The organism is Capnocytophaga sp. CM59 (assembly GCF_000293175.1).
Classification (GTDB): domain Bacteria; phylum Bacteroidota; class Bacteroidia; order Flavobacteriales; family Flavobacteriaceae; genus Capnocytophaga; species Capnocytophaga granulosa.
In genome coordinates, this window is record NZ_ALNN01000015.1 from 1 (window position 1) to 57,671 (window position 57,671).

At 39.5% G+C, this 57,671-nt stretch carries 56 protein-coding genes, 1 tRNA gene and 2 pseudogenes (1 of these 59 running past the window's edge); 25 read left to right on the plus strand and 34 right to left on the minus strand.

Annotated features, from left to right (window positions below; translation table 11 throughout):
- Nucleotides 1–523: 523 nt before the first annotated feature.
- A complete protein-coding gene (locus HMPREF1154_RS04310) occupies nt 524–1,174 on the plus strand; it encodes an outer membrane beta-barrel protein (protein WP_009641384.1) in 651 nt (216 codons plus the stop codon).
- Nucleotides 1,175–1,310: 136 nt separating this feature from the next.
- Nucleotides 1,311–2,885 carry a phosphoenolpyruvate carboxykinase (ATP) gene (gene pckA, locus HMPREF1154_RS04315; protein ID WP_009641401.1) on the plus strand — a complete coding sequence of 525 codons (1,575 nt, stop codon included), beginning with the start codon at nt 1,311–1,313 and terminating at the stop codon, nt 2,883–2,885.
- Between the two features lie 71 nt (nt 2,886–2,956).
- Here pckA and HMPREF1154_RS04320 read toward each other — a convergent pair whose 3' ends face one another.
- Nucleotides 2,957–3,316, minus strand: coding sequence for a DUF488 domain-containing protein (locus tag HMPREF1154_RS04320; protein WP_009641534.1), 360 nt, complete (start codon nt 3,314–3,316; stop codon nt 2,957–2,959).
- 105 nt (nt 3,317–3,421) lie between these two features.
- Here HMPREF1154_RS04320 and HMPREF1154_RS04325 point away from each other — a divergent pair, with 105 nt between their 5' ends.
- The 13 genes and pseudogenes from HMPREF1154_RS04325 to HMPREF1154_RS04380 all read left to right on the plus strand — a co-directional run bounded on the left by HMPREF1154_RS04325 (nt 3,422) and on the right by HMPREF1154_RS04380 (nt 14,653).
- Complete coding sequence (locus HMPREF1154_RS04325; protein ID WP_034566926.1) at nt 3,422–3,871, plus strand: hypothetical protein; 450 nt, start codon at nt 3,422–3,424, stop codon at nt 3,869–3,871.
- Between the two features lie 82 nt (nt 3,872–3,953).
- The gene (locus tag HMPREF1154_RS04330; protein WP_009641502.1) at nt 3,954–5,735 is read left to right on the plus strand and encodes a MutS-related protein; all 1,782 of its coding nucleotides are present in this window, start codon (nt 3,954–3,956) and stop codon (nt 5,733–5,735) included.
- A gap of 137 nt (nt 5,736–5,872) precedes the next feature.
- On the plus strand, nt 5,873–7,669 hold the full coding sequence (gene lepA, locus HMPREF1154_RS04335; RefSeq protein WP_009641367.1) for a translation elongation factor 4: 1,797 nt from the start codon (nt 5,873–5,875) through the stop codon (nt 7,667–7,669).
- 23 nt (nt 7,670–7,692) lie between these two features.
- On the plus strand, nt 7,693–8,511 hold the full coding sequence (locus HMPREF1154_RS04340; RefSeq protein WP_009641483.1) for a ParA family protein: 819 nt from the start codon (nt 7,693–7,695) through the stop codon (nt 8,509–8,511).
- Between the two features lies 1 nt (nt 8,512).
- Nucleotides 8,513–9,007, plus strand: a complete 495-nt coding sequence (locus HMPREF1154_RS04345) for a hypothetical protein (protein WP_009641386.1) — start codon at nt 8,513–8,515, stop codon at nt 9,005–9,007.
- Entirely contained in the window at nt 8,994–9,731 is a 738-nt protein-coding gene (locus tag HMPREF1154_RS04350; RefSeq protein WP_009641345.1) for a hypothetical protein, read from the plus strand. Before HMPREF1154_RS04345 ends, HMPREF1154_RS04350 begins: the two co-directional genes overlap by 14 nt.
- Before the next feature lie 102 nt (nt 9,732–9,833).
- Nucleotides 9,834–10,088: pseudogene (locus HMPREF1154_RS13675) on the plus strand (HU family DNA-binding protein); the annotation flags it as partial.
- A gap of 215 nt (nt 10,089–10,303) precedes the next feature.
- The gene (locus HMPREF1154_RS04360) at nt 10,304–10,687 is read left to right on the plus strand and encodes a hypothetical protein (protein WP_034566927.1); all 384 of its coding nucleotides are present in this window, start codon (nt 10,304–10,306) and stop codon (nt 10,685–10,687) included.
- Between the two features lie 2 nt (nt 10,688–10,689).
- Nucleotides 10,690–11,214 (plus strand): hypothetical protein, encoded by a 525-nt coding sequence (locus HMPREF1154_RS04365; RefSeq protein ID WP_009641520.1) that lies wholly within the window; start codon nt 10,690–10,692, stop codon nt 11,212–11,214.
- 196 nt (nt 11,215–11,410) lie between these two features.
- Nucleotides 11,411–11,815 (plus strand): hypothetical protein, encoded by a 405-nt coding sequence (locus HMPREF1154_RS13680; protein WP_009641393.1) that lies wholly within the window; start codon nt 11,411–11,413, stop codon nt 11,813–11,815.
- A gap of 195 nt (nt 11,816–12,010) precedes the next feature.
- Nucleotides 12,011–12,529 carry a hypothetical protein gene (locus HMPREF1154_RS13685; protein ID WP_232211969.1) on the plus strand — a complete coding sequence of 173 codons (519 nt, stop codon included), beginning with the start codon at nt 12,011–12,013 and terminating at the stop codon, nt 12,527–12,529.
- 71 nt (nt 12,530–12,600) lie between these two features.
- Nucleotides 12,601–13,974 carry a dGTP triphosphohydrolase gene (gene dgt, locus HMPREF1154_RS04375; protein ID WP_009641507.1) on the plus strand — a complete coding sequence of 458 codons (1,374 nt, stop codon included), beginning with the start codon at nt 12,601–12,603 and terminating at the stop codon, nt 13,972–13,974.
- A complete protein-coding gene (locus HMPREF1154_RS04380) occupies nt 13,955–14,653 on the plus strand; it encodes a hypothetical protein (RefSeq protein WP_009641468.1) in 699 nt (232 codons plus the stop codon). Before dgt ends, HMPREF1154_RS04380 begins: the two co-directional genes overlap by 20 nt.
- A gap of 12 nt (nt 14,654–14,665) precedes the next feature.
- On the opposite strand, the gene HMPREF1154_RS04385 is transcribed toward HMPREF1154_RS04380, so the two are convergent.
- From HMPREF1154_RS04385 to HMPREF1154_RS04395, 3 genes are all read right to left on the minus strand, one after another.
- Nucleotides 14,666–16,345 carry a DUF6909 family protein gene (locus tag HMPREF1154_RS04385; RefSeq protein ID WP_009641422.1) on the minus strand — a complete coding sequence of 560 codons (1,680 nt, stop codon included), beginning with the start codon at nt 16,343–16,345 and terminating at the stop codon, nt 14,666–14,668.
- Between the two features lie 17 nt (nt 16,346–16,362).
- Entirely contained in the window at nt 16,363–17,718 is a 1,356-nt protein-coding gene (mgtE, locus tag HMPREF1154_RS04390) for a magnesium transporter (protein WP_016419552.1), read from the minus strand.
- Nucleotides 17,719–17,905: 187 nt separating this feature from the next.
- Entirely contained in the window at nt 17,906–18,316 is a 411-nt protein-coding gene (locus HMPREF1154_RS04395; protein ID WP_009641416.1) for a hypothetical protein, read from the minus strand.
- 189 nt (nt 18,317–18,505) lie between these two features.
- On the opposite strand from HMPREF1154_RS04395, the gene HMPREF1154_RS04400 reads away from it, so the two are divergent.
- Nucleotides 18,506–18,865: a copper resistance protein NlpE gene (locus HMPREF1154_RS04400; RefSeq protein ID WP_009641487.1), complete on the plus strand. Its 360-nt coding sequence runs from the start codon at nt 18,506–18,508 to the stop codon at nt 18,863–18,865.
- A gap of 82 nt (nt 18,866–18,947) precedes the next feature.
- On the opposite strand, the gene odhB is transcribed toward HMPREF1154_RS04400, so the two are convergent.
- The 7 genes from odhB to HMPREF1154_RS04435 form a co-directional block, all read right to left on the minus strand.
- Nucleotides 18,948–20,192: a 2-oxoglutarate dehydrogenase complex dihydrolipoyllysine-residue succinyltransferase gene (gene odhB, locus HMPREF1154_RS04405; RefSeq protein ID WP_009641506.1), complete on the minus strand. Its 1,245-nt coding sequence runs from the start codon at nt 20,190–20,192 to the stop codon at nt 18,948–18,950.
- A gap of 130 nt (nt 20,193–20,322) precedes the next feature.
- Nucleotides 20,323–21,030: an RluA family pseudouridine synthase gene (locus HMPREF1154_RS04410; protein WP_009641447.1), complete on the minus strand. Its 708-nt coding sequence runs from the start codon at nt 21,028–21,030 to the stop codon at nt 20,323–20,325.
- Nucleotides 21,031–21,034: 4 nt separating this feature from the next.
- A complete protein-coding gene (gene panB, locus HMPREF1154_RS04415) occupies nt 21,035–21,853 on the minus strand; it encodes a 3-methyl-2-oxobutanoate hydroxymethyltransferase (RefSeq protein WP_009641337.1) in 819 nt (272 codons plus the stop codon).
- Between the two features lie 137 nt (nt 21,854–21,990).
- A tRNA-Thr gene (locus tag HMPREF1154_RS04420) sits at nt 21,991–22,064 on the minus strand.
- A gap of 58 nt (nt 22,065–22,122) precedes the next feature.
- A complete protein-coding gene (locus tag HMPREF1154_RS04425; RefSeq protein ID WP_009641365.1) occupies nt 22,123–23,085 on the minus strand; it encodes a homoserine kinase in 963 nt (320 codons plus the stop codon).
- Between the two features lie 11 nt (nt 23,086–23,096).
- A complete protein-coding gene (gene thrA, locus HMPREF1154_RS04430; protein ID WP_009641394.1) occupies nt 23,097–25,532 on the minus strand; it encodes a bifunctional aspartate kinase/homoserine dehydrogenase I in 2,436 nt (811 codons plus the stop codon).
- Between the two features lie 196 nt (nt 25,533–25,728).
- Entirely contained in the window at nt 25,729–25,932 is a 204-nt protein-coding gene (locus HMPREF1154_RS04435; RefSeq protein ID WP_009641456.1) for a hypothetical protein, read from the minus strand.
- 360 nt (nt 25,933–26,292) lie between these two features.
- Here HMPREF1154_RS04435 and HMPREF1154_RS04440 point away from each other — a divergent pair, with 360 nt between their 5' ends.
- Nucleotides 26,293–27,054, plus strand: a complete 762-nt coding sequence (locus HMPREF1154_RS04440; protein ID WP_009641434.1) for an endonuclease/exonuclease/phosphatase family protein — start codon at nt 26,293–26,295, stop codon at nt 27,052–27,054.
- A 322-nt stretch (nt 27,055–27,376) separates the two neighbouring features.
- Here HMPREF1154_RS04440 and HMPREF1154_RS04445 read toward each other — a convergent pair whose 3' ends face one another.
- The 11 genes from HMPREF1154_RS04445 to HMPREF1154_RS04495 form a co-directional block, all read right to left on the minus strand.
- On the minus strand, nt 27,377–27,604 hold the full coding sequence (locus tag HMPREF1154_RS04445; RefSeq protein WP_009641445.1) for a PspC domain-containing protein: 228 nt from the start codon (nt 27,602–27,604) through the stop codon (nt 27,377–27,379).
- Between the two features lie 3 nt (nt 27,605–27,607).
- Nucleotides 27,608–28,885: a DUF2851 family protein gene (locus HMPREF1154_RS04450; RefSeq protein ID WP_009641361.1), complete on the minus strand. Its 1,278-nt coding sequence runs from the start codon at nt 28,883–28,885 to the stop codon at nt 27,608–27,610.
- Nucleotides 28,882–29,667, minus strand: a complete 786-nt coding sequence (locus HMPREF1154_RS04455) for a diadenylate cyclase (RefSeq protein WP_009641368.1) — start codon at nt 29,665–29,667, stop codon at nt 28,882–28,884. The genes HMPREF1154_RS04450 and HMPREF1154_RS04455 overlap by 4 nt, the downstream gene beginning before the upstream one ends.
- Before the next feature lie 60 nt (nt 29,668–29,727).
- Entirely contained in the window at nt 29,728–30,348 is a 621-nt protein-coding gene (locus tag HMPREF1154_RS04460; RefSeq protein ID WP_009641465.1) for a hypothetical protein, read from the minus strand.
- 5 nt (nt 30,349–30,353) lie between these two features.
- Nucleotides 30,354–32,528: an endonuclease MutS2 gene (locus HMPREF1154_RS04465; protein WP_009641347.1), complete on the minus strand. Its 2,175-nt coding sequence runs from the start codon at nt 32,526–32,528 to the stop codon at nt 30,354–30,356.
- Between the two features lie 154 nt (nt 32,529–32,682).
- Nucleotides 32,683–33,375, minus strand: coding sequence for an SH3 domain-containing protein (locus HMPREF1154_RS04470; protein ID WP_009641441.1), 693 nt, complete (start codon nt 33,373–33,375; stop codon nt 32,683–32,685).
- A complete protein-coding gene (locus HMPREF1154_RS04475) occupies nt 33,372–34,007 on the minus strand; it encodes a hypothetical protein (RefSeq protein WP_009641360.1) in 636 nt (211 codons plus the stop codon). The genes HMPREF1154_RS04470 and HMPREF1154_RS04475 overlap by 4 nt, the downstream gene beginning before the upstream one ends.
- 52 nt (nt 34,008–34,059) lie before the next feature.
- Nucleotides 34,060–35,538 (minus strand): cysteine--tRNA ligase, encoded by a 1,479-nt coding sequence (cysS, locus tag HMPREF1154_RS04480; RefSeq protein ID WP_009641463.1) that lies wholly within the window; start codon nt 35,536–35,538, stop codon nt 34,060–34,062.
- 11 nt (nt 35,539–35,549) lie between these two features.
- Nucleotides 35,550–37,178 (minus strand): AMP-binding protein, encoded by a 1,629-nt coding sequence (locus tag HMPREF1154_RS04485; protein ID WP_034566931.1) that lies wholly within the window; start codon nt 37,176–37,178, stop codon nt 35,550–35,552.
- 28 nt (nt 37,179–37,206) lie between these two features.
- The gene (locus tag HMPREF1154_RS04490) at nt 37,207–37,986 is read right to left on the minus strand and encodes a TerC family protein (RefSeq protein ID WP_198004475.1); all 780 of its coding nucleotides are present in this window, start codon (nt 37,984–37,986) and stop codon (nt 37,207–37,209) included.
- Between the two features lie 60 nt (nt 37,987–38,046).
- Entirely contained in the window at nt 38,047–38,460 is a 414-nt protein-coding gene (locus tag HMPREF1154_RS04495; RefSeq protein WP_009641530.1) for a helix-turn-helix domain-containing protein, read from the minus strand.
- A 131-nt stretch (nt 38,461–38,591) separates the two neighbouring features.
- Between HMPREF1154_RS04495 and HMPREF1154_RS04500 the strand changes: the two genes are divergently transcribed.
- The 3 genes from HMPREF1154_RS04500 to HMPREF1154_RS13490 all read left to right on the plus strand — a co-directional run bounded on the left by HMPREF1154_RS04500 (nt 38,592) and on the right by HMPREF1154_RS13490 (nt 40,373).
- A complete protein-coding gene (locus tag HMPREF1154_RS04500) occupies nt 38,592–39,671 on the plus strand; it encodes a M14 family zinc carboxypeptidase (protein ID WP_009641431.1) in 1,080 nt (359 codons plus the stop codon).
- Nucleotides 39,672–39,736: 65 nt separating this feature from the next.
- Nucleotides 39,737–40,219: an Lrp/AsnC family transcriptional regulator gene (locus HMPREF1154_RS04505; RefSeq protein WP_009641505.1), complete on the plus strand. Its 483-nt coding sequence runs from the start codon at nt 39,737–39,739 to the stop codon at nt 40,217–40,219.
- Nucleotides 40,220–40,232: 13 nt separating this feature from the next.
- Complete coding sequence (locus tag HMPREF1154_RS13490) at nt 40,233–40,373, plus strand: hypothetical protein (protein WP_009641377.1); 141 nt, start codon at nt 40,233–40,235, stop codon at nt 40,371–40,373.
- 52 nt (nt 40,374–40,425) lie between these two features.
- On the opposite strand, the gene hemA is transcribed toward HMPREF1154_RS13490, so the two are convergent.
- Nucleotides 40,426–41,664 carry a glutamyl-tRNA reductase gene (gene hemA, locus HMPREF1154_RS04510; protein ID WP_009641449.1) on the minus strand — a complete coding sequence of 413 codons (1,239 nt, stop codon included), beginning with the start codon at nt 41,662–41,664 and terminating at the stop codon, nt 40,426–40,428.
- Nucleotides 41,665–41,861: 197 nt separating this feature from the next.
- Between hemA and HMPREF1154_RS04515 the strand changes: the two genes are divergently transcribed.
- The 4 genes from HMPREF1154_RS04515 (at nt 41,862) to sucD (ending at nt 45,085) form a co-directional block, all read left to right on the plus strand.
- Nucleotides 41,862–42,752, plus strand: coding sequence for an AraC family transcriptional regulator (locus HMPREF1154_RS04515; protein ID WP_009641359.1), 891 nt, complete (start codon nt 41,862–41,864; stop codon nt 42,750–42,752).
- Nucleotides 42,749–43,591, plus strand: a complete 843-nt coding sequence (locus HMPREF1154_RS04520; protein ID WP_009641491.1) for an NADAR family protein — start codon at nt 42,749–42,751, stop codon at nt 43,589–43,591. The genes HMPREF1154_RS04515 and HMPREF1154_RS04520 overlap by 4 nt, the downstream gene beginning before the upstream one ends.
- Before the next feature lie 39 nt (nt 43,592–43,630).
- Nucleotides 43,631–44,098 carry a DinB family protein gene (locus tag HMPREF1154_RS04525; RefSeq protein WP_009641399.1) on the plus strand — a complete coding sequence of 156 codons (468 nt, stop codon included), beginning with the start codon at nt 43,631–43,633 and terminating at the stop codon, nt 44,096–44,098.
- Between the two features lie 114 nt (nt 44,099–44,212).
- Nucleotides 44,213–45,085, plus strand: a complete 873-nt coding sequence (gene sucD, locus HMPREF1154_RS04530) for a succinate--CoA ligase subunit alpha (RefSeq protein ID WP_009641402.1) — start codon at nt 44,213–44,215, stop codon at nt 45,083–45,085.
- Between the two features lie 222 nt (nt 45,086–45,307).
- Here the strand turns inward: sucD and HMPREF1154_RS04535 are convergent, their stop codons facing one another.
- The 9 genes and pseudogenes from HMPREF1154_RS04535 to HMPREF1154_RS04580 all read right to left on the minus strand — a co-directional run bounded on the left by HMPREF1154_RS04535 (nt 45,308) and on the right by HMPREF1154_RS04580 (nt 55,151).
- Nucleotides 45,308–45,823, minus strand: a complete 516-nt coding sequence (locus tag HMPREF1154_RS04535) for a glutathione peroxidase (RefSeq protein WP_232211975.1) — start codon at nt 45,821–45,823, stop codon at nt 45,308–45,310.
- A gap of 613 nt (nt 45,824–46,436) precedes the next feature.
- A pseudogene (locus tag HMPREF1154_RS04545) lies at nt 46,437–48,074 on the minus strand (DUF6138 family protein).
- Nucleotides 48,075–48,151: 77 nt separating this feature from the next.
- Nucleotides 48,152–48,646, minus strand: a complete 495-nt coding sequence (locus HMPREF1154_RS04550) for a YqiA/YcfP family alpha/beta fold hydrolase (protein WP_009641370.1) — start codon at nt 48,644–48,646, stop codon at nt 48,152–48,154.
- 3 nt (nt 48,647–48,649) lie between these two features.
- Nucleotides 48,650–49,321, minus strand: a complete 672-nt coding sequence (locus HMPREF1154_RS04555) for a response regulator transcription factor (protein WP_009641458.1) — start codon at nt 49,319–49,321, stop codon at nt 48,650–48,652.
- On the minus strand, nt 49,318–50,346 hold the full coding sequence (locus tag HMPREF1154_RS04560) for a hypothetical protein (RefSeq protein ID WP_009641343.1): 1,029 nt from the start codon (nt 50,344–50,346) through the stop codon (nt 49,318–49,320). Before HMPREF1154_RS04560 ends, HMPREF1154_RS04555 begins: the two co-directional genes overlap by 4 nt.
- A 26-nt stretch (nt 50,347–50,372) precedes the next feature.
- The gene (locus HMPREF1154_RS04565) at nt 50,373–51,755 is read right to left on the minus strand and encodes a peptidase M14 (RefSeq protein ID WP_009641420.1); all 1,383 of its coding nucleotides are present in this window, start codon (nt 51,753–51,755) and stop codon (nt 50,373–50,375) included.
- A complete protein-coding gene (locus HMPREF1154_RS04570; protein ID WP_009641379.1) occupies nt 51,752–54,163 on the minus strand; it encodes a membrane protein in 2,412 nt (803 codons plus the stop codon). The genes HMPREF1154_RS04565 and HMPREF1154_RS04570 overlap by 4 nt, the downstream gene beginning before the upstream one ends.
- A 3-nt stretch (nt 54,164–54,166) precedes the next feature.
- The gene (locus HMPREF1154_RS04575) at nt 54,167–54,475 is read right to left on the minus strand and encodes a DUF4834 family protein (protein WP_009641498.1); all 309 of its coding nucleotides are present in this window, start codon (nt 54,473–54,475) and stop codon (nt 54,167–54,169) included.
- A 133-nt stretch (nt 54,476–54,608) separates the two neighbouring features.
- The gene (locus tag HMPREF1154_RS04580) at nt 54,609–55,151 is read right to left on the minus strand and encodes a thioredoxin family protein (protein WP_009641417.1); all 543 of its coding nucleotides are present in this window, start codon (nt 55,149–55,151) and stop codon (nt 54,609–54,611) included.
- A 432-nt stretch (nt 55,152–55,583) separates the two neighbouring features.
- On the opposite strand from HMPREF1154_RS04580, the gene HMPREF1154_RS04585 reads away from it, so the two are divergent.
- Entirely contained in the window at nt 55,584–56,477 is an 894-nt protein-coding gene (locus HMPREF1154_RS04585; protein ID WP_009641484.1) for a cation diffusion facilitator family transporter, read from the plus strand.
- Here HMPREF1154_RS04585 and HMPREF1154_RS04590 read toward each other — a convergent pair.
- Both HMPREF1154_RS04590 and HMPREF1154_RS04595 read right to left on the minus strand, forming a co-directional pair.
- Entirely contained in the window at nt 56,466–57,545 is a 1,080-nt protein-coding gene (locus HMPREF1154_RS04590) for an AMP-binding protein (RefSeq protein ID WP_009641472.1), read from the minus strand. The two genes, HMPREF1154_RS04585 and HMPREF1154_RS04590, sit on opposite strands and share 12 nt — an antisense overlap.
- Nucleotides 57,546–57,552: 7 nt before the next feature.
- Nucleotides 57,553–57,671 carry the 3' portion of a CPBP family intramembrane glutamic endopeptidase gene (locus HMPREF1154_RS04595; protein ID WP_009641421.1) on the minus strand. It continues 748 nt past the right edge of the window, so the window shows 119 of its 867 coding nt (coding positions 749–867); the start codon falls outside the window, past its right edge; the stop codon is at nt 57,553–57,555.

Sequence of the window (57,671 nt, forward strand, 5' to 3'; positions counted from 1 at the left end):
TGCGTCTCTACCCTAACGCTGGCTAAGACAACTCCTGATGAGCGTAGTCATCCGTAGAGACGCAATTTATTGCGTCTTAATGAATTGGACTATACAATCATTTTTTACTATTGATTGGCATCTGTAGTTCTTCATAAAGAGCCAAAGGCTCTAATTGTAGTAGGCACGAGCTGCAAGCTCGCGCCAGCGAAGGGGTAGTGGTCAGAAGTCTGACGTCGGTAATCAGCCATTAGTCGCAATAGACTGAAAATTGACCACTGACCACTGATCTCTGAATAACGCAGCAAAATTACAACATTTAGGACGGGGAAGTCAAGGAAACGGCTGGTGAGAAGTAAGAATTTATACAATAAAAAATAGTGTTAAGTATTTAACAGTAGGCAGAGGTCAGAAGACAGTAGTCAGTCTATGGTAACTCAAGATTAAAAACTCAAAATTTTCCTTGATTTTTTTGTTAGAATATTGTATTTTTGCAGTTCAAATCAGTGGAGAGAACTACTCACTAACAGCTAAAATATAGAAAATGAAAAGACTAACTTTATTATTATTCCTCTTAGTTACAGTGTCTTATGGTCAAGGAGCGAAATTTGGAGTACGTATTGGTTTTACCGTTGCAGACTTATATATAGACGGGCGAGGCTTTGATACGGCCAATGTACTCAATAGCAATCGCAGAATGGAGTACGTAACAGACCTTATCTATACAGGTCATGTGGGAGGCTTTGTGGAGATAAAGCTCCCTAAAAGATTCTATATAGAACCAGGAGTAAACCTAACTGTCTTGGGTGCAGAATATGAAAACGTTAAGGTTTTTAAGGGAAGAGATGACGACTATGAAAGTGATAACTACTACAGAAGAGACAAAGTATATATCACCCAGCTGAACCTACCTGTTTGGATAAAATACAGAGCCGTAGCAGGCTTACACCCTAAAGTGGGCGCTTATGTGGGTTATTTGGCCGCTGTCAAAGAAAAGAGAGACGGAAAAACCACTGAAGTGGATGCCAAGTACCGCAATGGCGAGGTTGATTTTGGCTTGGGAGCAGGCGTAGAGTACCATTTCCCAAGGGGCTTTTTCTTGGATACCAATTTTAATGTAGGCCTATCCAATCTTTCCGCCAGGGGAGAGGTGCGAAACTTTTTCTTACAGACAGGGATAGGGTATAAGTTCTAAAAGAGGTACGTAAAAAGAGAAAAATTTTTAGGAAATTTGTTGGATATTACAAAAGAAAGTTGTACCTTTGTCGGACACAAAATCCTCCAAATGGATTACTTTTTAACTGATTATTTTATAATTAAAAATTTTTTCTATGAGTACAAAAACTCTTTCCATAGACAAATATGGAATTAAAGGCGCTAATGTGCGTTACCAACTCTCCGCAGATGAGTTACATGCAGAAACCCTTGCAAAGGGATTAGGAAAAGAAGCTTCCTCTGGAGCTTTGGCTGTAAATACAGGAAAGTTCACAGGGCGTTCTCCTCAAGACCGTTTCATCGTAGAAGATGCTATTACCAAAGATCGTGTATGGTGGGGAAAAATTAATATTCCATTCGCTCCTGAGAAGTTCGATGCTTTGTATGAAAAAGTAGTAGCTTTCCTCTCCAATAAGGAAGTATATGTACATGATGGTTATGTATGTGCAGACCCTAAATATCGTACCAATGTACGTACTATTACTGAGCTTCCTTGGAGTAACCTCTTTGCCAACAACATGTTTCTTCGTATAGATGACAGCGAATTGGCTGGTTTCAAAGAAGATTGGTTAGTGATTAATGCACCAAGTTTCTTAGCTGACCCTGCTGTAGATGGTACACGCCAAGGAAACTTTGCTATCCTAAACTTCACTCGTAAGATTGCTCTTATTGGAGGAACAGGATACACAGGAGAAATCAAAAAAGGTATCTTCTCTGCTATGAACTTTGAACTACCTGTATTCCGCAACACTATGCCAATGCACTGCTCTGCCAACGTAGGTAAAGATGGTGATACAGCGATCTTCTTCGGTCTTTCTGGTACAGGTAAAACAACCCTTTCAGCTGACCCTAACCGCCATCTTATCGGTGATGACGAACACGGTTGGACTCCAGAGAACACCGTATTTAACTTTGAAGGAGGTTGCTACGCTAAAGTAATTGACCTTACAGCTGAAAAAGAACCTGAAATCTTCGGAGCTATCAAAAAAGGAGCTATCCTCGAAAACGTGATTATGGATGAGAAGGGAGTGGTAGATTTCTCTCGTACCGATATCACTGAAAACACCCGTGTTTCTTACCCTATCTATCACATTGCCAATATCCAACCAGGCTCTATAGGACATAATCCTAAAAACATCTTCTTCCTTACTTTCGACGCCTACGGAGTATTGCCTCCTATCTCCAAACTTACACCGAACCAAGCTGCTTACCAATTCATCTCAGGATATACCTCTAAGGTAGCAGGTACTGAAGTAGGTATCACTACCCCACAAAAGACTTTCTCTGCTTGTTTTGGTGCTGCTTTCATGCCATTGCACCCAGCCGAATACGGAAAAATGTTGGCTGCCAAGATCAAAGAATCAGGTGTAAATGTATGGCTTGTCAATACAGGATACAACGGAAAGATGAAACGTTGCAGCCTTAAAGATACTCGTGCTCTTATCACAGCAGCTCTTACAGGGGCACTTAACAAGGTAGAATTTAAGGAACTTCCTATCTTCGGATTCCAAGTACCTCAGTCTTGCGCTACAGTATCTGACCAAAATATCCTCAACCCTGAAAATACTTGGGATGATAAAGCACAATTCGCTGCTAAATCTAGAGAATTGGCAGAAGCCTTTGTAGAAAACTTCAAGAAGTTTGAAGCAGGTGCTGATGCAGAAGTACTTAAAGGTGCTCCTAAATTATAGAATCAGTCATCATTTCTTATAATTAAAGTAGAAAGAGGCTGCTGGGATTCCAGTAAGCCTCTTTCTTAAAATTAAATGGTTTCCTTCTTAGAATCCTCTATAAACTCCTTAAGAATAGGAAGTTGGCAATGATTAACATCCTTACTTGACGTAAGTAGCGTAACGACCGCTTTCCCTTGAAGGAGTTGCAAGAAGTCTGTCATGTGCGGATTCTCAGCGAGTTCCTTCCTATAGGAAGTCTTAAAGGTCTCAAAGTCATCACTTGTGTGGAAAGCCTTGCGTACAGCATCGGAAGGAGCGATCTCCTTGTCCCATAGATCCACATCTAAGTTCTCTTTTTTAATACCTCTAGGGTAGATTTTATCTACTAAAATACGAAAGCCATCAGCATCCTCTTTAGCCTGATAAATACGTTTTAACTTGATTTCCATAAGATAAGCTATTTTTCAGTAGCAAAAATAGTACAAATTTTCCAAAAAAACACTCTTATATCATTCTTTTTTTATACCTTTGCAGCGAATTTAAAACAACATCCTATGAAACGTTTGTTTATGTTATTCGTAATGGCTATGGCACCACTTGCTATGAGTGCTCAAGATAATAGCCAACAGGTACAACCAGAGAAAGCTACTACTAAGGCTTGCTGCAGCAAAGACAAGAAAGATGGCGCTGCATGCCACAAAGATGGCAAAGACGAGAAAGTAGCTTGTCACAAAGATGAAAAACCATCTTGCGATAAAAACAACAAAAATTGCTGCAAAGACAGTAAAAATTGTTGCAAAGACAGCAAAGACGAAAAATCTTGCTGCAAAGATGGTAAGGCTTGCTGCAAAGATGGCAAAGAAGGAAAATCTTGCTGCAAAGACGGCAAAGGTAAAGATGGTAAGTCTTGTGGAAAAGACCAAAACGGCGTAGCTTCTGACAAAAAAGAAGATTGCAAGAAAGACGGCAAGAAATCTTGCTGTGCTGCAAAAAAAGCCGCTTAAGCGTATTTTTACAAAGAGACAAAGAGCTATCCTATGGGGTAGCTTTTGTCGTATAAATAATATAATAACTCATACAATATAAATGATTTCCACTTATCAGCAGCTCTTAGAAGAAGCTACGCTCTCTTTCAAGCAGCTCTCACAAAAATCCCATGTGATAGGCACCTTGCGCCTTGTAGTAGCATTGGCCATCTTGGTATCTATTTACTTTGCTTTTAGGGAAAAATCATGGTTAGTAGATGCAATAATACTCCTTTTGCTTATACTCTTCTTCTATTTGGTAGTTATTCATAAGAAAACAAATCTTTTTCGCAAGATAGCTCAACAGAAAATAGCTATCAATGAAAAAGAAATAGCCTTTTTGGAGAAAAATCAGTTTTTTTCAGCCAATGGAGAAGAATTTCAAGATGATACACACCCGTATTCTTATGATTTGGATATCTTTGGAGCACATTCTCTGTATCAATATATCAACCGAACCCATACTTTCCTAGGACGTAAGAGTTTGGCAGCTCATTTTTTATCACCTAAAGCAGATGAGATACCTCACTTGCAAGCTGTAACTCAAGAACTCTCAACGGAAGAACATCTTAGGTGGCGCCAGGAGTTTATGGCTACTACTGCCCTAATAGGAGATACCCAAGGGTTCTATGAGCAAATGGAGCAATGGGCAGCAAGAGAAGAAAAAGCCTTTCCTCGTCTGCTAAGATTCTTTCTTTGGGGTGCTTCACTGCTTGTGATCGTTAGCCTGATTGCAGGGTATGGATGGGGATATGAGGGATTTAAGGTGGTATGTAACATATTGATAACCATCAATTTGTTCGTATTTCTAACCTTTATCGGAAAGATCCAAAAGAGCAAACTCGGATTTGAAAACACTTATCACCTGTTATACACCTTCAAGAGAAGTATCACCCTGATAGAGAAAGCCACTCAGTTTAAATCGGCTAGGTTTGAGCTTTTACGAGAAAAACTGCATGAGGGAGATGAGAGTGCCAGCAGAAGTATTTCCCAGCTTTCTCGCCTGTTGGACGACTTGGATAATGTAAGGAATATATTGGTCTCTATCCCTTTGAATATCCTCACTTTCTATCACTTGCACATCTACCGAAAGCTCCTAAAGTGGAAGCAGGCACATGCCAAGCACATTGCCTTGTGGCTCTCTGTTATTGCAGAGGTAGAAGTATTAGACAGTTTTGCCAATTTCAGCTATAACAATCCTAGCTTTGCTTATCCCACACTGAATGACCAACAACTGATTTCCTTTGAATCTCTTGGTCACCCACTTATTCCTGCTAAGGGGCGCGTATGCAATACTATTTCCTTTGCTTCGCATCGCTTTGTCATCTTGACAGGTTCCAATATGTCAGGTAAGAGTACCTTCCTCAGAGCCCTTGGGGTGAATATGCTATTGGCTACAATGGGGCTTCCGGTATGTGCTCAAAAGGCCACAGTACACCCTATGAAACTGTTGGTATCCATGCGCCTATCCGACTCGCTGAGTGATGGAAAATCCTACTTTTACGCAGAGATTAATCGCTTACGCACTATCATGGAACAGCTGGAAAAAGCCCCTTGCTTTGTCCTTCTGGACGAATTGCTCCGAGGTACGAACTCCGAGGACAAACAATCAGGTACTTTCAGAATTATAGAAAAAATGGTAGCTCTTAAGGCTATTGGGGTTATTGCCACTCACGATTTGGAGGTATGTACCCTTAGTGAAAAGTATCCTGATATATTGCAAAATAAGTGTTTTGAGTCCCAGATTATTGCAGGAGAACTCTATTTTGACTATACACTGAAAGAAGGCATTTGCCAAAACAAGAACGCTACCTTCCTTATGGAAAAAATGGGCGTTATCTGATAGGAAAGTCCAAAAAAATATGTATCTTTGCCCCTTGAACAGTTATTAGTTGTTAGTGATTAGTGGTTAGTGGTTAGTTATTGAAGACTAAGTACTAATCACTGACCACTAATAACGAACAAACTAAAGAAAACCGAATGAAAAATATCCGTAATTTCTGCATTATTGCACATATTGACCACGGCAAGAGTACTTTAGCCGATCGTCTGCTTGACTTTACCCAAACGGTAACCGAACGCGAAAAGCAAGACCAATTGCTTGACAACATGGACTTGGAGCGTGAGCGTGGGATTACCATCAAGAGCCATGCCATCCAAATGGAATATGTGTACAAAGGCGAGAAATATATCCTCAATCTTATTGATACCCCAGGCCACGTGGATTTCTCCTATGAGGTATCCCGCTCTATTGCTGCCTGTGAGGGCGCACTCCTCATTGTAGATGCTGCCCAAAGTATTCAGGCGCAGACTATTTCCAACCTCTATTTGGCACTGGAAAATGACCTTGAGATCATTCCTATTCTCAACAAAATAGACCTACCGAGTGCCAACCCAGAAGAGGTAAAGGACGACATCGTAGACCTATTGGGTTGCTCCCCCGATGATATTATCCCTGCCAGTGGAAAGACAGGTTTGGGAGTAGAGGCTATTTTGGAAGCCATTATTGAGCGTATTCCAGCTCCGACGGGTAATCCTAAGGCGCCCCTCCAAGCGTTGATTTTTGACTCAGTATACAACTCTTTCCGTGGGGTGGAGACCTACTTCCGTGTGATGAATGGCGAGATACGCAAGGGACAGAAAATCAAGTTCATGTCCAATGGCAAGACCTATGATGCCGACGAAGTGGGTACTCTCAAGCTCAACCAAGTACCTAAGCCCGTGATTTCTACCGGAGATGTGGGGTACCTTATCACAGGTATCAAGGACGCTCGCGAGGTGAAAGTGGGGGATACGATCACCTCCGCTGTAGATGGTTGTTCAGAAGCGATAGACGGCTTTGAGAACGTAAAACCGATGGTCTTTGCTGGTATCTATCCCGTAGATACGGAAGATTACGAAGAGCTACGTGCCTCTATGGAAAAGCTCCAACTCAATGATGCCTCCTTGGTATTCACTCCTGAAAGTTCAGCTGCTTTGGGCTTTGGTTTCCGCTGTGGTTTCTTGGGTATGCTCCACTTGGAGATTGTTCAGGAACGCTTGGAGCGTGAGTTTGGTATGACTGTAATTACCACAGTGCCCAATGTAAGTTACCACGCCTTCACCAAGAAAGAGCCTGAAAAACCTATCATTGTCAATAATCCTTCCGACCTTCCAGAGCCTTCCAAATTAGACCGTGTAGAAGAGCCTTATATCAAGGCGAGTATCATCACCAAGTCAGATTTTATTGGTCAGGTCATGTCCCTTTGTATAGAGAAGCGCGGGATTATCACCCATCAGCACTACCTCACTCCAGAGCGTGTAGAGCTGAACTTTGATATGCCGTTGGCTGAAATTGTGTTTGACTTCTATGACCGCTTAAAGACCGTCAGCAAGGGGTATGCCTCCTTTGACTATTCGCCAATAGGCATGCGTGCTTCTAACCTTGTGAAGGTAGATATTCTTATCAACTCCCAATCGGTAGATGCGCTTTCCGCCCTTATCCATGCCGATAATGCTTATAACATTGGTAAGAAGATGTGCGAGAAGCTCCGCGAGCTAATCCCACGTCAGCAGTTTGACATACCTATCCAAGCCGCGATAGGTGCTAAAATCATCTCCCGTGAGACCATCAAAGCCCTCCGCAAAGACGTAACGGCTAAGTGTTACGGAGGGGATATCTCCCGTAAGCGCAAGCTCTTAGAGAAACAGAAAGCCGGTAAGAAACGTATGCGCCAAGTAGGGAATGTAGAGATCCCACAAAGTGCCTTTATGGCGGTGCTTAAACTTAATGACTAATTTTTTTTAATACTTTTATTGTTATGTCTAATAAGAAAATTATAAGTATCATTAATATGAAAGGAGGAGTTTCTAAAACTACTTTATCAGTAAATATTTCATACACTTTAGCCAAGAAATATGCTAAAAAGGTTTTGTTAGTTGATATGGACCCTCAAATGAACTCAACTCAATATTGTTTAAATGAAGATAAAGTTAATAAGATTTTACAAAATCCTAAAAAATCTGTTTATGGAATTTTTGAACTCTCATTACCTGATCTGTTGTCTACACATCCTCAAGAAAAACAAATTGAAACGGAAAGGTTTAATGTAATAGATAAGTTTGATATAGTCTCATCTCATCTACATCTGATGGCTGCTTCTTCTGTAAATGAAAGTCCTTTAAAACTAAGGAATTTTTTAGATTCTATCAAAAGCAATTATGATATTATAATTATAGATGCTCCACCTACTATTTCAGGGTATACAAAAGCTGCGATATTAGCTTCAACAAACTACATAGTTCCTATGCGTATAGATTATTTATCACTATTTGGGCTTCCTTTACTACAAACATATATCAAAGAACTTTGTAAAGAATACGCTTCTCATATAGATTTCACAGGGATAATACTAACACAAAAACTTAGTACTCATACTAGAATTTATAATGATCTTGTTCTGAAAATTAGAAATAATTCTGAATGGAATGATAAATTATTTGCTAATGAAATGACCTATAAAGCGTCAATTGCACGTGCTTTAGTAGAACCTAATAAATTTCTAATAGATTGGAATGATGAAGTGTCTACTGAGATTGATAATATAACAATTGAATTAATGCAAAAAATTAGACTTTAATATGAAAGAGAGTACAAAAAAATTATTATATACTATTCTTGATATTCTTGAAATATTAAGAAGAGATGAATATTTAAATAATTTAGATGAATATACTATAGTAAAGAAAGAAATTATTCATTTAATTCACCCTATTACTGATGAAAAAGTAAACGAAAAAAACGTAATAGAAAATTTAATAGGAATATTACCATCCACATTAATTGATAAGGATAAATTTCCATCTAATAAAGATTTAGTGAAATTCGCTGAGTTTAGTTTTAATATTAAAGTTCCTAGCTGGGAAAAGAAAAAAAGAGAAGAAATAATAGGTAGAATAGTATATGCTATAGCAGAAACGAATCCAAAAGAATTATTGAAGTTTACAGAAGGTTGGAATGAATTTAACAAAATAGATGAATCTAAAGCTGATACTTCCAATTTGAAAATTAACTATGTAGATATGTGGTTAAGTTTTTTCGAAAAATATAATAACTTAAATTATGCAAAAGAGTAATACAATTATTAGTTCCCAAATAGAATCTATAAGAGAAAGTCTTTCATTATATAATGTGTCTTTAGAAAATGATTCAGATGAAAAATTGACTATTTTAGTGAAAGGTATTATTTCAGTCAAAATATTTTCTAATTGTTCAGAAGAGGATAATTATATTAAAGAAATAATATCTAACTTGAATCAATTTTCTATTTTATCTTTTTTAGGATTTAGAGTTGCTTCAATGGTTTTATTAAGAAGATGTCTTGAGAATGTATTATCATCTATTTATTATAGAGAACATAAAATAGAATATATAAAAAAAGAATTAGATTCTGATAAACGTAATTTTAATAAAATTGACGACTTACTTAATTATTTTATAGAATATCCTTATACACATTTTTATAAAAATATTGAGATTAATCATATTACTTCACTTATAACAAAAGTTAAATCTAAATGGGAAGAATTATATAAGAAACTTTCTAAATATGTTCATAGTAGTAGTACTTCATATCTTGATTTACATAACTTTCTTGATGAAATTAAATATGACAACGATAAAATGCAGGAATGTATTGTTTTATATAAAGAAGTTATTACTATAATAAATACTATTTTTATCATATTTTTCTTCAAAAAATATAATCTTTTGGAAGAAGAAAAAAAGATTATAATACGAGATTCTATTTATAATAATGATATAAAAAGAAAAATAATAGAAGTATTTAAAAATATATGACCTAAAATAACAAACCATTTAAACTTACATTTTATGCCAGTAAAATTTAATGTAGTAGAGTGTAAGAATCTGTTAGATTAAACAACGGCTCACAAGTTTTATGCCAGTACCAAAACTGATGGAGAAATCTCTTTAAAGGCTCTTGCCAAAGGAATTGCTCAAAATAGCACTACTGTATCGGATACCGATGTATTGGCTGTGCTTAACGACCTTACCAAAGTGCTTGTTAGGCACTTATCAGAGGGTGAAACCGTGAAATTAGGCGGCTTTGGTAATTTCGAAATAACCCTTACCAATGAGGGGGCTTCTACCGCTGAAAAGTTTAATGCTTCCTTTATCAAGGGCAATAAAATTTAGTTCCGCCCAAATACCGACCTACATGAAATGCTCAAAACCGTTAAGTACGAAAAATACAAGAAATAACCTCTATCATCACACCTATATATGCGTGAGCTTACAGGTATATACCCGTAGACTTACACATATATACAGATGAAGTATTACATATATACCCGTGAATCGATGGGTATATACTCATAAAGAAAGCTATTTTGTTGGTTGAATTCAAAATTATGAAACAAAAACTTCGAAAGTTAGTTCATAACAATAAAGAATATTTGTATCGGATAAATACGGTTTATAACACTAAAGGAGATAATACTTCACTACTTTCGGTACGTATTTTCTTAAGTGGTGAGAAGAATAAGCCCTTGTGTGTTGATTTTATCACCATTGAAGATGAGTTTATGGGGCAACCCCTTAATGGAAATATCAAATTGCTCAATAAAACTACACAAACCGAGGATATCATCAACCTCAATGAACCTAAATATATTCCTAAACTTATAGATTGGGCAGAAATACAAGGTTGGACAGGTACTCAAAAAATAGCTGCCTTAAATGGCTTACTTTTCTTACAGTCATTAGGATATGATATCACCCCATTGCAAAAATAAGAATGATACAAAGCACCTTCCCCTCTTATCTGCAGAAAGATGCTATTAAAATAGCAGATTTTCTACAGCAAAATGATCTTAAAGACTTTAGGACTGTAGGGAGAGAGGATGTTAGCCTCAATGGGGAAGCTTTGGAGTTGCCTCAGAGAGTCTATTTTGGGGAATACAATACCCAAAGTTTGACTTTAGTTCAAGAGCAAATGCTTAATTGCTTGTATTTGTGTCATTGCAACGGTCACTTAAGAGAACATTATCTAAGGGAATTGTTGATTGTAAAAGAGGATTTTACATTGCCCTTTATCGCCAAACTTTTTGGGGATTATGTTATAGAAATAGTAAAGGTGCTCCATAGTGAACTTCCTGATCTTACTCGTGATAAATTAAGGGATTTCTTTTGTGCAAATCCTCTCTACCAAAAGCGTATAGAGAGCCGTATTGCCAGTTATTGGGATCTTTTCTATAGAAATACATACCCCAATTTTAAGAAATATATAGGCTACCAATTATTTCAAACTATTGTAAAATAATATGAGTTTGATATAACGAAAGCTCCCACTGATTTTCACGGATTTCACAGATTTTCTATGTCTGTGTAATTATGTTGTTGCGATTTACACAGATTTTTATAAGACCAAAGGTCTTATTTATTCGTGGAAATCCGTGGAATCTGTGGGAGAAAAAATATAATTTTGCTTACGTCGAACTCACGTTAAAATAAGAAACATGTCCAAATTCATTACTCAAAAAGACCAAATTATTGCGCAAATGCGTGCGGAACTCTCAACAACTATTGAGGAAGACCGTTATTATACAGAAATAAATATCACCGACTGTAACGCACATTTGGAGGCTTTCTTGGCACAATTGGAAAAAGCAAACCAAGCCCCTGATAAGCAAGCTTATCTCGCAGCAGCTATACAGACCCTCTGTGAGCAACTTTCTACCTTCAACAACCCAGAAGAGGAAGAGATGCCTCAGTTCCTTTGGGGTTTTCTCTACAATGGTTATACAATACAGATTTCTAACTTTATCCGTGAAGCCGCTTTAGCGTATGAGTTTAAGTCTATTCCTACAGTAATAGAGTTGTACTATTGCAGGGTGGAAACAGGCGATTTTGATTGTTTTTAAGTAGTATTAGGAGGTATAGAAGAGGAAAACTTTGTGAGTTTGGAATACGATCCTAAGACACATCAATTCTATTATGACGAAAATCCTTATGGAGACCCTTTCCCTCTACCCCTTTACAATGTATAAGTAAAGCCTGACTATAGTGAATTGTCCTTTGAAGTGCTTTCAAGGGATAAACTTCAACACTTCTGCTTCTTGGCAAAATATCCATCGGATAAGGAGTGGATTAAAGCTATTTATGATTTGCATACTAAGCAAGTACTCTTACATAGACGAGAGAAACATTGGAGTAATATTACATTGGTTACAGAAAATGGCAAAGTGAGTGAACTAAGGGCTACTCAATATAATAATGAGGGGAATATCGTACCTCATGCTGAAGAGGGTGGTGGCTTTAGTGTATTTACTATGGGAATCAATGAAGAGAACAAGTTACAAAGTCGCAATGAAATTACCAATACAAAGATTCTGTTTGAAAAGACATTCTTTACTAATCCCCGTGAAGAAGAATGGCGACTCTATGAACTTCAGCATATTGCTATAAAAAATGGAGTAGTAACTATTACTTCTACGGATGTAGTTAGAACTCATGATCAAAATTGGCAACTGGTAACAGGGACTATTGCTCCTATATTATTAAGTTACCAACTGAAAAACAGTGATTTTGTATTGGATTTTATCCAAGAAGTACTCAAGATAACAAATAATAATTGACAATAAAAATCGTCCTTTATTTGGTAAATTAGTTTTTTTACCATACTTTTGTCCCATAAAATACAACCTTTATGAATTGGGATAACCTATTAAATACCAATAGATTAAGAACATCTGAAAGACAAAAAGACTCAAGAAATGAGTTTGAAAGTGATTTTGGTAGAATTATTTTTAGTCCCGCACTGAGGAGAATGCATGACAAAACACAAGTGTTCCCTTTAACTACCGATGACAACATACATTCCCGACTCACACATTCTATGGAAGTAATGTCTGTTGGCTACTCTTTAGGAGTACGTATTAGCGAAGATGAAAAAATAAAGCAGAAGTTTTCGGGTAAGGAAGACTTATTTAGAGAAATTCCTATTATAATGAAAAATATTTGTCTGATTCATGATATTGGGAATCCTCCTTTTGGTCATTTTGGAGAAACTGTAATACAAAATTACTTTAAGGAACTTTTTGAAGCAGATAAAAATGCTGTAGAACAAAAGAAACAAGATAAACCAAAATTTAACCTTACCCCTGACCAAAAAAGAGATTTTCTAAACTTTGATGGTAATGCACAAGGTTTGCGAGTACTTACAAAGTTACAATCACTTAATGATGACAAAGGGTTAAACCTAACCTATGCTACTCTTGCCGCTTATATCAAATATCCTAATTATGGTGATAAAGATAAAAGTAGAATAGCAACTAAAAAAACTGGCGTTTTTCACTCTGAAAAAGCCTATTTTGAAAAAATAATGGAAGGTTGTGGGTTGAAAAATGGTGTGCAATATATTCGTCACCCTTTTTGCTACCTAATGGAAGCCGCTGATTCTATCTGCTATCTTACAATGGATATTGAAGATGCTTATTCTAAAAAACTCATTACCCTTGATGAGTTTTACAACAAAATAAAGACTAATCCTTTAGTAAGTGATAATATTAAGAAAATATACGAGGACATATCAGGTTATTATAAAAATGATATTACTAAAATAGTAAACTTTAGAATCGCTCTTATACAAGCTCTTACTAATTTAGCTTACGACAATTTCATTAAAAATATTGATAAAATGGAAGCAGGAGATTATAATGAAGAACTTATTTTTGACGATGAAAGTGGTTTGGCTAAAATATTACAGGGCATCTTTATTGAAAGGATAGCTTCTTATAGAGAAATTAACTCATTAGAAGTAACTGGGCATTCAGTTATAAAAGGACTTTTAGATTATTACATCTATTTCCTTTTTCATTCCAACAAAGATTACCAAAAAAGGGCAGAACAACTCATCTCAAATAGTATTTCAAAAGCTATTTTCACAGAAAATCATTGCAATAGTCTTGATGAATTGAACGATTATTACAAATTAAAACTTATTGTTGATTTCATTACTGGAATGACAGACCAATATGCATTAGATCATTATCAAAAAATCAGTGGGCAAAAAATTAGCTGACATAAAAAAAGAGATAGAAAGCAAAACAGAAGTCTTTGATGATTATTTTTATTCAAAAATATCTCCTTCTGTAAGTAGCTTTATCAATCTATTGAAGAGAGATACCCAAGTTTTTCTCTTCAGTGGTATTATTCGTGATTTTTTTGTAAAAAGAACAAATGAATTTAGAGATATTGATTTGGTAATAGAAAATGAATTAACAGAAGAGTTACTTACAGGATTGAATTATCAAAAAAATAGCTTTGGAGGCTATAAAATCAATATTGATGACACAATTATAGACATCTGGGAAGTCAAAAATACTTGGGGGTTTCAAAAAAAGAGTATATTACCACTTTCTCATAGTTTGCCTGAAACTACCTTTTTTAATTTTTCCTCTATATTATATTCTTTGAACAAGAAAGAATTTATCATAGGAAATGATTTTTTAAAATTTATGAAGAATAAAAAGATAGATATTGTTTTTGATATAAATCCCTTACCTGAATTATGTATTGTCAATACTATTTATTATGGTCAGAAACTTAATTATGAAGTAAGTAATAAACTAAAGGAATATATCAAAGCCAATTTGCAACCTATGGAAAAACTATTGGATGTACAAGAAAAGCATTTTAAAAATATCATATACCCAGCTTCTTATATGAGACAAATTTTTCAAATGTGGAAAATACTATAGAATAGCTCTTAGCTATTCTATAGTATTAGTATTTTTGCCTATTTGCTCTAATATTCTATGAGTAATCAAATAAGTAGGCTTGACCCCGATAAGGCCTAAGCCCCCAGAGGCTAAGGTGCTACCTGTCTCCAAAGGATTGTCGGAGGCGTAGTAGGCATAGCGTACTTTGACATCACGGCGGATACTCTTGCGAATCTTGGAGGCTGATTGTATGGCTTTCTGATAGTGAGCGCCCTCCATCTCTAGTCCTATGACATTCCAAGTGGATTTGTGGAAGTAGGTCAGTACGTCCTTATTCTGCAAGGAGGTACCTAAGACCGTTACCATAGTCCCTTCAAAGACTCTGAGACCATTGCCCTCAAAATCAGAAGTAGATAACTCATTCTCAAAAGGATAGTTGTCCGCAGTTCCCTCAAAAATATGGGCATTAGGAATCATAATATCTCCCTTTTCACCTTCTAAAATCCCTGCCTTGCCCATGATAGAAACGGATACCACGTTGAGGAAGGTACTTTTTTCCTCTGTTTTGTAAGGCTTGAGAAGCTCATCTATGGTTTCATAAGCCTGCTCTCCGAAAGCATAGTCCATTACTAAGAGTACAGGAGCCTCCTTGGTTGTGGTTTTTTTGAAAAATTCATTCTCTGGAATGAGTGCCGTATCTACAATTTGCACGTCTATATTGGTGCCTGATTTGTCCTTGATAAAGAGCATACCATGAGCAAGGGCATATTGGGTCACCTGCTCGCGGAGCGCATGGTTTTTCTCCTCACTTAGGGCAATATAAGTATCCCATGGTGTATCTTCCTTTCTTTTGATATTCAAAGCCTTAGAAGCGAACAAAGCATTCATCACACTGTGCATATTGGCACTGATGATATGTAAAGGACGTTGTAGCAGGTTATATTGGCTCAGGGTTTCCTTGAGTGTATTTGCCCAAATCTCCCCGTAGATATGATGTCCCAAGCGTTCCCTTAGGATAGGGGAGAAGGTAATCACCCGCTTGTTGTCGGTGAGGATTTCTTCCAAAGCGATTTTGCCCAACCAGTAAATTACCTGTATAAAGCGCTCAGGATTTTTCTCAGAGGATAATTGGTGGTAGGCAGGGAGAATTTCCTCAAAGGTGCGTCCCAATACCTTACCTATATGAATTAGTGCTAATTCACGTTCGGTTTGAGAGAGTTTTTTCTTTTGGGCGAGGAGTTCTATTTTTTCCCAATCGCGGCTGATCTTGTCGCTTTCCTCATCCAAGACACTATGAGCAATCTTGTGAGACTCTATAAAAAGGAAAGTTAGGTGAGTGAGTATGTCATAGATATCGGAACGGCCACGAGTAATCTCGATATTCATCTGTTCGTCATCAATACGATAGCAGTTTCTACGACGCTTGGGAGGGATAATAGGGTCGAAATGAGACTGACGATACCCCTCATCAGAAATCATATTGATAAATCGGCATTGTTCTATACCGATAGGCAGGCGATCCAAGACGTAAAGCAGGCCATTGAGTTCTGTTTGTCGCTGGGCAATGCTTCCGTATATCTCAGGTCTGAGGAGCAAAAGAGACTCTCGGAGGCTTTCGCCAGAGACCCCCATAGGCTTATAGAATCCTCGGTTGAATAGGTGGCGCATGGTTGTGTAGAGCTTTTCAATGGCATCGGTAGACTCCTGTGCGCGGCTTCGTTGTGTTTGCATGGGTAATATTGTTTAGTTTAGAAACCTAAGATAATTTTAGCAATCATAAAATAGATAAGAATCCCCAAGATGTCGTTGCTCGTGGTAATAAAGGGGCCTGTGGCCACTGCTGGGTCTATTCCACGGCTATGTAGGAAAATGGGGATAAAAGTACCTATAACGGCAGCATTGATAATTACTGTTACTAGGGCGGCACATACGGTAGCCGATTCCAAGTAAGAGCTACCAAAGACAAAATGGCTCATCATAAGTACTAAGGTAGCCAGTGCTAGTCCGTTGATAAGGCCCAAGAGGAACTCCTTGAACAATCGTCCTAAAAGCGCCCCATCGATACTATTATTGGCCAAGCCTTGTACCACGATAGCGGAAGATTGTACCCCTACATTCCCGGCCGTGGATTGTATCAGAGGGATAAAGAGCAAAAGAGTAGGGAAAGACGTTAGTCCATCCTGAAAGCCATTGATAATACTGGCTGCTCCTATCCCGCCAGCCATTCCTATTAGTAGCCAAGGCAGACGCGCACGGGTGAGCTTCCAGATAGTATCGTCGGCTTCCACATCCTCGGTAATCCCCGCCGCCATTTGGTAATCATGTTCGGCTTCTTCCTTGATGACATCTACGATATCGTCAATGGTGATACGTCCCACGAGGCGATGCATTTTATCCACTACAGGAATGGCTTCCAAGTTATATTTTTGCATCACACGGGCAACCTCCTCGGGAGTATCATGTACAAAGACAAAATCTACCTTAGGAATGTAAATATCCCTAATATGAGCCCCTTGGGGCGAGGCAATTAAGTCCTTTAGAGAGAGACGCCCCTTGAGTACCTCGTTATCATCTACCACATAGATAGAGTGTACACGAGTTACATGTTGGCCTTGATTGCGTATTTCTTTCATGCAAGTATCCACATCCCAGTTTTCATTGACTTTGATAAGCTCCTTGGCCATGAGTCCCCCTGCAGTATCATCATCATAGCGGAGTAGGTCTACAATGTCCTGTGCATGTTCCTTGTCCTCTATGTGAGAGAGAATTTGCGTTTGCCGCTCTTCGGGTAGATCAGCGATGAGGTAAGCAGCATCATCGGTGTCCAGCTCCTGCAAGTCTCGGGCAATTTCCTCATTGGAGAGGTTTTCCAAGATGTGTTCCAAGACCTCTTCATCTACCTCAGTGAGGGTTTCAGAGGCTTTTTCACGGTTGAGGATACTCACCAAGTAAGCGGCTTCCTCCAATTCCAGTTCACTGGTAATCTCCGCAATATCGGCAAAGTGGAGCGATTCAAGGTAATCCTTGAGTTGCTGTTTCTGATCGGAGGCTATCAGTTCACGAATATGTTCAATAATCTCTTCGGTGAGTTTGAATACTTGCATCTTTTTTTTAGTGAATAGTGAATAGTACATAGTGAAGAACTTTTCACTCTTCACTTTTCGTTATTCATTTATTAGGGGCGCAAAGATACAACATTTGAAGAGGAAAGTCAAGAAAAATAAGAGGGAGAAGTAATAAAAATACAATAAAAAAACCTACTCCTCAACGAGCAGGTTTTAAAGGATTATTTTATTTCTTAGTATACGTTTCTGTAACTTGACCTTTTAGATCGAATTTTGCAATTTTCTTATCGGAAATTTTTCTCCAAGCATGGCTAATGGAACCTCCACCTATAAGATTTATCTTGACTGTATAATCGTTTCCGCTTATAGTTTGTTCTATGCTTTTTATTATTTGGGGGGTAGATAAATCACATGTGCTAGAACCTAATGCTTGGTGGCAAATATCTGTCTTAGAGAAAGTGTAAGCGAAATCAGCACTTGTATCCCATATCCAAGTACCTATAATCCAAGAGGGAGGATTATATCCAGTAACATTTCCGCCACCTGAGTTTCCTCCACTTTCAGAAGAACCACTATCACCTTTGCTACAAGCCACGATACCCACAAGGGCTACAAGGAATAAAAATATTTTTTTCATATCAGTAATTTTAATTATTGGGGCAAAGGTAGTCTATTTCTGTGAAATGATTGTATTCTTAAAAGGAATTTAACTATAAAAATAAAGTTAAGTAAGAAAAGACCAATTAGGTTTATAAATTTCAAAAGGTTCTGAGAGTTTTGGCATGAAAATTGTTGTGCTTCTTCTCATATAGAAATACATTATACAATGAAAAAAATTTTATTAGCCAGTGTAGCTATAGTGTTGGCTTCATGTGGTGGCAAGACTGCTTATGAGGGTACTTATGAAGGAACATTCCCTTGTGCAGATTGTAGTGGGATCAATGTAAGTCTTTCCATAGGTAAAGATACTTATACTTCTGAGGAAGTTATGGAGGATCGCAAAGAAGAAGATAACGGAAAGGTGAGCTATGATGCTCAAAATAAAGTGCTTACTCTTACCAGTGAGAAAGAAAATGGAAAAATACAGCAGTACCAAGTAAAAGAAGATGGTTCTATTGCTTTTCTAGATGAAGGTAAGGAAATCACAGGAGAACTTGCTTCTTACTATATTCTCAAGAAGAAATAGGATAATAGAGCGTTTTGTCATAAGAAAAGTAAAGAGGCTGTCCCAATAGGACAGCCTCTTGCTATGATGTAGAAAACAATTATTAAAGTTCAAGAGCGTTCTTTAGGTCATTGTTCATTAAGAGTTCTACTGGGTTTTCAAGGGCTTTTTTCACCTCTACAAGGAAGCCTACAGACTCACGTCCGTCAATGAGACGATGGTCGTAAGAGAGGGCAATATACATCACAGGAGCTACCACGATTTGCCCATTGCGAACAATGGCACGATCCACTACATTGTGCATACCCAAGATAGCAGATTGAGGAGGGTTGATGATAGGAGTGGAGAGCATACTTCCGAATACACCTCCGTTGGTAATAGTGAATGTACCGCCAGTCATCTCATCTACAGTGATTTGTCCTTCACGAGCACGGATAGCAAGGCGTTTTACCTCGGCTTCTACACCGCGGAAAGAAAGGTTTTCTGCATTGCGGATCACTGGCACCATAAGTCCCTTAGGTCCTGAAACAGCAATGGAGATATCGCAATAGTCGTAAGTGATTTTTTCCTTATCATCAATCATGGAGTTGACATCGGGGAAGAGCTTAAGGGCACGTACTACAGCTAAGGTGAAGAAAGACATAAATCCTAAACTTACATTGTGACGTTCCTTGAAGGCATCTTTGTATTCGTTACGGATTTCGTAGATAGCCGACATATCCACTTCGTTGAAAGTGGTAAGCATAGCTGTTTCATTCTTAGCCGATACCAAACGTTCGGCTACCTTGCGGCGTAGCATAGAGAGTTTAGTACGTTTTTCACTTCTTCTTCCAGAGGTAGGAGTACCCATGCTATGGCGAGCAGGCTGTGCTTTAAGAGCATCATCCTTAGTGATGCGTCCGCCCTTACCTGTACCACTTACTTGGCTTGCAGGGATTTGTTTTTCCTCTAAAATCTTCTTAGCCGCAGGAGAAGGTGTGCCAGTGGCATAGCTTGTAGGTGCTGGAGCTTCTACTTTAGGAGCAGGTGCAGGTGCTGCTACGGGCGCAGGTGCTGGAGCAGGAGTTTCAGCCTTAGCAGCAGGAGCAGCTGCTGTTTCTGAAGGTGCGGGAGCATCGGTATCGATAAGGCATACTACTTGTCCCACTGCTACAGAGTCACCCTCTTGAGCCTTGAGCGTAATCACCCCACTGACTTCAGCAGGTAGTTCAAGGGTGGCTTTATCAGAATCCACTTCAGCGATGGCTTGGTCTTTTTTTACATAATCGCCATCCTTCACAAGCCAAGTGGCGATTTCTACTTCGGTAATTGATTCCCCTGGAGAAGGGACTTTCATTTCTAAAACCATAAATTTTTTATTTTAATCCAAAATCAATGTTTAAACTAATGATTGATGCTCAATGACTAATGACCACTGAAACACACGCACAAAGATAGGAAAAAAAAATGGAACTGACAATAAAAAACTCCTTTTTTTATTAGGAGCTTGTTAAGGGAATATTTTCTATAAGTTTGGCAAAGGCTTCAGGTAGGGGAGCTGTAAGGCTAAGAGGCTCTTTTTTCACAGGGTGAAGTAGTGTAAGCGCACGTGCATGTAGGCTGATGCTTCCATCAGGATTGCTTCGCTTCGCTCCATACTTGAGATCCCCTTTGAGAGGACAGCCTAAAGCGGCAAACTGTGCGCGTATCTGGTGATGACGACCTGTAAGCAGATTAATTTCCACTAACAGATAATGGGTAAGAGTAGCCAAAACCTTATAAGTAAGCACCGCTTTTTGGGACTGTGGCTTTTCTGTTTGATAGGCATAGGACTTATTCTGAGAGGTATTGCGTACCAAAAAGTGTGTAAGAGTACCCTGGGCAGGGATAGGCTTTTTCTCTATCAAAGCCCAATACTGCTTGTTAACTTCCTCTTTGGTTGCGAAAGCCGCATTGAGACGAGGAAGTGCTTTAGAGGTCTTGGCAAACAGCACTAGGCCAGTGGTAGGTCTGTCCAATCGATGAACAACGCCAAGATAAGCCTCTCCAGCTTTGTGGTATTTCTCCACTAGATAAGCCTTGACAATCTCACTTAAGGGGATATCGCCCGTTTTATCTCCTTGGACGATATCCCCTGCTCTTTTGTTAATGGCTATCAAGTGGTTATCTTCGTAAAGCACTTGTAGGTTCTGGGGGGTTGTCTTCATTCCCTTAGTACTGTTCGCTCTCGTTAGGGAACGTTTGTGCCTTTACATCGGTAATATATTGGCTTACTGCTCCTGTCATTAGCTCATGTAGGTTGAGGTATTGGCGTACAAACTTAGGTTTGTAATCCACAAACATACCGAAAAAGTCTTGAGATACAAGCACTTGTCCATCTACCTCGTGACCTGCTCCAATTCCGATAGTAGGCACTGAAAGGCTTTGGGTAACCTCTTTAGCTAAAGCAGCAGGGATTTTTTCCAAAACAATGGCAGAGCAGCCCAATTCTTGTAGGTAATGGGCATCTTCCTTGAGTTTTTGAGCTTCTGCCTGTTCTTTAGCACGGAGTCCATACCCTCCGAACTTATTGATAGACTGAGGTGTAAGTCCTAAGTGACCTATCACAGGGATACCAGCATCCAAGATACGGCGAATACCCTCACCGATTTCTCGTCCGCCCTCCAATTTCACGGCTTGTGCACCACTTTCTTTCATCATACGGATGGCAGAGTCTAAAGCACGCTGTGGGTCAGACTGGTAGGTACCAAAAGGTAAATCGGCTACTACTAAGGCACGAGCGCAAGCACGTACCACTGCTGAAGTGTGGTAGATCATAGCATCCAGCGTCATAGGAAGGGTAGTCTCGTACCCTGCCATTACATTGGCCGCAGAATCACCTACTAAGATGATATCAATTCCAGCTCCGTCAATAATCTTGGCCATGGTATAATCATAGGCGGTAAGCATGGTGATTTTTTCACCTTTGGCTTTCATAGCATGTAGCGTTTGTACAGTTACACGCTTGGTTTCTTTTTTTGAAACAGACATTATTTTTAATTTTTAATTGTCAATTGTCAATTATTAATTCTTATGCCGCTGCTCATTTTTCATTCTTTAGCGGTGTGCAAAGATACGATATCTTAGCCATAAAAGCAAAAAAAGCTGTCAATAATTGACAGCTTTAGAGCCGGTAGAGGGATTCGAACCCACGACCCCGAGATTACAAATCACGTGCTCTGGCCAACTGAGCTATACCGGCGATTTTGCGGCTGCAAAGTTACAACTTTTTTCTGAACCAACAAAAGGATTTTTTGTTTTTATTCATCAAATTGTGCTATTCTGCATCCTTTGCCATTGGCTAAGTCTTCTATAAAGGAAAGGGTTTCAATGCCTTGTCCTGCATATATCTTATGCAATTCAGCGAGAATACGCTCGGCTACAGTGCGAGACTCAGCAAGCGCAAAGACAGATGGACCAGACCCTGAAATACCAAAAGTAATCCCGCCAGCAGCAAGAGTAGCCTCTTTCATCTCATCAAAATAAGGAATGAGTATTTTGCGGGAAGGTTCTACCAAGAAGTCTTTGGTAGCTTTTCTAAGCAGGTCGTAATTCTCTTGGTATAAACCACTTACAAAAGCACCCATAGCAGATACCTGCTTGGAAACAATATCCAAGGATACATGTCGGGAGACGATACTACGAGCCGAAGCGGTATTGACTTCTATATTAGGAAAGAAGGATACGGCATGCAGCCCCTTAGGTAGCGGCAAGCGTATGGGTTTGTTTTGATACAAAAGCACAATACCTCCAAGAATAGCAGGAGAGACATTGTCATAATGAGCTGACCCACACGCTGCGCGTTCGCCTTCGGCAGCAAAGGGCAAGAGTTCCTCCAAAGAAAAAGGATTGCCCATAAGGGTATTGTAAGCGAAAGCAGCTGCTGCACTGCTGGCACTGCTAGAACCCAAGCCACTACCAGAGGCAAAACCCTTGCGGATACGAACATCTACATACAAAGGGTTTTCCAATTGTGCTTGCATGGCCGCAATGACCACAGTGCAAGAGTTTTTCTCCACAGCATAGGGCAGGGGAGTAGCACTTTCAATAAAGGTGATTTTGTTCTGCTGGGTGCCATTGGGAGTAACCTCGACCCTGTCTCCAACTGTGGAGAGGGAGATACCTAAAACATCAAAGCCTACATTGACATTGGCAATGGTTGCAGGGGCGAAACCACAAACGGTTTCTTGTATAGGGTTTGCTTTTCTAAGCGACTGATTCATAGTAATTTGAATTATTTTTGTTTGTTAGCCACATACATTACATCGGAGAGGACGCCACTGGCCGTTACCTTAGCCCCTGCTCCAGCTCCCTTAATAACAAGGGGCTCTGTTGGGTACATATCGGTATAAAAGGCTACGATATTATCCTTTCCGTCCAATTGGTAGAAAGGAGAAGTAGCGGGGATCTGTTGTAGGGAGACTTTGATATCCCCCTCTAAGAGTTGTGCCACTACATTGAGCTTAGCTCCTTTGCTTTGTGCGCTGTGGTATAGGTTTTGGAAGAAGGCCTCATTCTTTTCCAATACCTCATAGAAAGCCTCTACAGAAGGGGTTTCCAAGGATTTTTCAGGGAGGAAGCTCTCGAAGACCACTTCGCTCATTTCCTTGCGATAACCCGCCTCGCGGGAGAGGATTAGAATCTTTCGGATCACATCCAAACCACTGAGGTCTATACGAGGATCAGGTTCGGTATAACCTTCTCTTTGTGCCTGCTTTACAATCTCTACAAAAGGCGTAGTGGCGTTATAATGGTTGAAGATAAAGTTCAGACTTCCAGAGACTACGGCATCGATACGGCGAACGGTGTCCCCACTAAGCAAGAGATTCTGTAAGGTCTTGATGATAGGCAAGGCTGCCCCAACAGAGGTTTCGTATTGGAAATCACAGTTTTGGTTCTTGACCAATTCCATAAGGGCTGTGTATTGTTCCAAGGGGGCACTTCCTGCAATTTTGTTGCAGGTAACCACTGAGATAGACTTACGAATGAGTTGGGGGTAAAGAGCTGCTACCTCAGCCGAAGCGGTATTATCTACCACAATACTGTTACGCCTATTGGTTGCAATAATCAGTTCGGCCAGAGCGGTAGGCGTGTCATAGGAGATAGCTTTTCCAGCGGAAAGTGCCCCCAATGCTTCTTGGGGTAATCCCTCATCTGAAAATACATATTGGCGGGAGTTGGCGACCATCACCACGCGAAGATCCACTTTTTGGTGCTTGCGGAAATATTCCTGTTGCTTGTAGACAATATCAATAAACTGACCGCCTACATTGCCTGCACCGATAATAAAGAGGTGTACTCGCTTGATCACCTCTTGGAAGAGGCGCTCGTGTACCACATTGACCGCCTTGTGTTCGTCACGGGCATCAATCACTACAGAGATATTGCGTTCGGAAGCCCCCTGAGCAATAGCCTGAATATTAACCCCATTGGCACCCAAGGCACTGAATACCTTACCACTAAGGCCTGTTTGGTGATTCATATTGTCTCCGATAAGGGCTAAGATTACGTGGTTATCGGTACGTTCTATAGGATTGATGAGGGAGCCTATTTCTTGGGCAAATTCATGCTCCAAGGCCTCTTTGGCACTCTTGGCGTCACTGGTTTTGATCCCAAAACAGATACTCTGTTCGGAGCAACTCTGGGTGATGAGAATCACATTCACATCGGCCTGTTCGAGGGCTTGGAAGACACGGCGGGCACTTCCCTTGGTACCTGCCAGCCCGATTCCTGAAATGGTAATCATACTGATGTCACTCAGGGTAGAGACGCCTAACACTTTATCGGTATGTCCTTGGGTAGCCACATGGATACGAGTACCCTTTTCTTCGGGAGCTAAAGTATTGAGCAGAAGCACAGGAATCTTCTTTTCCATAGCAGGACGAATAGCAGGAGGGTAGATCACCTTGGCTCCGAAATAGGCCATCTCAAAAGCCTCTTCGTAGCTCATTTGGGAGATCACTTTGGTATTCTTAACCAACTTAGGGTTAGCATTTTGCATACCATTGACATCGCTCCAGAGTTCCACCTGCTTAGCCCCTAAACAATAGCCATAGATAGAGGCTGTATAGTCCGAACCACCCCGACCGAGTACCACCAATTCCCCCGTAGGGTTAGCGGCGATATAGCCAGGGGCGATATAAGAGGTAGTAGTATCAATCTGCTGCATGCGCTGCTCTGTTTGAGCGAAATCCACTACCGCATTGAGCGGATCACCATCGGCTACAATATATTTTTCTGAAGGTAAGTAGCCAACATGTACGCCCTCTTGGTTGAGGTATTCGCAGATAATAAAAGCAGAGAGTAGTTCGCCCTGAGCCATAATACGCGCCTTGGTACGCTCGGAGAGTTCTGCTAAGGTACAGATGCTATTACACAGATTTTCAAGGGCGAGCACCGTTTTTCCAATATGTACTAATGCGTTGGTTTGTTTGTTGATATGCAAGAGAGATTTAGCCATAGAGATATGCCTTTCCTTAAGTGCTTCAAGGATAGGTTGGTGTGTATTTTTTAAGGCATTTTCCCCTAAGGATTGTAGGGTATTGGTAACTCCAGAAAAGGCAGAGACGACCATGATAAAGGGTTCTGTTTGCTTCTTTACAATCTGCACCACACGTTGCAAATTCTCTACTGAGCCCACTGAGGAGCCTCCAAACTTAATTAGTAACATATTATATTGTGTAATTTTTTTATTGATTTGTTGCTTTTTTTAGAAAAGCGAGTATAGTCAATCATATTTAGAATGCGAATAAAATACGAATAAATAAGGCTAGGGATTCATTCCTAATTCGCTCTCTTTCAAGGGCTAATTGCCATTAGCCCCTACAGCTGCTCATGCTAATTTTTCGCAAACTATTTCTGATGGGCTATAAAATAGGCTTGAAAAATTCTTTTTCTCCAAAGAAAATGCGACCTTGGTTATCTTTGATAGCTATTTCTGTTCCTATAAAGGGATTTTGTCGGATCTTGATAATCTTCCCTTTAATCCATTCTTTGAGTAAAGTTAGATTAGGCGATACTTCCACAATGTCTCCTACCTTAAAAGTTTCTTTGGTATTTTCTTTTTTCATAAGAAACAATAATTGAGGGCAAAGATACAACTTTTTACTGACAAAAGTCAAGTGATTACTGACAAATTTTAAAGAGAAGAATAATAACTTAGTAATGTGAATCAATAGTTAAAATATTATTGCCAACTTTCTAAGACGCAATAAATTGCGTCTCTACACAGACGCTGGCCAAGACAACTACTGATTAGTGTAGTCATCCATAGAAACGCAATAAATTGCATCTTAACGAATTAGATTATACAGATATTTTTTAACTATTGATTTGCATTAGTAATTGAACTTACATTTACTACTAATATCAGTGCGAAAAAATAACGATTAATTTTGTATATTTGTGGCTAATAAGAACAATTTTTTGTTATGTATAAAATAGCTACTTGGAATGTAGAACGCCCTAAAAAAGGAACTGAGAAAACAGCTCTTGTTATGGAGAAAATCGAAGAGATTAATGCAGATATCTTAGTCCTTACTGAAAGTGCTGTTAGTATGTCATTGGCTGAACTATATCCTTTTTCAGTACATTCATTAGCCTATGAAAGGACTCCAGAAGAACACTGGGTTTCTATTTTTTCTAAATGGAAAATTACGAAACAAATAGAAACTTTTGATAATTTTCGTACAGCATGTGCTGTTGTAGAAACTCCTTTTGGAAAAGTAATAGTATTTGGAACTATTATTCCCTATCATCAAGCAGGAGTATCGGGGGTAAGATATGGGTGCTTGGGCTACAAACAATGGGAATATCATGAAAAAGATTTGCATCAACAAGCTAAAGAATGGGGGCGTATTCTTGAGCAAGAGGGCTTGCCTATACTTGTAATGGGAGATTTCAATCAAAGTAGATATAATAATCAAGGATATGGTACTGAAAAAGTAAGACAGATACTTTCTGACTACCTTAGCCAATTGGATTTGACTTGTATAACAGAGTGTGATCTTTCTTCTTTCTTACATATTGACCCTATCAAACATAAGGTAAGAAACAATATTGATCATATTTGCATCTCCAATACTTTTATAAGGAAGGTAAAAGGATATCAGGTAGGTGCTTGGGATCACTTCACTGAACAAGGTAAGTATATGTCCGATCATAATGGAGTATTTGTTAGTTTTGAAATGTGAGATAAAAGTCATAAACATTCTGATAACTAAGTTGTTATAAAATAAAAAAACAGGAGTGATTGCTTCCTGTTTTTTTAGTTAAGAGTATAGCTTATAATGCGAATCAATTGTTAAAAATATCTGTATAATCTAATTCTTTAAGACGCAATAAATTGCGTCTCTACGGATGACTATACTCATCAGGAGTTGTCTTGGCCAGCGCTTGTGTAGAGACGCAATTTATTGCGTCTTAGAAAGTTAGCGAAAATATTTTAACTATATAGGAGGGCATTTTATTAGTGCCTAAAAATAAAGTATCCATTTTTGAATTCTCCCTAAAAAGTTACAAATCAAACACAGAGCTACGCTTTCTTCTGATCAGGTCTTTGATCTTGAGGGCGAAGGCGAAGGCGAAGTAAAGCCCAAAGCCCGCTCCAAATATAAAACTGATATAGATAAAGAACAGGCGCACATACTTCACCCGTAGGCCAAGGCGTTCGGCCAAGCGGGTAGAGACATTGAAACCATTGCGTTCGAAGAAGATGCGTATAGAGGTAAAGGTTGTGTTCATAGGTTACTTTTTTAGGAGGGCTTGACCTACTTGGCAGGCCATACAAGCGTGTTTGTTACAATATTTCTTATATAGCTGGAGAATGGCTTGGCTTTCCAAGGCATTGGTGTTGGGCAAAAGGAGCTTTTCCCAACGCTCCAATATGCTATTGTGTTCAGGGGGCGTGGCGCGCATCTTGGCTTTGCAGTTGGCTAAGGTGTCTTTGCTGTGGGAGCGAGTAAAAGCATATTGCATGGGCACGATGGTGTTGATCCACAAGTTGGCTATCTGTGCGGGGGTGATGCGCTTGCTACTTTCTTTACTCTCTTTGCCAAAAGAAAAATGGTTTTTCCAATAGGAGGATGGGGTAATCTTCGCAAACAGGTCAAGGGCTTGTTCATAGGAATCCAACGACATACATCGGTCAAAGAGAGAAAGTTCTTCGTGATATAGAGCGGCTATCTGAGCTAGGCGAATGGTAGGGAAGTTGGGTGGCCGTAGTTTGGCAAACTGTACCTTGAACAAGGCAGGTGGCAAGGTATACTTATGCACTAAATACTGGTATTCCTGTTGCAAGGAGCGGTAGTAAGGACAATTGATGTCGGTTGCTTCCAAAAGGCGTAACTGCCCCATAAGGAGCGCTTCCAGCTGGGGGAGGTCATGCATCTGCTTGCGGATCACAGAAAAGGGGAGTTGCTTGCCCGCTTCCCAAAAGGCCTCTCCGTTGATATTGCCCCCGAAGCTACTGAGTAGCCGTAGGAAAAAGACCGCTTCCCAATCCTGCTGTGTCTGCTGTAAGAGTTCTAAGATAGGGGAGGCTTTCTCCTTGAGTCGTTCTGTATAGAGGCGATCTAACCAATTGGTAATAAGATGATTAGACAACGTATTTATTTGTTTTTCGCAAGGGATAAAGGAAGCCTGAGACTGTTGTAAGCGTGTATATTTCTCTACCAAATCGGGGGAGATAATCGTTTTGAGTTCTAAAGTGGGAATTATATTTTGCTGAAAATCAAATACTTCTATATCATGCTCCCAGACCACATGGAGAATTACATTGCCATAGGCAGGATCCTGTTCGTGGTGATGGGCGTACCACTGAGAAGAAGCCGTATGTAGTTCCACATTGCCCGCCCACTGGAGCGTACCGATACGCAGGCGTGCATTGAAAAAGTCAGGACCTCCATAGGGGTTGGTCTCTCCATAGGAGAGAATATCCAGCCGTTCCCCATTGGAAAGAGAGAGGGGAGCGGTAGGCAGCAGGTGCTGGCCCCAAAGGTATTGTAGGAAATCCTCACGTATCATTTGGAAAGGGCTTCGGTTAGGATAGCAACCAGCTCACTATCGGAGTTATAGGGAACAAACTCACTATTGTTGATATAAGATATTTTTCCAGTTTCCTCGGAGACTACCAAGGCTAAGGCATCGGTTTTTTCGGTGATAGAGACTGCCGCACGGTGTCTGAGGCCATATTCCTTAGGAATCACACTCTGTCCTACCACAGGTAGAATCACGCGAGTAGCCACGATAAAGCCGTTTTGCACCACAATAGCCCCATCATGCAAGGGACTATTTTTATAGAAAATACTCTCTAAAATAGGTTGGTTTAGCTCAATATTCATCTTGTCGCCCGTGGCACGAACAAACTCTAAAGACTGGTTGCGCTCCAAGATAATGAGTGCTCCTGTACGTTCGTCTCCCATCTTGCGGCAAGCAGAAACAAGCGTCTCGCACATGTGAGCTATGACCGTATCCTCTGAAGTTTTCTTTAGAGAAAGCTTCTTGAGGAGGTTTTTGCTGTTGAGTACATTGGTAGAGCCGAGTACCAAGAGGAACTTGCGAATCTCCTGTTGAAAGACAACAATCAAGGCAAAGAAGCCTACATTGATAAACTGGCCTAAGATACTGCTGACCAGCTCCATCTTGACAATCACGGTGAGTTTCCAAATGACAAAGATGATCACAATACCCAAAAAGATACTAATGGCTACCGTACCCTTGAGCAGGCGATAGATGTAGTACAACATCAAGCCTACTAAGACGATGTCCAAAAAATCTACGAATTTGAAGTTTAGAAAGTCAAACACTTTTATAATTGTTAATTGTTAATTGTCAATTGTAAGGTATTGGTCACCGACCTTTAGTCACTAGTCATTGATCATTATTCTTGTGATAGGGCCATCGGTTTGTTGATGCAACATTGTATAATAAATATCTACAAACTGCTGAAAGGTCATCTCTCCAGAGAAAACCCAAACATAAAAAACATTTTTATATACACCGAACTCATTCCATGGTGTTTTTTCTCCTTTGTCCTCCTTCAGACGAAAGCCGTCAGGATATACAAATATGGGTGTATTTCCATATTCAGACATTTTCTGAGGATCGTAGGGAAGAAGTGTAAGGTTGGTTACGTCCATAAAACCTAAACGCTTATGGGGTATATCGGCTAAAGAAATATAAAGATGTGCATCGGGGTTGCTATGAGGGTTGCGAGGGTTTGTTCGCTTCTCTTGGAGCTTGATAAAAAGCGGAGCTACCTTATGGAGCTTATTCCGTTTGTCAATATGAAGCACCCAGTTGGTGGAGCTAATCAGGCCATTTGCATTGAGCTTAGCCTCTCCTGTTGATTCCTCATAGGAGATATATACCTGAGAGTAATCCTCCACAGAGGTAATCTTAGTATCCTGTACCTGTGGAAGTTGCATTTGTTTTTTCTGACACCCTAAGAGTAATAGGGTAGCTAAAATAATGATAAACCGATTCATAGGTGTTATTTTTTCTTTACTTTTTCTACCAATTCCAACTGAGAGAGGGCAGTGAGGGTCGTAAAGATTCCATAATTAATCAGTGCTTTGTCTTTCTCAATCTTATCAATCACCCCAACGGATTTGCTATCCTTAATACGTACGCGATCGCCCTCTTTTAAGGCCTGTAATTGAGCTATTTTTTCCTGTTTTTGAGAGTGTTCGCGTGCTTTCTTCTCTATTTTCTTCTGTTGGCGAACGGCTTCTATTTCCTTGTGTAACTGCTCTTGGGCAAGTTTCTTTTGAGCTTCTTCCGCTTCTTTTTCCTTTTTGCTCTTGGCTTTTCGCTTGCTGTTTTCCGTCTCTACAATCTTGAGAAATTCGGAGATAAGAGGGCGGCGCTTCTTATCCTCAAAATAGCGTTCGGCAATCTCATTGATCTTGCTGCCGAGATAGATAAACTTCTGATTTTGGTCGTAGAGTTCCTGATAGGAAGAGAGTTTGCTTTGTATCTTGTTATTAAGCGTCTCCAAGCGCTTGGCTTCCTCGCGAGTTCTAACCTCCTCTTCCTTAAGAGAAGAAGTTGTTTTTTCCATTTGCGAACGCTCCTTTTGTAGCTTGGCGATAGTAGCATCAAAACGGACTTTGCCTTTTTCTATACGTTTTTTAGCCCTATTAATCAGGCTATAAGGGATGCCGTTTTTCTGAGCAACCTCAAAGGTAAAGGAGCTACCTGCTTCCCCCACAATGAGTTTGTAGATAGGCTCTAGGGTCTTATCATTAAAAAGCATATTGGCATTGGTAGCGTAAGGGAGTTCGTTGGCCAATATTTTCAGATTGGCATAGTGAGTTGTAATCACCCCGAAAGCCTTTCGGTGGTAGAACTCTTCCAAGAATATTTCCGCCAAAGCCCCCCCTAGTTCTGGGTCACTTCCTGTTCCAAACTCATCAATAAGGAAAAGGGTGGTCTCATTGCATTTCCTCAAGAAATAATTCATATTTTTGAGCCGATAGCTGTAGGTACTCAGGTGATTTTCAATAGATTGGTTATCCCCAATATCGGTTAAGATATGGGAGAAAATAGGCAATTTGCTCAAGCGGTGGACAGGTAGGAGTAAGCCTGTTTGGAACATCAGTTGCAGCAGACCAATGGTCTTGAGCGTAATACTCTTTCCGCCTGCATTAGGGCCTGAAATGACGATAATACGTTGCTGGTCATCTAAGCGAATGGTTTGCGGGAAAGTTTGTTTGCCTTTCTTAGCATTGCTTAGCAAAAGTAAAGGGTGATAAGCCTCCCGAAGCTCCAGCACTCGCTCTTGGGTGAGTTCAGGCAAGAGAGAATGGGTCTCTTTGGCAAAGTAAGCCTTGGCCGCAATCACATCTATCCCGACTAAGTAATCCTGCTCCTGGGAAAGAAGCTCGGCAAAAGGGCGTAAAGTATTGGTAAGTCTCAGCAAGATACGCCTTATCTCCTCCCTTTCCTCATGCAGCAGGTGAGAGAGTTCGCGCGAATACTGTTCGGTAACCAAAGGCTCTATATAGATGATGCTTCCTGTTTTGGAACTTCCCAGGACAGTACCGCGTACCTTGCGCTTATAGGCCGCTTTGACAGCTAGCACACGCCTATTCTCCACTACCGTCTCACGGATATCGTCCAAGTAGTCCAAGGCATTGTACTCGGAGAGGGCACGGGAGAAACTTTGGTTGATTTTCCCCTTGAGCGTTCCTATCTCGGCACGTACTTGGTAGAGCTTTTCTGAGGCATCGGACTTGATTTCGGCAAACTTATCCAAGACACTATCAATAGCCCCGATGATCTCTTCCGTATAGGGAATATCTTTGGAAAGTGTAGCCAAAGTAGGGTAGTAGTCCAAGAACTTCTTGAAAAACAACAAATGTGCATTGACCGTCAGGCTCAACGCACGTATTTTGGCAAACGAATGAGGTTCTAACAAACTGTTTTCTATCCCTAAGAAGCGAATTTCATGGTCAATCTCCTCAAAGTTATGAGAAGGGATATAGTTTTGTGTCTCCAAGGAGGTTAGGTACTCATTGGTTTGGTGTAGGAGTGTAGTGATCACCTCCCTATTAATCAAAGGCTTTAGCGCAAGCACCCTTTCTTTTCCTTTGGGAGTGAGGGTGTGCGCGGCAACTAAAGCTAAAAGGGCGGGAAATTCTAAGTCCTCCAGAGTCTTTTTCATAATGACAAGTGACAAGTGACAAGTGACTAATCTTTATAATAAGTCATTCTCACTTTGTTTAATATGTTTTTAAATTCTAAATTTACAAATATTTTATAAATAAAATTCCTGTAAAATGTTCTTTCCTTTGTTTTGTTGTATTGATAATGACAGCTTAGTAGACAAGTTCGCTTACTTTTCTACCTTTATAGACCCCTTTTTCGATTTGCCAACAAACCTTATAAGGGCGCTCAGCATAATTATTATTCGCAACTATATAGAGAATATCGCTTTCCTTGTCATAATAGACGGAATTATGGTCTGTAAGGAAAGTAGGTTCATACAAATCACTATAAGCATCTTTGGGAAGGGACACTCGTTTTCCGTGAATGTTTACCTCAATACTTCTATATTCTGTAGTTGGCATTTTGCCATCAGTACCATAAGGAAGCTCATCATCTATCACTTCTATTCCTGTGGGAGAATCCTTGAAATATTCAAATGAATGTTTGCTCTTGTCAAACTTTCCAGAAGTAAGGACGACTTGAATTTCTTTTCCTTCAAAGACAATAGTATTTCCTTTGACAATACCTTTGGCTATTTGAGGGAATTTATGTATCCACTTGACTCTATCTTTATAAATATACCCTTCTTCATCGGTATAGATCCAATTGCCGTCTGTTGCCTTATCGTAATTATATACAAATACAATGGTCTTGTTATTGAGTCTTTTAAGTACTTTGCTTTGGGCACTTTTTTCTTTTCGTACATTTACATAACCATCTTTGTCATTGATTACTGCAAAGGCTTCTTCCTGAGCAAAAACAATATCACTTATGAGTAAAAGTAGCACAACAAAGAATTTCATTTTTCTTTAAATTTGATAGTTATTAAAAAATAATGTGGAATTTTGAAATGCAATCCGAATTCTTCAGGAATTATTTCTGATTGAACTACTTTACAATAAGATTTTGTCCCATCTGCATTCATGCTTGGGGTAATAATAGCCAAAATGGGTATATCTCTATCTAAATTACCTGAAATAAACCATTCTTTTTCTGATCCAAAAAAATCTTTTAATACATACCAATCAGCATTGTCTTTCAATTCATTATATACTTTAGCACTGCTAAAGTGCGTTCCTTTTACAACAGATTTTAGTTTTCCCTCAGAGATTTTAAAAAAGAACTTTAAGGATAATTCTTTTGAATTATTCCTGAAAAATTCCATCTCAGAGGAATCAAAAAGGAGCTTTGTATTTGTCTTTTTTCCATGGGTAAACTCTTGTATATTAATTTCATAATGTTTTCCTTCAAGAGGAGCCCCTTCAAAAATTAACTGTTCAGAGTAGATGTTTTCGAAATCCATTAATTCTTGAATTTCTTTATCCTTACTCCCATAAGCATAGGTTACTTTTATATTTTGTGATAATGCAATATTTGATATAAAAGTAATCAGACAAAAAACTAATATCTGTACTTGTTTATAATATAAATTCATTATACGTCCATATTTTAACCTATTCCTTATAATTAGTTCCTTATATTTTTATCTAAATTACACTGTAAGTAGTTCCTTCTTTGCCATCCTTGAGCTGGATACCGAGCGCTAAGAGTTCATCGCGAATCTTGTCAGAGAGCGCAAAGTCCTTATTGGCACGGGCTTCCATACGCATATTGATCAGCAGCTGGAGCACTCCGTCGAGTTTGTCGTTATTTCCTGCGGATTGCTCTTCACTTCTTAGCCCTAATACATCAAAAACAAAAGCATTCATGAGGGTTTGTAGCTCTTTGAGTTCGCTGATAGCGATTTTTTCTTCCCCGCTTTTCACTTGGAAGATCCACTTGACTGCCTCAAAGAGGTGAGCGATGAGGATAGGGGAGTTGAAATCGTCCAAAAGAGCATCATAACACTTTTGTTTCCACTCAGCTATAGGTAGGGAAGTAGGCTGTTCAAGGTCAGTGGTAAGCTCATTGACTGTCTTTACGGCTTCCATAAGTCGGGCAAAGCCCTTTTCAGCAGCGAGCATCGCCTCATTGGAGATGTCCAATACGCTGCGGTAGTGCGCTTGCATAAAACAGAAACGAATTACCGCAGGAGCGAAAGGTTTCTCAAAGAAAGTATTATCGCCAGAGACCAGTTGCATAGGCAGAATGTAATTGCCTGTGGATTTGCTCATACGCTGTCCGTTCATGGTGAGCATATTGGCATGCATCCAGTAGCGTACAGGACTTTCTCCATGTCCTGCCTTGCCTTGGGCAATCTCACACTCATGGTGTGGAAACTTCAGATCCATACCCCCTCCGTGTATATCAAACTGATTGCCAAGATACTTGGTGCTCATCACGGTACACTCCAAGTGCCAGCCAGGGAAGCCATCCCCCCATGGGGAAGCCCAGCGCATGATATGTGCAGGGGAGGCTTTTTTCCATAGAGCAAAGTCTTGAGGGTTACGCTTTTCCCCTTGCCCGTCCAGATCACGGGTATTGGCAAAAAGCTCTTCTATATTTCTTCGAGAGAGCTCGCCATAGTTGAGTCCGCGCTTGTTATACTCTATGACATCAAAATACACCGAACCGTTGCTCTCATAGGCAAAACCATCCTTTAGAAGCTTTTCGGTCAGTTGTATTTGTTCCAAGATATGTCCTGTAGCGGTAGGCTCAATAGTAGGGGGGAGGAGGTTAAATAGCTCCAATACTTTATGGAAATCCACAGTGTATTTCTGTACAATCTCCATAGGTTCGAGCTTTTCAAGACGGGATTGCTTTACAAAGCGGTCGTTATTCACGTCGCCATCGTCGGTGAGGTGTCCTGCATCGGTGATGTTGCGCACGTAGCGTACCTTGTACCCTAAGAACTTGAGGGAACGATAGATAAAGTCAAACGACATAAAGGTACGTACATTGCCCAAGTGTACATTGCTGTACACTGTAGGGCCACATACATACATACCTACATTATTATCATGTAGGGGTGTGAATAGTTCTTTTTCTCCTGTGAGAGAATTAAATATTTTTAGTTGGTGTGTCATGATTGTATTTTTTAATCTTCAGTTGCGAGTCCTAATTCGCGAGCGGCAATCTCACGCATTTCCACTTTACGGATTTTTCCAGAGATGGTCATAGGGAACTCGCTGACAAATTTCCAGTATTTAGGTATTTTATAATGAGCAATTCTTTCCTTACAGAAGTCACGAAGTTCTTCTTCGGTGAGGGTAACACCCTCATTGGGCTTGATCCACGCCATGATTTCCTCGCCATATTTCTCACTGGGCACCCCTATTACTTGAGCATCCATTACTCCCTTGTAGGTATAGAGGAAGTCCTCAATTTCCTTAGGAGAGATGTTTTCTCCTCCGCGGATGATGAGGTCTTTGATACGGCCAGAGATGTGCAAATAACCATCTTCATCCATCATGGCCAAGTCGCCAGAGTGCATCCAACGTTGTTCATCAAGCACTTGGCGGGTAGCCTCAGGGCTATTCCAATACTTAAGCATTACCGAATAGCCGCGGGTGCAAAGCTCTCCACTTTCGCCCCGCTTGAGAATAGCTTGGGTTTTAGGATCTATAATCTTGATTTCCAAGTGATCATGTATGGTACCTACTGAGTAGATTTGCTTTTCGAAAGGAACTCCAATTCTTGTCTGGGTAGAAACAGGCGAAGTCTCGGTCATACCATAGCAGATGGTAATCTCGTGCATGTTCATCTGTTCTTTGACCTTCTTCATAATTTCAGGCGGGCACAAAGAACCGGCCATAACGCCTGTACGCAAAGAGGAGAGGTCGTAGGTCTTTTGTTCCATCTCGTGCAATTCAGCAATAAACATGGTAGGCACCCCATAGAGAGATGTACAGCGTTCCTTCTCTATAGTCTCCAAGGTCTTTACAGGATCAAAGCTATCGTTAGGCACTACCATAGTAGCCCCATGAACAGTACAAGCCAAGTTACCGATGACCATCCCAAAACAGTGGTAGAAAGGCACAGGTATACATACCCTATCTACATGGCTATAGTTCATTCTCAGACCAATGAAGTAGGCATTGTTCAATATATTATGGTGTGAGAGCGTGACTCCCTTGGGGTTTCCTGTGGTACCAGAGGTATATTGGATATTGACAGGGTCGTCGAACTGTACTTTTTCCTCATATTTGCGCAAGGTCTCATCGGAGATCTGCTTGCCCTCTTTGAGGAAATGTTCCCAACTTTCGTCCCAAAAGATTGCCTTACGGATAGTATCGGTGAACTCACGAGCGTCGTCCATCATCTTCTTATAGTTACTACTCTTGAACTGAAGAGCGGAAAACATTACCGATAAGCCTGATTGGTTGATCACGTAGATCAACTCACTGGTACGATAGGCTGGGTTGATATTGACCAAAATAACTCCTATTTTAGCCGTAGCATATTGTAAGAGTGTCCATTGGTAGCAGTTAGGTGACCACACTCCTACACGTTCGCCTCGCTTTACGCCCAAGGCGATAAGCCCTTTAGCTACTTCTACGACTTGGTCGTAAAACTCCTTATAGGTAGCTCTATAGTTCTGATGGCTACAAATAAGCGCTTCTTGGTCAGCATATTTGGCAACCGTTTTTTTCAAATTTTCGTCAATGGTTTCACCCAATAGTGCCACAGAAGAAGCACCATGGGTATAAGCATACATGGAATCCATATTATAATAGGTCTTAAGTTTCTAAAGTTTAAGATGATTTTTTTCGCATACGCATATTGAGGAACTCTATTCCCAAAGAAAAAGCGATAGCAAAATATAGATACCCCTTAGGAATAGCCCCTACTTCCTTACCGAAGACAACGGCATGGGAGAGGTGCATGCTTTCGGTCAGTAGCATGAACCCAATCAATATAAGGAAAGAGAGAGCCAATATCTGGATAGAAGGATTGCGATTGACAAAGTTTCCTACAGGAACAGCAAAGAGCATCATGATACCTACGGAAAGAATTACCGCAATAATCATAACCAATAAGGCGCCTTCCAATCCACTAGTCATTCCCACAGCTGTAAGAATACTATCCAAGGAGAAAATAACATCAATCATAAGAATCTGAACGATTGTAGGCCAGAAAGAGCTTTTCTGTGATTTTTCAGCTTCTGCGGAATCGGTGATATGTTCTATATGGTTCACCTTGGAGTGAATCTCATGAGTGGATTTGTACAAGAGGAAGATTCCCCCTACCAGTAGTATGAGCGCTTGTCCGTTGAAATCAGCCTTGCACCAACCATAGTCAAAGCTAAACCAAGGTTCTTTGAGCTGTACTAGCCAAGAGATACAGAAGAGCAGCGCTATACGTATGAACATAGCTAAGAAGAGTCCCAAACGAGTAGCACGCTTACGCTGATCATCGGGGAGCTTGCCCGTCACGATAGAGATAAAGATAACATTGTCAATCCCTAAAACAATCTCCAAGAAAGTAAGGGTCAAGAGAGCGATGAGCGCATCGGCAGAAAAAAGATGTTCTATCATCATAGAAAATAATTTTTACAAATGTGAATTATTGTATTTTTAGATAAAGCAAATATACTACAAATTTTCAAATATTTCAAAAGAATTATCCTCATAAAAGAAAATAATTTTTTGGATCTGCCTTTTCTGTTTTTTTACAGGAATTTCAGCAGCTACTTTTCTTTCTTTCTCACTGTCTTCCAAAACATTATCTTCTGGGAAAGGAATTTCGGTTGGCAGTGGGGTAGGGGCAGGCTTTTTTTCTTCCTTTGGGAAAGAACCCTTCCCATAAAGCAACCAATATAGGTCAACTTCGGGATATTTGTCAATTATTTTGAGTACAAAATCTAGACTAGGCTTATTTCTTTCGGATAATAGGTGTGAAATACTAGAGCGCAACACCCCAAGGCTATCGGCTAAGGCTGAAGCATTGAGGTCATAATAATCCATAATTCGCTGTAAACGAGCAATAAAGTCTTGTTGAGAGAACATATATAAGGTTTTAGAATCAGGTTACAAAAGTAATATATTATTTTTCAAAAAGCAAAATTATTTCACAAGAATAAAATATGTATATTTCACAATAGTAAATATTATTATTTTTACTTTTGTGAAAAAATATTATGGAGTTTTGTTATCACAAAGAAGAACGTATCATAGGCAAGTATGTTCCTTATATGCGTTTGCAAACTGTACTTCAGGATTATGAACAATGGAAAATAGCAGAGGGTACCTCCGAAAAAGGCCTGCCTATTCCTCTATATTGTATAGGAGAGGGAGAGAAACATATACTATTGTGGTCACAGATGCATGGCAATGAGAGCACTACTACCCGTGCCTTGTTAGACTTGTTTAAGCTTTTTGATAGGGAGGGTTACTACTTTTACAATTGTAAATTATATATAATTCCAATGCTCAATCCAGATGGAGCTACCCTGTATACACGTGTAAACGGCAATGGGGTAGACCTGAACCGAGATGCAATAGCTCTTTCACAGAAAGAAAGCCAGTTTCTTAGAAGTACTTATGAACGTGTAAAGCCTGATTTCTGTTTTAATCTACATGATCAACGTACCATCTTTGGAGTAGGAGACAAACCTGCTACAGTATCATTCTTAGCGCCGGCAGTAGATGAAGAAAGAAATATAACAGCGGTAAGAGCGCGTGCTGCTGGTGTGATTGTGGAAATGAACAAATGTTTACAAATGTCAATTCCTAAATTTATAGGTCGGTTTGACGATAGTTTCAATCCCAATTGTACAGGTGATCAGTATTCTCTTTTAGGTACTCCGACGATACTTGTAGAGTCAGGTTTTTATCCAGGAGATTATCAAAGAGAACAGACCCGCAAGTATGTAGCACAAGCGCTTTGGGCAGGGCTTGCTTATATCGATAAACATGAAGTAGATGAAAGAGCATGGGAGCGCTATTTAGAAATTCCTGAAAATAAGAAGTGTTTTCGCGACTATTGTATTATAGATGATAAAGAACCTCAAGAAAAAATTTTCGTACAATTAGAAGAGGTTTTAGAAGGTGATCGGATTGTCTTTGCCCCTAAGCTCGTTCCCGATAGCGAAGGAAAAGATTTTCAGGCACATAAGACCTATCTGTTATCAGAGATTTGTCCTTTGGAACATTGTGATATTCACAGCAAAATCCCTTATATCTTGGACTATATCCGAAAAGAAGTAGAGAATATATAATTTTTTTACGTTTTCCTTGTGGTTATATCAAAAAAATTCCTACCTTTGCGCAAAAATTAAAAAGTATGGCAGCACGATTTAAGTTAGACGAGATTGACCACAAGATTCTTGATATGCTTATTGAGAATACACGTATGCCTTTTACGGATATTGCTAAGGCCTTGGAGGTATCGGCAGGTACGGTACATATTCGCGTAAGGAAAATGGAAGAATCAGGTATTATCAAGAGTTCTACCCTGACAGTAGATTACGATAAAATAGGGTATACCTTTGTGGCATATGTGGGTATTTTCTTAGAGAAAAACCACCAAACCCAGTTTGTGATAGAGCGACTCACAGAGATTCCTTATATCACACAAGCGAGCATCATCAGTGGAAAGTACAATATATTGTGTAAGATTCGCGCTCGTGATACCAAGCATGCGAAAGAAATTATCTTTATGATAGATGACATACAAGGGGTATACAGAACCGAAAGTATGATCTCTATGGAAGAGAGTATCAGCGATAAAAAACGCTTGTTACATACCGTTTTTAAAGAATTATAAAAAATAATTGATTATGAATATTTTATCCTTTCTCCCCTTGTACAGCTATACAGGAGGGACTATGATGATTCTTCTCTTTGCCTTGGTATGCCTTATGCTTACTTACATAGTAGTTTCTATTATCAGTAAGAACCAAAAAAGAAAAGGTCGTTAGCAGTTAGTGGTTAGTAGTTAGTTCCTAAGACTAATTACTAACCACTAATCAGTTATAACTCAAATACCTCTTTCATAAAGGTGAGGCTTTCCTCAGGAGTAGAAGTTTCTTTTAGGTGATTGATAAAGCGGGTAGTGATTTTTTGGATAATTCGCTCCCCAATGATATCGGCTTGCGCCTGATTAAAATCAGCTATTTTCTTGCGCTGAAAGTCTATTTCACCCTCTTTGAGTGCCTCCAAAGATTGTTTTAGCGCTTGGATAGTAGGGGCAAAGCGGCGGTTTTGTAGCCATTGGTCAAACTCCGTCTTAATTTCCTCTATGATTTGCTGTGCCTGAGGTACGAAAGTCTTTCTACGCTCCAGTGTATCATCAGTCATTTGAGAGAGGTAATCCATATGAATGAGGGTTACCTTGTCCAATTCTTGTACATCAGGGGCAACATTCTTAGGAATAGAAAGGTCAAGTACGAGCATTTCTCTATCTTGAGGAAGCATCTCCTTGGTAATGGTAGGAGTTTTGCTACCTGTGGCCACTACCAATACATCTGTCTGAGTGAGTTCACGCACTAAAGTATTAAAATCTTTGACTAAAACATGAAACCTACCGGCAATTTCTTCCGCTTTTTCCTTGGTGCGGTTGATTAGTGTAATATGTTCGTTTTGGGTATGCTTAATCAGGTTTTCACAAGTATTGCGACCAATCTTTCCAGTACCAAAAAGTAGTATATTTTTCTTGGAAATATCCGCTACATTTTGCATGATATACTGTACAGAAGCAAAAGAAACGGAAGTGGCACCGCTGGAGAGTTCGGTTTCGTTTTTGATACGCTTGCTGGCTTGGATTACACAATTGAGCAAACGTTCCATAAAAGCATTGATAAGGTTGAATTTTTTAGCCAAAGTGAAGGACTTTTTCAGTTGGCTAATCACTTCGAAATCACCCAAAATTTGGCTATCTAATCCTGTTCCTACACTGAATAGGTGATTGATGGCCTCCTTATTTTTGTAGATGTATCCTACCTTTTCAAAATCCTCAAGGGTAGCCTTGGAGTGGGCACATAGTTTTTGGATAAGTTGGAAAGGGTGTTGAGCAAAGCCATAGAGTTCTGTCCGGTTACAAGTAGAGATGATAGCGAGTCCCTCCATGCCTTCCTCTTGGGCTAGAGATAGAATACGTTCTTGGTGTTCTTGATCAAGGCTAAAAAGCCCACGCATATCTGCATCTGCCTTCTTATAGCTAATTCCAATGGTATAAAAATGAGTTTCCTTTTGAGTTGTATTTTGAGTCATTAGATCTATCCATAAAAACGAATGCAAAAATAAGGTTATATTCTGAAAAAAAATAGCGCTAAAAGTTCTTTTTTTTACTCTAAAAGTACTATCTTTGCATCTTGATTTATGACTAATTGTAAATCAGTATTTTACTACTAATCACCCACTAAAATATAGAAAAAGTCTAAATAAGAAAATGTAAAAAACACTCTATTATGTACTCAAAAAATAGCGCCCAAAGTACCTCTCTTTTTCAGGAAGTAGAAGAAGGAATTTTTGTTTTCCAAAAAGAAAATGAAAGTGATGATTATGAGGATGTTAGGCAAGATATCAAACAAAATTTTATTCAATTTCATTTCTGTGATAGGGGAGCGGTTACTTTTGTTTTCCATGATGGAAATTACACCTTCCCTCTGAAGGAGATGGAGAGTCTCTTGTTGTACAATCCTAAGGAAATATTACCTTTACAAGTACAATTATCACCAGGGTCAGCCCTTTTTTCGCTTTTTATTGCTATAGGAAAGTTTCATTCACTGTTCTTGGAAGAATCAGGAGTAATTGATTTTCTTTCTCCTTCTGGCCAGCATGAGAAATATTATACTACTGGGGCTATTTCTCCTCAGTTATCAGTCATCTTGCACCAGCTTCGCACTATGCATCTACATACGAGTGTATATCCATTATACCTTAAAGCAAAAGTGTATGAGCTATTGAGCCTGTATTTTAACAAGGGACAGGAGAATGAGAGTGAGGCTTGTCCGTTTCTTTCCAATGAAGACAATGTACAGAAGATCCGTAAGGCCAAAGAAATAATTCTAAAGCGTATGACTTCTCCACCTTCGTTGCAGGAGCTTGCCGAAGAGGTAGGACTTCCCTTAAAAAAGCTCAAAAGTGGCTTTAAGCAAATCTATGGGGAGTCCGTCTATAGCTTTCTTTTTGATTACAAAATGGAGCTAGCGCGCAAGTGGCTCACCACCGAGCAGTACAATGTCAATGAACTCTCCCTCAAGCTCGGCTATAGTATGCCCAGCCACTTTATAGCTGCCTTTAAAAAGAAATTTGGCACTACCCCTAAGAAATATATACTCACTAAAAATACTTTATGATGATACCTACATTTGAACTTATGGCACCGCAGTGGATTGCTTTCCCTGCTTATACTGAATTTACTATAGGCTGGCGTATGGGCGCTGGCGAAGGTTATAAATGGAAATTTTGGGACTGGTATGAGACCCTTACCCCTGCACAACAAAAAGAGTACCAAGCACTTTTTCCATATCCTTGTTTTTGGCATTACAACAGATGGGAAGAGGATGACCAAGATATAGATGACGAAACCGATTACTACTACGAAGGAATTCCTGTTTGGCAACCTAAAGGCGCTTATAAATACTCTATAGCAACCTTTATCCATTCGGCAAAGAAGCTCAAGTTTGTTTTCTTTTGGAAGCCCAATGCAGAGGTAGTAGATGAATCTTGTTTTTCACAATGGCAACCCTCACCTTTTTCTGTAGATGCTGATGAGTATTATTGTGCTGAGCAGTATATGATGGCTGAAAAAGCGCGTTTGTTTGGCGATGAAGAAGTAGAGGAAGAAATCATGAACACTTCTGATCCTAAACTTATGAAAGCTTTAGGTAGGAAAGTGCGTAATTTTGATCCTCAGGTGTGGGACAAGGCCAAATACAGTATTGTGCTCAATGGGAATTACTACAAATTCACCCAAAACAAGGCTATGATGGACTTCTTGCTCTCTACGGGCGATAAAATACTGGTAGAGGCAAGTCCACTCGATACTATTTGGGGGATAGGCTTGAGCAAAGACAATGAGAAATCACAAAATATAGCTGCGTGGCGTGGTAAGAATCTGTTGGGATTTGCCCTAATGGAAGTGAGAGATGAAATAAGAAAACTTTATCAGAATGTACACTTGCTAAAAGAATAGAAAATACTACCTTTGCCCTGAATTTTAAATGTTACAATAATGAAAGAATTACTTACACCAGAGGAACTACTGACCAATTTCAAAGATGTACGTGCTCTTACTCGTAAGGTTATCGAGGCTTTCCCTGAGAAGGAGCTTTTTGAGTTTAACATCGCCAATTTGCGTCCGTTCTCGGCCATGGTACAAGAGTTTATCGGCATCATAGATGGGATATTTGGAGAAATACTCCCTGAAAAGCATCAGAAGTTCTTAGAAGAGAAGTTTCCTACTCAAAAAGAAGATTTGTTAGCTCTATGGGACAGGGTTACAGCACAAGTAGACCAAGAATGGCAAGCAATAGAGGATTATACACGGCCTGTAACACTGTATCATATGACCTTTAGCTTTGCTCAGTGGATACTCTATGCTATAGAAAACGAAAGTCATCATAGGGGACAGGGTTATACTTACCTGAGAGCCTTGCAGATAGAGACTCCTTTCTTTTGGGGAAGGGAAAGCTTTCGATAGTGACTAGTGATTAATGACTAGTGATTAATGTCACAAATAATTGAACATTATTTCGTTTTTTCTTGGAAAATTGAAAAAAAATAAGTAACTTTGTGCTCTAAAAAATTCAAACCAATGAGTGTATTAGTAAATAAGAATTCAAAAATCCTTGTACAAGGTTTTACAGGGAGTGAAGGAACTTTCCATGCGGAGCAAATGATTCAATATGGAACTAATGTAGTGGGAGGGGTAACTCCTAACAAAGGAGGACAAACACACTTAGGAAAGCCTGTTTTCAACTCTGTAAAAGAGGCGGTAAAGAAAGTAGGGGCGGATACTTCTATTATCTTTGTACCACCTGCATTTGCGGCTGATGCCATTATGGAAGCTGCCGAAGCAGGGATTAAAGTAATAATCACCATTACAGAGGGGATTCCTGTAGCTGACATGGTAAAGGTTGCTGCCTATATCAAGGACAAAGATTGTCGCCTTATAGGACCTAACTGTCCTGGGGTAATTACTCCAGAAGAAGCGAAAGTAGGTATCATGCCTGGATTCGTATTCAAGAAAGGAAAGGTAGGTATTGTCTCTAAATCAGGTACTTTGACTTATGAGGCTGCTGACCAAGTAGTACGCCAAGGCTTGGGTATTTCCACTGCAATAGGTATTGGAGGAGACCCTATCATAGGTACTACCACCAAAGAAGCTGTAGAACTCTTCATGAATGATCCTGAAACAGAAATTATAGTCATGATAGGTGAAATTGGAGGTCAGTTGGAAGTGGAAGCTGCTCGCTGGATCAAAGAGACTGGCAACAAGAAACCTGTAGTAGGCTTTATCGCTGGGGAAACAGCTCCAAAGGGACGTACTATGGGGCATGCGGGTGCTATTGTAGGAGGTAGCGAAGATACTGCTGAAGCTAAAAAACGTATCATGCGCGAATGTGGTATCCACGTGGTAGATTCACCTGCAAAAATTGGTGAAAAAGTAAAAGAAGTATTGAAATAATTTCCACATAATACTTAGAATTAAAGCGTTGAGAGGCTAAGGTCAGCAATGACTATTAGCCTCTCTTTTTGAGCATATCAGAAATTCCTATAATTTATATTATGTAAAATAGAATAATAGTGATTAATGCCAATAATGATCAATGATTCATTAAGGCTACATAAATTGTACCTCTACACTAAGGAAATCTTATTAATCATTATTGGCACTGAACATTAATCATTACTCACTGATCCACTGAATAACTTCTGGGTCATTAGGAAGGGTTTTTGGATCTATAACTTTCTCTAAGTGTCCGTCCTTTCCGATAAGGTATTTTTGGAAGTTCCAGCTTACTTTGGAGTCCATGACGCCATTCTTAGACTTCTGGGTAAGAAACTGATACAGAGGGTGCATATCCTTACCCTTGACAGAAATCTTGCTCATCATAGGGAAACTTACCCCATAATTCACCTGACAGAATGTGGCAATCTCTTCATTGGTACCTGGTTCTTGTTTGAGGAAATTATTGGCGGGAAAGCCTATGATGACAAAATCCTTGTCCTTATACTGTTGATATAGTGCCTCTAACTCCTTATACTGAGGGGTCAGCCCGCACTTGGAGGCGGTATTGACAATCATCACTTTCTTTCCTTGTAGACTTGACAGTGGAAATGCTTTCCCTGTAATGTCCTCTACTTCAAATTGGTAAATGGTTTGGTCGTTCATTTGTTTTTTGGTTTGTGCTTTTCCTATCATAATTCCTATGAGGAAAAGGAGGATTAATTTACTTACTTTCATTTTTAATTATTAATGGTTTATTATCAATGGTGTTTCTCAAATAAATAGAAAAATAATCGTATAAATGATACAGAAAAGTTTTATACTCTTATTACTATTATCTACATAACAGTAAAAGGTGCAATTAAGAAAAAATAAGGCATAGAACAGTACATTTTTATAGTAACTAAAAATATCCAAAAACAATTGAAAATCACTTCTTTGGTATTTTTCAGTGGAAATCCCTACTTTGTTAGTAGTACTAAAAACATCATCTTTATTAAAATAGCATTTTTCTATCTCATAATAAGTAATTTCTTCCTTATCGTTTATTTGAGGAACTTGTCTGATAGAAAACAATCCTGTAGCTCTGTATAAAAACGTAATTTTATATTTTTGTTTTACACCATCTATTTTTTCAAGATATGCCTTTAGTATAACTCATTGCTTATAACAAGTATTTACCAAAGCTGTTGTCTTTTTCATAGTATCTATTTGGCTATAAATAGCTATTGTTCTATAAAAAACAAAAGAAATATAAACAGCACTTGCTATAATGAGCATATGAATAAGGATTTTTTTCATCTCAAAGCTAATTTTTCACTTTCTTCTTCCACTGCTTGCCATAGATGGCATAGTAAATCTCTTCTTCATAATATCTGTAGAAGCCTCGTTCTTTGTTAGCCGTAAAAAAGGCTTCTTTTTCTTTGAGGAATTTTGCGAGTAACTCCTTGTTCTCTGGCTTTTCCATTTCTTTTTCCAAATTCTTAAACACCATATCAAACTGTGCCGAGGTGATTCCTTGGCAGATAAGCGGTAAGGATTTCTCATTCACTCCGTAACGGTCTATAAGGGCACTAACGAAATACTTGTGTACCATTTGGTGTTCGTCGTCCAATAGCGCAAAGTATTGGCTCACCAAGGGAAAGTACTCCTCCCCTATCAGTCCTAAGCCAAAAACGGCATAACTACCAGGCATACAGCTTTTTTCGCCTTCTTCTACATCACTGTACCACTGAAATTCTTTCATAGCTACCTCGGCATAAGCTACCAATTTAGGACGCAAATCTTCGTATTGCAGTGCTTGAACAAAGAAGCGATGAGTAGACGATTTGGCAATGCCTTTGATAGGTAAAAACTGTTTACGGGCTTTACTACTGAACTTGATATGGTAGCTGGCAGGAAAATCAGCCTTGAGCAGGGCGATGATAAAATTCAACGCTTTGTCGTAAGCTGTAGCCGATTCTTGTTTGATTTTCACACTGATTTGAGCAAAAACATCATTGGCATCGCATTCCACTTCGCTATCCTTGTAATGAATAAGGTCGTTAGGCAAGATACCAGTTCCCTCTTTGAGGTACATAGCCGCTTTTTTAGAGCCTAATTCCTTAGCAGCTCGCTCTAAATCCTCACAAGCAAACTTTACATCCCAACTATATTTTTTATATTTGATCTGCCAAAGGGCTTGTGCTACAAATAGGTTTAGTTTGGCATTATCTATATCTTTTGCTTGCAAACCTTCCTTGAGTGTATATTTCTTTGATCAATCACTTCCTTCTACTTTGTAATATAGTTTCATAAAAACCTTTTCTTTCCATACTCTAGTATAGTAAAGCAAGCACCATTGATACTCTTCTAAAGTCTTTTTCCACTTAGGATCTATGAGAGTAATTCCTTTGCTGAGGATTTCAACCACCTTGTCCTCGCTGTAGCCAGTGAGTTCAAAATCAAAAAGTTTATCAAAGAAAGTATGCACTTCCTTCTCTTTCATTTTCTCAGTAGCTTCATAGATTACCTTTTGTACATAGGTATCCAAACGTTCTTTGAGTTCAGCCTTGCGCTCAGGGTGTTCCAATCGCAGTTGCTTGCGGGCGTGATGCCCTGAGGCAGAAAGAAAATCAAACACTAAGGTAAGTTTGTACTCAAAGCTATAATAAAACTCAGGATTGAAGAACATTTGAGTAAGTTGTTCTTCCAAAGCAGGAAGCAACTCATTGTCTATGAAATCATCAGGAAGCTGGTCAAAGTCTTTAATAGTAATGGAAGGACAAGTATATTCTTCCTCATTATTATGAAACTCTATTTTGTTCTTTCGCTGTTTGATTTTGAAATAATCAGTAATACCTTCCCAAAGTCCATTTCTTCCATAAGGTTGTTTAGGGAGATCTAATCGGTCAAAGGTAGCAGTTACCCTTGATAGTATTTCTTGGATGATGGTTTCTTTATTCATTATTTTTGAGTTTAAGCTTTTTATAAATAAAGAGCTACAAGCTTGCACCAGCTTAGGGGCTGACTACTGACAGCTGCTTACTGACTACTGATTTTGTCAAAGAAAAATTTCAATTCTTGAGAGAAAATTTCAATAGGATAGAGGTGCCCCATATTTTGTATAAGATGTATATCTATCTGTTGTTTAGGAGTTTTGTCAGCTAAGGCTATGGGTAATATTTCTTTATAAGGTACTACTTCGTCCTGCACTCCCATGACAAAGAGCATGTATTGCCTATACTGCTTATCCCAAAAGGGAGCAAAGGGCAGCTCGTGCTGGTAGTTCAGCGCAGGATTGAAAAGAGCGCAGGGCTTTTGTAGCTTTTGTGCTAAGAAATAGCCGATAAGCCCCCCTGCACTGGAGCCAATAATCACATCAATACTTTGGTATTCCTCGCATAAGTGAGTGAATAGCTCTGGGTTATTTTTGTAATCAAAGATAGGGGCAAAGATTTTCCCATAACGGGCAAGTACCTCTTCCCTATCGGCGTGCAAGTGGCTGTCTAAGCCATGCAAATATAGAATTTTTCTCATAATCTAAACCAGTTTGTACCCAATACCATAGACTGCTTGAAAGTCAATTTCTGCCCCTAAGGATTTGAGTTTTTTGCGTAGGTTTTTCACTTGGGAGTAGATAAAGTCTAGGCTATCTACTTGGTCTATATCATCACCCCAAATGGCTTCGGCCAAAGTGGTACGCTCCACTAATTTCTCTGGGCGAATCATGAAGTAATAGAGCATCTCATATTCCTTTCTATTGGTAGTCATAGGTTTGCCTGCTACTACCACGCGCCTATCTTCTGGGTATAGCGTAACATTTTTGTAAGCGATAAAGTCCTCCCCTTGCTGGTGCTTGCGGCGAATAATAGATTTGATTCTGGCCAGTAGTTCTGCCAAGTGGAAAGGCTTGGCTAAATAATCATCAGCTCCCTTTTCTAGCCCTAAGACCTTATCCTCCACTGAATCCTTAGCCGAGAGGATCAGCACAGCGGTATTCCTTTTCAGTGTCCGAAGTTCGTCCAATAGCTCCATACCACTCCCCTTGGGCAGCATGATATCTAAGAGAATACAATCATAATCATAATCGGCTATTTTCTTCAGTCCAGAGGGATAATCATGGGCAGTCTCTACCAAGAAATTTTCTTTTTCCAAGAAAGTTTGCAAGGTAGAGAGCAGGTCTTTTTCGTCTTCTATAATGAGTATTTTCATAAATGATAGGAATACTTCACTTGGGTTAGGTATCTTATTTTACCCTGTACATAGGTAACTTTTTGGGTGAGTTGTCCTTTGGTATCATACTGGTAGATGGTTCTTTGCTGTTCCTTATCTCCCTTATAAACAATCTCTTCTAGGCGCTTATCATAGGGGGTATATAGGAAATACTGGCGTTGCTGCTCTACCCCATTGGTATCATAGGTAGTATATTTGGAGAGTGCACCTCTATGGTCATATAGATAGGACTCTATGGCGGTAATACTATCTTTTTCGTTGATATAAGTAAGCTGTTGCTCCTCCCCTATATAGCTATAACGTATGCGACGAGGAGCATTGCTTTGCTTATAGTTATAGGCAAATTTTTCCTCTATAAGACTGTCCTTTTGGTATTTGAAATTCTCCTTTTCTTTTAGTAGCCATAGGGACATATAGTGATAATAGGTTTCTTTCTCTTGTTCCTGTCCCTTGGCGTTGTACTTATAGGTTTCCTTAGTAAAGGGACGCCATTTTTCTTTCTGATACTGATATTCTATAACATTAGAGAGATTTCCATGCTTATCATAGTCGAGTTCATATTTGCTAAAGAGGGAAAGAGTATCCAAGAACTCATAAGAAAAGCGCTTGATTTCGTAGCCCAAAGTATCATAGGTATGATTGATTACTCTTCGATTGATACAATTGTCTTTGAGTGTTTTACAGATGTAATTCTCAGCAATTACTCTATGCTCTGGGTCATAATACCAAAAGGATTGTTCTTGTAGAGAGTCATTTTTGTACAAACGCTCTATTTGAAATCCTTCTGCATCATAAGTGAGGGTGAGTTCATCAAATTTCAATTGGGAGGTTTTCCCCGAAAGGGAGTCCTCTACAAAGGAATAGTTGATGAAAGTCTGTGTATGAATACGGGCATCCATCTCCATTTTCAAGTTTGGATGGGGCTTTTTGGCCACAGGCTTTTTAGGAGGGGTTGGTGTACAAGCGATTAAAGATAGGGATAAAAGAATATAAAATAATCTCATTAAACAAACTCAATTAGTGTTGTTATTTACTTTTCTATACTAAATATGGGGTATACCCATAGGCTGTCCTTAGGAGTAGGCAAAAAAGGCAACTTGCCTGTACGCATAAAGCTATTATTGGCATGAGGTTCTAGGGTTTCTAATAGATATTTGCGTCCTTTCTGCTCAGTGGAGACCAATAGATCGCCTTTTCTGATAGCTACTTTCTGATTCTTTTGGATCAGTTGTGTCCTTACTGTTTTGTAATCAATCAAAGGCAAACTGTCTCTTGTGGTTTTTAGCATATAAGAATGTACCTGCATAAGTGAATCCTTCTCTATTGGGGTCATTTCTATAGCATTGTCCTTGAAATGGTCTATGACATCGGTGAAGAGTTGCGGCACAATGTAGGCTTGAGGGATACGAATGGTATCCTTGGGAGCAGAAAGAATATAAGTTTGTTGTTGTAATCCTTCTTGAGCATCCAAGTCCTGCAAATTCTTGATCAGTTCTCTATGTGAATTGGCTATCAAGATGATACTCTTTAGCGCATTGTGAAGTGTCTCCACTCGCTTTTTGTAAGGAATTCCTTTGTGAGTGGCAATATAAAGCCCTAAGGTATTCCATAAGGAGGTATATCCTACGGACGTATCGGGTATAAGAGGGGCTATAGACTTAGGTTGTAATTTCTTTTGAACAAGGCTATCCACATCCCTATAAGTACCCCCTAAGGAGTCATTGAGCTGGGGAATCAGATTATCCTTGAGGTAGTACTTCATCTTCCCCATATTTTCTTCCATAGCACTCTGATAATAAAGCACATCCCCACTGCTCTTGCTCCTTAGCGTACGGGTATCTACGAATATATGTGGAGAGAGCTGTTGGAATAGTGCTACAAAGGACTGAGTATTAAGACTTTTATTTTCTATAAAATCCTCAGACAAGTCTCTGTTTACAAAAGTATTAATCTCATTTTTGAAAAAAGAATCTTGCTCCATCTGCCCCAAATAGTTCATCATCGGAATGACAGCCACTACGGTATTTTCAGGAACAGTGATCTGCTTCTGAGCCAAGTTTCGCATCAGTTGCATGCTGGCATCAATCCCTTCTCGGTCATTGGGTGAACTCCCATTGGCAATAAGAATGATAAGTTTGTCCTTCTTGATACGATTAAAGTCAAAAATACCATCATTGTTATACACTACCAAGTATAAGGGAATACCACTATCGGTCTTTCCCATAGTTTTAAGAGAAATAGAGCCATAGTTAGTAGCCAATTTCTTATAGAAATCAATGGTTTCTTGGTAAGATGAGCCATGACTCCCATCAGAAAGCTCGAAAGGTGTTACAAAATCCTCTGCGGGTGTAAAGATAGGCGTATTACAAGCCGAAAATAAGGTTATTAGGACAAATATAGATAGCGTTCTCATTCGTTGGTATGTGGTTTTTTACTTATCAAAACAATACCTAAAGCAATAAGTACAAAGGCAATCGTTGATGCCAAGGAAATATACCCTCCCGTTTGTACAATCTTAGGGGCAAAGGTAAAGGTAAGGGTATGCTTGCCTGCTGGAATAACGACCCCTCTGAGTATATAATCCATCTGGTAAATAGGTAGTGGTGTGGTATCATCTAAAACAGCTGTCCAGCCATGAGGGTAGTAAATCTCGGAGAAGACAGCTAGCCCTTCGGCCTTATTCTCACTAGTATAGACTAGCCTATCAGGCTCATAGGTTTTCAGCTTAATCAAAGCTAAGCTATCCACTGGATAGCGTGTATCTCTAAGCGACTTGTCCAAGGTTACGGCCTGTGTCTTAGGAGAAAGGGTATCCAAAGACTGCATAAGCTTATCGGCATTCTCAAGAACAGAAAGCTGCTTTACAAACCATGCATTACCGAGGGCTTTGGAATTTTGCATCACTTGTATAGCGCCCGATCTATCGGTTTGTAGTATGTATTTTACATTGAGCAAATTAAGGATTTGCTCATTTTTATTTTTGTAAAGTTGGTAGTCAAAAAGTTCCTGTATCCTTCTAGGCTTGGCGGCATGATACCCCCCTACAGAGTGGAATGTATAGGAGGTTCTGGCACCATTAAGAGCTTCATTGACGGAGAAAACACGGTAATAACTCTTGTCCTCCAGTATTTTCTGTTCTTCCTTGGAAAGCGTAAAATAATTTTCCTTTTCTGAAGGGAAAGCATAGTTATCCTCACTCAAATAGCGAGTGGTTACCATGGCTATATCGGCTATAAGCAGGACAGAGACAAGGACAAAAGCTATTTTTTCCTTGATTTTCTCTATAGAGAACAGATATAAGACTCCAAAGGCAAGGATTACATAAGTGAAACTCCTAAGAATATCGGCCGTGTACATAGTCCTTCTGTCTTCCTTAATCAGCTGCATGAGTTCCTCCCCATAGGCTTGGGCATAATAAGCATCAGTTGCTCCCTCAAAAGAAAGGCTTCCCTTGATGAGCCAAAGTAGTAATAAGAGTCCCCCTACGATACCACCCGTATAGTACAAATATTGCTTGTTATGTGCTCTTTTCTCGTCTGTTAGGTAGGTATAAAGCCCCAATATAGCCAAGGCTGGCATGCAGAACTCCAAGATGGTCTGCACCGAAGAAACCGCACGGAACTTGTTATAGAGCGGGAAATAGTCAATCATCAGGTCGGTTAGTGTGCTGAAATTCTTTCCCAAAGAGAGCAACAAGGAGAAGATCACTCCTGCTAAAAGCCACCATTTGGTTTTGCTTTTTACTACAAAAAGTGCCAATACAAAGAAGAAGAAAACAAGCACACCTACATAAGCCGGTGCTGCCACTATGGGTTGATCTCCCCAATAAGTGGGTAGGTGCCGGGTAAAATCCAACACCTGTTCCTGAGGATATTGTTGTATAAGTCGCTCATAAACAGCCGATTTCTCACCCAAATTCTCATGGTTAGACCCTCCTAAAAGGCGGGGAACAATCAGGTTCAAGCTCTCATACACCCCATAACTATACTCGGTAATATAGTCCTTATTCAGTCCGCTTGTATGTCCTTTAGGTGTACCATCAGCATTGAGTAACAAGTCTGACTTGCCACGGGTACTAAAGGCCTCATACTCCTTGGTAGTCAGTAGCAAAGTAGCATTCATAAGTACAGCTAATAGGGCGGCTGCCACAAGTGTAAAGAGAGACTTTACAAAAGGTTTCCACTCCTTACTACGTATCGTTTGGTAAAGCTCATAGGCCCCCAAAACCAAGACTAATAGCAGTAAGTAATAAGTCATTTGGAAGTGGTTGGCACTGATTTCCAAGGCTAAAGCTAAGGTTGTAAGCAAAAATGCCCATAGGTATTTCCGCTGAAAAGCCAGCAGTATTCCCGCCAGTACAAAACCGAAATAGCCTATAGCATGCGCCTTGGCATTGTGCCCCACAGTGAGAATAATGATAAGATAAGTAGAAAGTCCAAAGAGCAACGCTCCCAAGAAGGCATATCTATAGCGTACCTTCATCACTAATAGGAAGACGTAAAAGCTTAAGAAATAAAGAAATAAATAGTCGGCAGGGCGCGGAAGGAAACGAATGACCCTATCCAATTGTTTGATGTAGTTGTATGGATATTCTGCCCCCAGCTGGTAGGTAGGCATTCCTCCAAAAGCACTATTTGTCCAATAGCTCTCACGTACCTGGCGGAAGTCATTGCGCTCCTTGGACATGCCTATATATTGTACTATATCACTCTGTTGCATCTCCTTGCCTTGTAGTACAGGATAGAAGAACACCAAGGCTATCCCCATAAAGAGCAATATACAAGCTATATGAGGAAGTAATTTTTGAAATTTTTCTTTCATCTGCTATTCTATTTCTTCAAAATCAATATATTCGCCAACTATTTTTTTGTCTTTTTTCTGCTGCGCACCTGCTGAGGTATTCCTATTTTGGTGATTTGTGTAGGAGCCTTGATAATACTGCTGTTGGGCACCTTGTCCCTGGAAAGACTCTTCTTGAAACAGCTGCTTTTCCATTGTATTCATATGCCTTCTGATTAGAAAACGCAAAGCAAAGGGAACCAGTAACATACCGATCCAAAACAAGCAAGCAAGTACAAGAAAGACGGTAAATAACATACCTAAAAAATCTATAAAAGAGGCTTGTTGTATCATAATTTAATTTTTTGCCAAAAGTACATTTTTTCTCATTACTAACCAAATTTTATTGGAGAAAGTTTTGTTTTAAAAAAAATCATCCCAGAGCTGGCTCTGAGATGATAAAATTAAAAATGTAATAAATATGAAATCAATTCTTGAAAGTTCCTTTGAAAGTCTTCAGATACTTATCATAAGCCTCTTGGGTAGTTACAGTAAGGTAAGTGTTATTCCCAGCAAACTTGATAAGGGGTTCGAGCTGTGTGGCGGTCATATAACCTACAATAGGAAATATAGGTGCTGCTTTTTCATCAAAAATAAGCATAGTAGGATAAGAATTTACACCCAATGCACCTGCAAAATCATGCATCCCATTGCGGGTATTAGCCTTGGCAGGATCATAGTTGTTGTTCTTATAAGTAGTACCCTTGTAGGTTACCTCCTCATTGCCTTCGGCATTGAACTTCACTGCATAGAAATTGTCATTGATATACTTTACAAAGTCCTTGTTCTTAAATGTTCTTTCAGACAACATTCTACAAGGGCCACACCATGTAGTATATACATCTACAAATATTTTCTTAGGTGTTTTCTGTTGTGCGGATAAAGCATCGTTCATGCTCATCCAGTTAATTTCCTGAGCGGAGCTTACCATGGCTACCAATAGGAACAATAGTGAAAAAATCTGTTTCATTTAGGATTCTTATTTAATTGGTCATAATACATCAAAAATAATGCCAAACTTTTTTATTGCCAAACAAAAGCTATTCTACGTCCTTTTCAAATCCACTATACTATTTCTCTTCTCACTTGTTATTTTTATATTATTTAGAAAGCAATTAGTTGGTTATAAATTTATTACGTTCGTTATATAAATAAAAAATTTAACTTTAAGTAAAATAATAATTATAATCTATTGAAAATAAAATACTTAAATGGATTATAAGCAGTTTATAATATGTAAATTATAAGTAAAATATATAGAAGCTATAGTTTATATAATGATATATAATATATTTGTAACCAGTATTTTAAAAATTCTAATTACAGAAATATATAGCAAGCGAATTTTTTTCGCTACCTTTGTATGCTTATTAGCTGTCATTTTAACTATAAAAAATGTGTCATGGAAAAACATGTCCCCCACCGAACTGCCTTTTTTAGTATCTTTGCCAACTTAGCCTTGGCAGGGGTAAAGATCAGTGCAGGGGTACTAGGGAATTCTTATGCGCTTATTGCCGATGGGATAGAGTCGGTTTCCGATGTGTTTTCGTCCTTCTTAGTTTTTCTCGGTCTGAAATATGCAGAAAAGCCAGCCGATGCGAACCACCCTTACGGACATGGGAAGATAGAGCCTTTGGTTACCTTTATCATCGTAGCTCTGCTTGTGGCCTCAGCCCTATTGATTGCTTATCAGAGTTATCAAAATATACTTATCCCCCACTCTAGTCCTAAGGCCTGGACACTGCTACTCCTAGGGGGAATTATCCTATGGAAAGAAATAAGTTTTCGTATTGTCCTGAGAGACAGCAAACAAACTGGCAGTACCTCTCTCAAGGCTGATGCTTGGCACCATAGGGCCGATGCGATTACTTCCGTAGCTGCTTTTATTGGTATTAGTATCGCTCTGCTCTGTGGAGAAGGATATGAGACGGCTGACGACTGGGCAGCATTAGTTGCTTCGGGGATTATACTAGTCAATGCTTATTTGATCTTCCGCCCTGCCCTTGCGGAGATCTTAGATGAAGATATGTATGATGACTTATCGCAGAGAATCAAAGAGTTATCCAAAGATGTGCCAGGCGTATTGGCCGTAGAAAAGTGTCATATTAGAAAAACAGGTATGTCCTATTGTGTAGATATCCATATTATTGTCAATGGGAATATTAGTGTAAAGGAAGGGCATGACATCGCGCATGCTTTCAAGGATAGCTTACAAAGGCAAATTCCCTCTATTGCCTCAGTACTGATTCACGTAGAACCTGATTATAAGGATATTCATTTTAAGTTACAAAAGTAATTTCGCTGTAGCTTCTCTTTGGATTTTGTCTGATGCAGTAAGCTGAAAATGAGGGAGAAAATATATTTTTTTAGGAAGTTCGTACTTAGAAAATACGGTTTCTTTTTGTAAATTCTCCAACAGATGAGGATAGTCCGCTTCCCTACCCTCTACCAAAAGAATCACCCGCTCTCCCAATAGTTCATCAGGCTCTTTCCAAATAAAAAACCTATCAGAGATAAACGATGAGAGCTTGCGCTCAACCCCTTCAGGATAGATTTTCACCCCTGCTGAATTGATGATATTATCCAAACGTCCCAGCCACTCAAAAGCATGTGCTCCATGTAAGCGTACCACATCATGGGTGTGGATTTCCCCTTCGGCCACTTCAGGGCAATGAATTACAAGACAACCCTGCTCATCCTGCCAGACCCTACTCTCCCCTATCGTGGTATATACCATGCTATGCCGCTCTTTGGGAGCTATGGGGCGCAAGGCTATATGAGAAACCGTTTCTGTCATACCATAAGTGGCATAAATCTCGGTAGGAATCTCCTGTAACTGGGCTTCCATAGCTACCGAGATAGGCGCACCGCCTAAGATAATCTTCTTTGCCCTATGGAGTTCGCTTAGAGATTTCATCGCCTGCATGGGCGTCAGCGCGACAAAGTCAAAATTGTGGGGAGTAGCCGCAAAGGGCGTACTACTGGGAGGAAGTAGTTCCAAAGAAAGCCCCAATACCAAGGCTCTGACAATCATCATTTTACCCGCAATATAGTCGGTAGGCAACACGCAAAGGGCGCTATCTCCCGCATGCAGCTGTAGGAAAGCTCCTGTAAGCATCGCTGAACGAATCATATAAGCCTTCTTGACGGTAATCAGCTTAGGAGTACCCGTAGTGCCAGAGGTATGTAATGTTATGGTCTCTTGAGGAGACAACCACTCCGAGAGGAATTGAGCTGTTTTCTGTAGGTAGACTTCCTTACTCTTTGTCCATGAGGTTATTAACTGTTCCAATCCTTGTGTATCACAAGAAACTCCAGCTATTTTCGCTTGGCTATGTAAGTGTTTTTTTACAAGTGTATCCATGACCACGTTAGTTAATCTTACCGAAAAGTCTTGTCCTCCAATCGTTCCAACGGTATTTCTTAGCAAAGATAAAGAGCAGTATGAGTAAAGGCAAAAAGAAGTCAATTGCATAGAGCGGTGTAACCT

Coding starts and splice junctions, on each gene's coding strand:
- HMPREF1154_RS04350 (WP_009641345.1), top strand. CDS start 8,994: ATGCAAAAGAGTAATACAATTATTAGTTCCCAAATAGAATCTATAAGA.
- HMPREF1154_RS04500 (WP_009641431.1), top strand. CDS start 38,592: ATGGAGTTTTGTTATCACAAAGAAGAACGTATCATAGGCAAGTATGTT.
- HMPREF1154_RS04445 (WP_009641445.1), bottom strand. CDS start 27,604: ATGAACACAACCTTTACCTCTATACGCATCTTCTTCGAACGCAATGGT.
- HMPREF1154_RS04450 (WP_009641361.1), bottom strand. CDS start 28,885: ATGATACGTGAGGATTTCCTACAATACCTTTGGGGCCAGCACCTGCTG.
- dgt (WP_009641507.1), top strand. CDS start 12,601: ATGAATTGGGATAACCTATTAAATACCAATAGATTAAGAACATCTGAA.
- HMPREF1154_RS04340 (WP_009641483.1), top strand. CDS start 7,693: ATGTCTAATAAGAAAATTATAAGTATCATTAATATGAAAGGAGGAGTT.
- lepA (WP_009641367.1), top strand. CDS start 5,873: ATGAAAAATATCCGTAATTTCTGCATTATTGCACATATTGACCACGGC.
- HMPREF1154_RS04485 (WP_034566931.1), bottom strand. CDS start 37,178: ATGGATTCCATGTATGCTTATACCCATGGTGCTTCTTCTGTGGCACTA.
- HMPREF1154_RS04505 (WP_009641505.1), top strand. CDS start 39,737: ATGGCAGCACGATTTAAGTTAGACGAGATTGACCACAAGATTCTTGAT.
- panB (WP_009641337.1), bottom strand. CDS start 21,853: ATGTCTGTTTCAAAAAAAGAAACCAAGCGTGTAACTGTACAAACGCTA.
- HMPREF1154_RS04470 (WP_009641441.1), bottom strand. CDS start 33,375: ATGAAATTCTTTGTTGTGCTACTTTTACTCATAAGTGATATTGTTTTT.
- HMPREF1154_RS04325 (WP_034566926.1), top strand. CDS start 3,422: ATGAAACGTTTGTTTATGTTATTCGTAATGGCTATGGCACCACTTGCT.
- HMPREF1154_RS04465 (WP_009641347.1), bottom strand. CDS start 32,528: ATGAAAAAGACTCTGGAGGACTTAGAATTTCCCGCCCTTTTAGCTTTA.
- HMPREF1154_RS04575 (WP_009641498.1), bottom strand. CDS start 54,475: ATGATACAACAAGCCTCTTTTATAGATTTTTTAGGTATGTTATTTACC.
- HMPREF1154_RS04565 (WP_009641420.1), bottom strand. CDS start 51,755: ATGAGAACGCTATCTATATTTGTCCTAATAACCTTATTTTCGGCTTGT.
- HMPREF1154_RS04555 (WP_009641458.1), bottom strand. CDS start 49,321: ATGAAAATACTCATTATAGAAGACGAAAAAGACCTGCTCTCTACCTTG.
- HMPREF1154_RS04520 (WP_009641491.1), top strand. CDS start 42,749: ATGATGATACCTACATTTGAACTTATGGCACCGCAGTGGATTGCTTTC.
- HMPREF1154_RS04495 (WP_009641530.1), bottom strand. CDS start 38,460: ATGTTCTCTCAACAAGACTTTATTGCTCGTTTACAGCGAATTATGGAT.
- thrA (WP_009641394.1), bottom strand. CDS start 25,532: ATGTTACTAATTAAGTTTGGAGGCTCCTCAGTGGGCTCAGTAGAGAAT.
- HMPREF1154_RS04320 (WP_009641534.1), bottom strand. CDS start 3,316: ATGGAAATCAAGTTAAAACGTATTTATCAGGCTAAAGAGGATGCTGAT.
- HMPREF1154_RS04560 (WP_009641343.1), bottom strand. CDS start 50,346: ATGAGATTATTTTATATTCTTTTATCCCTATCTTTAATCGCTTGTACA.
- HMPREF1154_RS04435 (WP_009641456.1), bottom strand. CDS start 25,932: ATGAAAAAAGAAAATACCAAAGAAACTTTTAAGGTAGGAGACATTGTG.
- HMPREF1154_RS04460 (WP_009641465.1), bottom strand. CDS start 30,348: ATGAATCGGTTTATCATTATTTTAGCTACCCTATTACTCTTAGGGTGT.
- sucD (WP_009641402.1), top strand. CDS start 44,213: ATGAGTGTATTAGTAAATAAGAATTCAAAAATCCTTGTACAAGGTTTT.
- HMPREF1154_RS04385 (WP_009641422.1), bottom strand. CDS start 16,345: ATGCAAACACAACGAAGCCGCGCACAGGAGTCTACCGATGCCATTGAA.
- HMPREF1154_RS04590 (WP_009641472.1), bottom strand. CDS start 57,545: ATGGATACACTTGTAAAAAAACACTTACATAGCCAAGCGAAAATAGCT.
- HMPREF1154_RS04550 (WP_009641370.1), bottom strand. CDS start 48,646: ATGAGAAAAATTCTATATTTGCATGGCTTAGACAGCCACTTGCACGCC.
- HMPREF1154_RS04475 (WP_009641360.1), bottom strand. CDS start 34,007: ATGAATTTATATTATAAACAAGTACAGATATTAGTTTTTTGTCTGATT.
- HMPREF1154_RS13680 (WP_009641393.1), top strand. CDS start 11,411: ATGTCCAAATTCATTACTCAAAAAGACCAAATTATTGCGCAAATGCGT.
- HMPREF1154_RS13490 (WP_009641377.1), top strand. CDS start 40,233: ATGAATATTTTATCCTTTCTCCCCTTGTACAGCTATACAGGAGGGACT.
- pckA (WP_009641401.1), top strand. CDS start 1,311: ATGAGTACAAAAACTCTTTCCATAGACAAATATGGAATTAAAGGCGCT.
- HMPREF1154_RS04570 (WP_009641379.1), bottom strand. CDS start 54,163: ATGAAAGAAAAATTTCAAAAATTACTTCCTCATATAGCTTGTATATTG.
- odhB (WP_009641506.1), bottom strand. CDS start 20,192: ATGGTTTTAGAAATGAAAGTCCCTTCTCCAGGGGAATCAATTACCGAA.
- HMPREF1154_RS04365 (WP_009641520.1), top strand. CDS start 10,690: ATGATACAAAGCACCTTCCCCTCTTATCTGCAGAAAGATGCTATTAAA.
- HMPREF1154_RS04425 (WP_009641365.1), bottom strand. CDS start 23,085: ATGAATCAGTCGCTTAGAAAAGCAAACCCTATACAAGAAACCGTTTGT.
- HMPREF1154_RS04580 (WP_009641417.1), bottom strand. CDS start 55,151: ATGAAACAGATTTTTTCACTATTGTTCCTATTGGTAGCCATGGTAAGC.
- HMPREF1154_RS04360 (WP_034566927.1), top strand. CDS start 10,304: ATGAAACAAAAACTTCGAAAGTTAGTTCATAACAATAAAGAATATTTG.
- cysS (WP_009641463.1), bottom strand. CDS start 35,538: ATGACACACCAACTAAAAATATTTAATTCTCTCACAGGAGAAAAAGAA.
- HMPREF1154_RS04535 (WP_232211975.1), bottom strand. CDS start 45,823: ATGATAGGAAAAGCACAAACCAAAAAACAAATGAACGACCAAACCATT.
- HMPREF1154_RS04585 (WP_009641484.1), top strand. CDS start 55,584: ATGGAAAAACATGTCCCCCACCGAACTGCCTTTTTTAGTATCTTTGCC.
- HMPREF1154_RS04515 (WP_009641359.1), top strand. CDS start 41,862: ATGTACTCAAAAAATAGCGCCCAAAGTACCTCTCTTTTTCAGGAAGTA.
- HMPREF1154_RS04400 (WP_009641487.1), top strand. CDS start 18,506: ATGAAAAAAATTTTATTAGCCAGTGTAGCTATAGTGTTGGCTTCATGT.
- HMPREF1154_RS04440 (WP_009641434.1), top strand. CDS start 26,293: ATGTATAAAATAGCTACTTGGAATGTAGAACGCCCTAAAAAAGGAACT.
- HMPREF1154_RS04395 (WP_009641416.1), bottom strand. CDS start 18,316: ATGAAAAAAATATTTTTATTCCTTGTAGCCCTTGTGGGTATCGTGGCT.
- HMPREF1154_RS04330 (WP_009641502.1), top strand. CDS start 3,954: ATGATTTCCACTTATCAGCAGCTCTTAGAAGAAGCTACGCTCTCTTTC.
- hemA (WP_009641449.1), bottom strand. CDS start 41,664: ATGACTCAAAATACAACTCAAAAGGAAACTCATTTTTATACCATTGGA.
- HMPREF1154_RS04345 (WP_009641386.1), top strand. CDS start 8,513: ATGAAAGAGAGTACAAAAAAATTATTATATACTATTCTTGATATTCTT.
- HMPREF1154_RS04410 (WP_009641447.1), bottom strand. CDS start 21,030: ATGAAGACAACCCCCCAGAACCTACAAGTGCTTTACGAAGATAACCAC.
- HMPREF1154_RS04525 (WP_009641399.1), top strand. CDS start 43,631: ATGAAAGAATTACTTACACCAGAGGAACTACTGACCAATTTCAAAGAT.
- mgtE (WP_016419552.1), bottom strand. CDS start 17,718: ATGCAAGTATTCAAACTCACCGAAGAGATTATTGAACATATTCGTGAA.
- HMPREF1154_RS04310 (WP_009641384.1), top strand. CDS start 524: ATGAAAAGACTAACTTTATTATTATTCCTCTTAGTTACAGTGTCTTAT.